The 54320-nt window shown below is 55.8% G+C and carries 73 protein-coding genes and 1 pseudogene (2 of these 74 cut by a window edge); 7 read left to right on the top strand and 67 right to left on the bottom strand.

All coding sequences use genetic code 11. The annotated features are described in order from the left end of the window. Positions 1-325 (bottom strand): annotated as a pseudogene (locus M516_RS23815) (YifB family Mg chelatase-like AAA ATPase) (its annotated part extends 578 nt beyond the left edge of the window); the annotation flags it as partial. 12 nt (positions 326-337) lie between these two features. Next, positions 338-1984, bottom strand: a complete 1647-nt coding sequence (locus M516_RS0117315; protein WP_193746989.1) for a recombinase family protein — start codon at positions 1982-1984, stop codon at positions 338-340. 995 nt (positions 1985-2979) lie between these two features. On the opposite strand from M516_RS0117315, the gene M516_RS24420 reads away from it, so the two are divergent. Together M516_RS24420 and M516_RS0117295 are read left to right on the top strand one after the other, a co-directional pair. Beyond that, a complete protein-coding gene (locus M516_RS24420; RefSeq protein WP_051188272.1) occupies positions 2980-3402 on the top strand; it encodes a hypothetical protein in 423 nt (140 codons plus the stop codon). Positions 3403-3716: 314 nt separating this feature from the next. Then, positions 3717-5552 (top strand): type IV secretory system conjugative DNA transfer family protein, encoded by a 1836-nt coding sequence (locus tag M516_RS0117295; protein WP_238550996.1) that lies wholly within the window; start codon positions 3717-3719, stop codon positions 5550-5552. 132 nt (positions 5553-5684) lie between these two features. Here the strand turns inward: M516_RS0117295 and M516_RS23805 are convergent, their stop codons facing one another. The 31 genes from M516_RS23805 to M516_RS23775 all read right to left on the bottom strand — a co-directional run bounded on the left by M516_RS23805 (position 5685) and on the right by M516_RS23775 (position 26827). Next, positions 5685-6275 carry an NYN domain-containing protein gene (locus tag M516_RS23805; protein WP_051188271.1) on the bottom strand — a complete coding sequence of 197 codons (591 nt, stop codon included), beginning with the start codon at positions 6273-6275 and terminating at the stop codon, positions 5685-5687. 416 nt (positions 6276-6691) lie between these two features. Further along, positions 6692-6892, bottom strand: coding sequence for a phage holin family protein (locus M516_RS0117285; RefSeq protein WP_029100232.1), 201 nt, complete (start codon positions 6890-6892; stop codon positions 6692-6694). Next, entirely contained in the window at positions 6889-7674 is a 786-nt protein-coding gene (locus tag M516_RS0117280; protein ID WP_029100231.1) for an N-acetylmuramoyl-L-alanine amidase, read from the bottom strand. Before M516_RS0117280 ends, M516_RS0117285 begins: the two co-directional genes overlap by 4 nt. After that, entirely contained in the window at positions 7652-7945 is a 294-nt protein-coding gene (locus M516_RS0117275) for a hypothetical protein (protein WP_029100230.1), read from the bottom strand. The genes M516_RS0117280 and M516_RS0117275 overlap by 23 nt, the downstream gene beginning before the upstream one ends. 4 nt (positions 7946-7949) lie before the next feature. Beyond that, on the bottom strand, positions 7950-8216 hold the full coding sequence (locus M516_RS0117270; protein WP_238550995.1) for a hemolysin XhlA family protein: 267 nt from the start codon (positions 8214-8216) through the stop codon (positions 7950-7952). A 5-nt stretch (positions 8217-8221) separates the two neighbouring features. Then, entirely contained in the window at positions 8222-8368 is a 147-nt protein-coding gene (locus M516_RS25710; protein WP_193746988.1) for a CD1375 family protein, read from the bottom strand. A 57-nt stretch (positions 8369-8425) separates the two neighbouring features. After that, a complete protein-coding gene (locus M516_RS26180) occupies positions 8426-8539 on the bottom strand; it encodes a CD1375 family protein (RefSeq protein WP_274518672.1) in 114 nt (37 codons plus the stop codon). Beyond that, complete coding sequence (locus tag M516_RS0117255) at positions 8539-8934, bottom strand: hypothetical protein (protein WP_029100228.1); 396 nt, start codon at positions 8932-8934, stop codon at positions 8539-8541. The genes M516_RS26180 and M516_RS0117255 overlap by 1 nt, the downstream gene beginning before the upstream one ends. Positions 8935-8954: 20 nt before the next feature. Continuing rightward, positions 8955-9563, bottom strand: coding sequence for a hypothetical protein (locus M516_RS0117250; RefSeq protein ID WP_029100227.1), 609 nt, complete (start codon positions 9561-9563; stop codon positions 8955-8957). An 18-nt stretch (positions 9564-9581) separates the two neighbouring features. Then, entirely contained in the window at positions 9582-9941 is a 360-nt protein-coding gene (locus M516_RS0117245; RefSeq protein WP_029100226.1) for a hypothetical protein, read from the bottom strand. A gap of 13 nt (positions 9942-9954) precedes the next feature. Next, on the bottom strand, positions 9955-10710 hold the full coding sequence (locus M516_RS23795) for a YmfQ family protein (RefSeq protein ID WP_051188269.1): 756 nt from the start codon (positions 10708-10710) through the stop codon (positions 9955-9957). Between the two features lie 18 nt (positions 10711-10728). Further along, complete coding sequence (locus M516_RS0117235; protein WP_029100225.1) at positions 10729-11115, bottom strand: phage tail fiber protein; 387 nt, start codon at positions 11113-11115, stop codon at positions 10729-10731. Positions 11116-11127: 12 nt separating this feature from the next. Further along, a complete protein-coding gene (locus tag M516_RS0117230; protein WP_029100224.1) occupies positions 11128-12183 on the bottom strand; it encodes a baseplate J/gp47 family protein in 1056 nt (351 codons plus the stop codon). Between the two features lie 2 nt (positions 12184-12185). Next, positions 12186-12602 (bottom strand): DUF2634 domain-containing protein, encoded by a 417-nt coding sequence (locus M516_RS0117225; protein ID WP_029100223.1) that lies wholly within the window; start codon positions 12600-12602, stop codon positions 12186-12188. After that, positions 12583-13044, bottom strand: coding sequence for a DUF2577 domain-containing protein (locus M516_RS0117220; RefSeq protein ID WP_029100222.1), 462 nt, complete (start codon positions 13042-13044; stop codon positions 12583-12585). Before M516_RS0117220 ends, M516_RS0117225 begins: the two co-directional genes overlap by 20 nt. Next, positions 13007-14062, bottom strand: coding sequence for an XkdQ/YqbQ family protein (locus M516_RS0117215; protein WP_029100221.1), 1056 nt, complete (start codon positions 14060-14062; stop codon positions 13007-13009). The genes M516_RS0117220 and M516_RS0117215 overlap by 38 nt, the downstream gene beginning before the upstream one ends. Next, the gene (locus tag M516_RS0117210; protein WP_029100220.1) at positions 14059-14709 is read right to left on the bottom strand and encodes a LysM peptidoglycan-binding domain-containing protein; all 651 of its coding nucleotides are present in this window, start codon (positions 14707-14709) and stop codon (positions 14059-14061) included. The genes M516_RS0117215 and M516_RS0117210 overlap by 4 nt, the downstream gene beginning before the upstream one ends. 21 nt (positions 14710-14730) lie before the next feature. Further along, positions 14731-16626 (bottom strand): phage tail family protein, encoded by a 1896-nt coding sequence (locus tag M516_RS24415; RefSeq protein WP_029100219.1) that lies wholly within the window; start codon positions 16624-16626, stop codon positions 14731-14733. 215 nt (positions 16627-16841) lie between these two features. Continuing rightward, positions 16842-17231 carry a phage tail assembly chaperone gene (locus M516_RS0117200; protein ID WP_029100218.1) on the bottom strand — a complete coding sequence of 130 codons (390 nt, stop codon included), beginning with the start codon at positions 17229-17231 and terminating at the stop codon, positions 16842-16844. Positions 17232-17291: 60 nt separating this feature from the next. Then, positions 17292-17729, bottom strand: coding sequence for a phage tail tube protein (locus tag M516_RS0117195; protein ID WP_029100217.1), 438 nt, complete (start codon positions 17727-17729; stop codon positions 17292-17294). 18 nt (positions 17730-17747) lie between these two features. Then, on the bottom strand, positions 17748-18815 hold the full coding sequence (locus M516_RS0117190; protein WP_029100216.1) for a phage tail sheath subtilisin-like domain-containing protein: 1068 nt from the start codon (positions 18813-18815) through the stop codon (positions 17748-17750). Between the two features lie 60 nt (positions 18816-18875). Beyond that, entirely contained in the window at positions 18876-19349 is a 474-nt protein-coding gene (locus M516_RS0117185) for a hypothetical protein (RefSeq protein WP_238550993.1), read from the bottom strand. Continuing rightward, positions 19343-19768, bottom strand: coding sequence for a hypothetical protein (locus M516_RS0117180; protein ID WP_029100214.1), 426 nt, complete (start codon positions 19766-19768; stop codon positions 19343-19345). The genes M516_RS0117185 and M516_RS0117180 overlap by 7 nt, the downstream gene beginning before the upstream one ends. Further along, positions 19768-20115 carry a hypothetical protein gene (locus M516_RS0117175; RefSeq protein WP_238550992.1) on the bottom strand — a complete coding sequence of 116 codons (348 nt, stop codon included), beginning with the start codon at positions 20113-20115 and terminating at the stop codon, positions 19768-19770. Before M516_RS0117175 ends, M516_RS0117180 begins: the two co-directional genes overlap by 1 nt. A gap of 16 nt (positions 20116-20131) precedes the next feature. Then, a complete protein-coding gene (locus tag M516_RS0117170; protein WP_029100212.1) occupies positions 20132-20518 on the bottom strand; it encodes a hypothetical protein in 387 nt (128 codons plus the stop codon). Between the two features lie 261 nt (positions 20519-20779). Continuing rightward, positions 20780-21688 carry a major capsid protein gene (locus M516_RS0117165; RefSeq protein ID WP_029100211.1) on the bottom strand — a complete coding sequence of 303 codons (909 nt, stop codon included), beginning with the start codon at positions 21686-21688 and terminating at the stop codon, positions 20780-20782. Between the two features lie 50 nt (positions 21689-21738). Further along, complete coding sequence (locus M516_RS23785; RefSeq protein ID WP_051188268.1) at positions 21739-22242, bottom strand: hypothetical protein; 504 nt, start codon at positions 22240-22242, stop codon at positions 21739-21741. A gap of 89 nt (positions 22243-22331) precedes the next feature. Further along, on the bottom strand, positions 22332-23255 hold the full coding sequence (locus M516_RS23780) for a phage minor capsid protein (protein WP_035289984.1): 924 nt from the start codon (positions 23253-23255) through the stop codon (positions 22332-22334). A 69-nt stretch (positions 23256-23324) separates the two neighbouring features. Further along, the gene (locus M516_RS0117145; RefSeq protein ID WP_029100210.1) at positions 23325-24806 is read right to left on the bottom strand and encodes a phage portal protein; all 1482 of its coding nucleotides are present in this window, start codon (positions 24804-24806) and stop codon (positions 23325-23327) included. 20 nt (positions 24807-24826) lie between these two features. Then, complete coding sequence (gene terL, locus M516_RS0117140; protein WP_051188267.1) at positions 24827-26500, bottom strand: phage terminase large subunit; 1674 nt, start codon at positions 26498-26500, stop codon at positions 24827-24829. A 90-nt stretch (positions 26501-26590) separates the two neighbouring features. After that, positions 26591-26827, bottom strand: a complete 237-nt coding sequence (locus M516_RS23775; protein ID WP_051188266.1) for a hypothetical protein — start codon at positions 26825-26827, stop codon at positions 26591-26593. Between the two features lie 541 nt (positions 26828-27368). Between M516_RS23775 and M516_RS0117130 the strand changes: the two genes are divergently transcribed. Further along, positions 27369-28217, top strand: coding sequence for a tyrosine-type recombinase/integrase (locus M516_RS0117130; RefSeq protein ID WP_029100208.1), 849 nt, complete (start codon positions 27369-27371; stop codon positions 28215-28217). Between the two features lie 113 nt (positions 28218-28330). On the opposite strand, the gene M516_RS23770 is transcribed toward M516_RS0117130, so the two are convergent. The 15 genes from M516_RS23770 to M516_RS0117055 form a co-directional block, all read right to left on the bottom strand. Continuing rightward, positions 28331-28777: a phBC6A51 family helix-turn-helix protein gene (locus M516_RS23770; RefSeq protein ID WP_035289981.1), complete on the bottom strand. Its 447-nt coding sequence runs from the start codon at positions 28775-28777 to the stop codon at positions 28331-28333. Between the two features lie 314 nt (positions 28778-29091). Next, a complete protein-coding gene (locus M516_RS0117120) occupies positions 29092-29607 on the bottom strand; it encodes a helix-turn-helix domain-containing protein (protein ID WP_029100207.1) in 516 nt (171 codons plus the stop codon). Between the two features lie 4 nt (positions 29608-29611). Next, the gene (locus M516_RS0117115) at positions 29612-29986 is read right to left on the bottom strand and encodes a hypothetical protein (protein ID WP_029100206.1); all 375 of its coding nucleotides are present in this window, start codon (positions 29984-29986) and stop codon (positions 29612-29614) included. A gap of 27 nt (positions 29987-30013) precedes the next feature. Continuing rightward, on the bottom strand, positions 30014-30379 hold the full coding sequence (locus tag M516_RS0117110; RefSeq protein WP_029100205.1) for a hypothetical protein: 366 nt from the start codon (positions 30377-30379) through the stop codon (positions 30014-30016). 33 nt (positions 30380-30412) lie between these two features. Continuing rightward, positions 30413-30901 carry a hypothetical protein gene (locus tag M516_RS0117105; protein ID WP_029100204.1) on the bottom strand — a complete coding sequence of 163 codons (489 nt, stop codon included), beginning with the start codon at positions 30899-30901 and terminating at the stop codon, positions 30413-30415. 100 nt (positions 30902-31001) lie between these two features. Beyond that, on the bottom strand, positions 31002-31913 hold the full coding sequence (locus M516_RS0117100; protein WP_029100203.1) for a hypothetical protein: 912 nt from the start codon (positions 31911-31913) through the stop codon (positions 31002-31004). Beyond that, complete coding sequence (locus M516_RS0117095) at positions 31910-32458, bottom strand: hypothetical protein (protein WP_029100202.1); 549 nt, start codon at positions 32456-32458, stop codon at positions 31910-31912. Before M516_RS0117095 ends, M516_RS0117100 begins: the two co-directional genes overlap by 4 nt. A 119-nt stretch (positions 32459-32577) precedes the next feature. Beyond that, positions 32578-33387 (bottom strand): phage antirepressor KilAC domain-containing protein, encoded by an 810-nt coding sequence (locus M516_RS23765; RefSeq protein ID WP_081656579.1) that lies wholly within the window; start codon positions 33385-33387, stop codon positions 32578-32580. 53 nt (positions 33388-33440) lie between these two features. Further along, entirely contained in the window at positions 33441-33677 is a 237-nt protein-coding gene (locus tag M516_RS23760; RefSeq protein ID WP_035289978.1) for a helix-turn-helix domain-containing protein, read from the bottom strand. Between the two features lie 1094 nt (positions 33678-34771). Further along, entirely contained in the window at positions 34772-35287 is a 516-nt protein-coding gene (locus tag M516_RS0117080; RefSeq protein ID WP_029100201.1) for an RNA polymerase sigma factor, read from the bottom strand. Beyond that, entirely contained in the window at positions 35284-35655 is a 372-nt protein-coding gene (locus M516_RS23755) for an HNH endonuclease (protein ID WP_193746987.1), read from the bottom strand. The genes M516_RS0117080 and M516_RS23755 overlap by 4 nt, the downstream gene beginning before the upstream one ends. Before the next feature lie 57 nt (positions 35656-35712). Next, positions 35713-35994, bottom strand: coding sequence for a hypothetical protein (locus tag M516_RS0117070; RefSeq protein ID WP_029100200.1), 282 nt, complete (start codon positions 35992-35994; stop codon positions 35713-35715). Between the two features lie 64 nt (positions 35995-36058). Continuing rightward, positions 36059-36397, bottom strand: coding sequence for a hypothetical protein (locus M516_RS0117065; RefSeq protein ID WP_029100199.1), 339 nt, complete (start codon positions 36395-36397; stop codon positions 36059-36061). Beyond that, entirely contained in the window at positions 36394-36606 is a 213-nt protein-coding gene (locus tag M516_RS0117060; RefSeq protein ID WP_029100198.1) for a hypothetical protein, read from the bottom strand. Before M516_RS0117060 ends, M516_RS0117065 begins: the two co-directional genes overlap by 4 nt. Further along, positions 36603-37037 (bottom strand): F-BAR domain-containing protein, encoded by a 435-nt coding sequence (locus M516_RS0117055; protein ID WP_029100197.1) that lies wholly within the window; start codon positions 37035-37037, stop codon positions 36603-36605. The genes M516_RS0117060 and M516_RS0117055 overlap by 4 nt, the downstream gene beginning before the upstream one ends. Positions 37038-37306: 269 nt before the next feature. On the opposite strand from M516_RS0117055, the gene M516_RS0117045 reads away from it, so the two are divergent. Beyond that, a complete protein-coding gene (locus tag M516_RS0117045) occupies positions 37307-37534 on the top strand; it encodes a helix-turn-helix domain-containing protein (RefSeq protein WP_035289975.1) in 228 nt (75 codons plus the stop codon). A gap of 166 nt (positions 37535-37700) precedes the next feature. On the opposite strand, the gene M516_RS0117040 is transcribed toward M516_RS0117045, so the two are convergent. The 18 genes from M516_RS0117040 to M516_RS23740 all read right to left on the bottom strand — a co-directional run bounded on the left by M516_RS0117040 (position 37701) and on the right by M516_RS23740 (position 50481). Further along, on the bottom strand, positions 37701-38132 hold the full coding sequence (locus M516_RS0117040) for a hypothetical protein (protein WP_029100195.1): 432 nt from the start codon (positions 38130-38132) through the stop codon (positions 37701-37703). Between the two features lie 93 nt (positions 38133-38225). Continuing rightward, positions 38226-38909 carry a magnesium chelatase domain-containing protein gene (locus M516_RS23750; protein ID WP_081656577.1) on the bottom strand — a complete coding sequence of 228 codons (684 nt, stop codon included), beginning with the start codon at positions 38907-38909 and terminating at the stop codon, positions 38226-38228. Positions 38910-39160: 251 nt separating this feature from the next. Further along, positions 39161-39520, bottom strand: a complete 360-nt coding sequence (locus M516_RS0117030) for a YraN family protein (protein WP_029100194.1) — start codon at positions 39518-39520, stop codon at positions 39161-39163. After that, positions 39517-39810, bottom strand: a complete 294-nt coding sequence (locus M516_RS0117025; protein ID WP_029100193.1) for an EscU/YscU/HrcU family type III secretion system export apparatus switch protein — start codon at positions 39808-39810, stop codon at positions 39517-39519. The genes M516_RS0117030 and M516_RS0117025 overlap by 4 nt, the downstream gene beginning before the upstream one ends. Further along, complete coding sequence (locus M516_RS0117020; RefSeq protein WP_029100192.1) at positions 39807-41789, bottom strand: hypothetical protein; 1983 nt, start codon at positions 41787-41789, stop codon at positions 39807-39809. Before M516_RS0117020 ends, M516_RS0117025 begins: the two co-directional genes overlap by 4 nt. 39 nt (positions 41790-41828) lie before the next feature. Further along, complete coding sequence (locus M516_RS0117015) at positions 41829-42605, bottom strand: ribonuclease HII (protein ID WP_029100191.1); 777 nt, start codon at positions 42603-42605, stop codon at positions 41829-41831. A gap of 92 nt (positions 42606-42697) precedes the next feature. Beyond that, on the bottom strand, positions 42698-43588 hold the full coding sequence (ylqF, locus tag M516_RS0117010; RefSeq protein ID WP_029100190.1) for a ribosome biogenesis GTPase YlqF: 891 nt from the start codon (positions 43586-43588) through the stop codon (positions 42698-42700). A 40-nt stretch (positions 43589-43628) separates the two neighbouring features. Further along, the gene (gene lepB / locus M516_RS0117005) at positions 43629-44186 is read right to left on the bottom strand and encodes a signal peptidase I (protein WP_029100189.1); all 558 of its coding nucleotides are present in this window, start codon (positions 44184-44186) and stop codon (positions 43629-43631) included. Between the two features lie 129 nt (positions 44187-44315). Continuing rightward, the gene (rplS, locus tag M516_RS0117000) at positions 44316-44663 is read right to left on the bottom strand and encodes a 50S ribosomal protein L19 (protein ID WP_029100188.1); all 348 of its coding nucleotides are present in this window, start codon (positions 44661-44663) and stop codon (positions 44316-44318) included. Between the two features lie 147 nt (positions 44664-44810). Further along, positions 44811-45563, bottom strand: coding sequence for a tRNA (guanosine(37)-N1)-methyltransferase TrmD (gene trmD / locus M516_RS0116995; protein WP_029100187.1), 753 nt, complete (start codon positions 45561-45563; stop codon positions 44811-44813). Positions 45564-45576: 13 nt separating this feature from the next. Then, the gene (rimM, locus tag M516_RS0116990) at positions 45577-46095 is read right to left on the bottom strand and encodes a ribosome maturation factor RimM (protein WP_029100186.1); all 519 of its coding nucleotides are present in this window, start codon (positions 46093-46095) and stop codon (positions 45577-45579) included. A 44-nt stretch (positions 46096-46139) separates the two neighbouring features. After that, the gene (locus M516_RS0116985) at positions 46140-46556 is read right to left on the bottom strand and encodes a YlqD family protein (protein ID WP_029100185.1); all 417 of its coding nucleotides are present in this window, start codon (positions 46554-46556) and stop codon (positions 46140-46142) included. 64 nt (positions 46557-46620) lie between these two features. Beyond that, on the bottom strand, positions 46621-46848 hold the full coding sequence (locus M516_RS0116980) for a KH domain-containing protein (RefSeq protein WP_029100184.1): 228 nt from the start codon (positions 46846-46848) through the stop codon (positions 46621-46623). A gap of 23 nt (positions 46849-46871) precedes the next feature. Continuing rightward, positions 46872-47144, bottom strand: coding sequence for a 30S ribosomal protein S16 (gene rpsP, locus M516_RS0116975; RefSeq protein ID WP_029100183.1), 273 nt, complete (start codon positions 47142-47144; stop codon positions 46872-46874). A 114-nt stretch (positions 47145-47258) separates the two neighbouring features. Then, a complete protein-coding gene (ffh, locus tag M516_RS0116970; RefSeq protein ID WP_029100182.1) occupies positions 47259-48668 on the bottom strand; it encodes a signal recognition particle protein in 1410 nt (469 codons plus the stop codon). 10 nt (positions 48669-48678) lie between these two features. Next, positions 48679-49017, bottom strand: coding sequence for a putative DNA-binding protein (locus M516_RS0116965; RefSeq protein ID WP_029100181.1), 339 nt, complete (start codon positions 49015-49017; stop codon positions 48679-48681). A gap of 119 nt (positions 49018-49136) precedes the next feature. Continuing rightward, a complete protein-coding gene (locus M516_RS24410; protein ID WP_029100180.1) occupies positions 49137-49901 on the bottom strand; it encodes an anti-sigma factor domain-containing protein in 765 nt (254 codons plus the stop codon). Next, positions 49894-50481: a sigma-70 family RNA polymerase sigma factor gene (locus tag M516_RS23740; protein ID WP_029100179.1), complete on the bottom strand. Its 588-nt coding sequence runs from the start codon at positions 50479-50481 to the stop codon at positions 49894-49896. Before M516_RS23740 ends, M516_RS24410 begins: the two co-directional genes overlap by 8 nt. 199 nt (positions 50482-50680) lie before the next feature. Between M516_RS23740 and M516_RS0116950 the strand changes: the two genes are divergently transcribed. From M516_RS0116950 to M516_RS0116940, 3 genes are read left to right on the top strand one after another with little or no spacing between them, the layout of a single operon-like run. Further along, on the top strand, positions 50681-51835 hold the full coding sequence (locus M516_RS0116950) for a COG1470 family protein (protein WP_029100178.1): 1155 nt from the start codon (positions 50681-50683) through the stop codon (positions 51833-51835). 3 nt (positions 51836-51838) lie between these two features. Beyond that, positions 51839-52789: an ABC transporter ATP-binding protein gene (locus tag M516_RS0116945; RefSeq protein WP_029100177.1), complete on the top strand. Its 951-nt coding sequence runs from the start codon at positions 51839-51841 to the stop codon at positions 52787-52789. Continuing rightward, entirely contained in the window at positions 52776-53762 is a 987-nt protein-coding gene (locus M516_RS0116940) for an ABC transporter permease (protein WP_051188265.1), read from the top strand. The genes M516_RS0116945 and M516_RS0116940 overlap by 14 nt, the downstream gene beginning before the upstream one ends. Positions 53763-53809: 47 nt before the next feature. On the opposite strand, the gene M516_RS0116935 is transcribed toward M516_RS0116940, so the two are convergent. After that, a protein-coding gene (locus M516_RS0116935; protein ID WP_051188264.1) for a Ger(x)C family spore germination protein crosses the window boundary here: on the bottom strand, positions 53810-54320 show its final stretch. The gene runs 575 nt beyond the window's last position; 511 of the gene's 1086 nt are visible here — the last part of the coding sequence; its start codon lies beyond the right edge, outside the window — the gene reads right to left on this strand; the stop codon is at positions 53810-53812.

Below are 54320 nucleotides of genomic sequence, written 5' to 3'. Positions count from 1 at the left end.
GTCTGAGCACCTCCAGCACGTGGCGGGAGAACTCCGGCAGCTCGTCCAGGAACAAAATGCCGCCGTGAGCCAGACTGCACTCTCCAGGGCGCGGAATCTGTCCGCCTCCCCCGATCAGGGCGGCAGCCGTGATCGTATGGTGCGGCGAGCGGAATGGCCGCTCGCGGATCAGACCGCTGTTCCGCGTCAACTGGCCGGCGATGCTGTAGATCTTGGTCACGTCGTACGACTCGTCCATGGTCATGTCCGGCATGATGGAGGGCAGACAGGTGGCAAGCATGGTCTTGCCGGAGCCGGGAGGGCCGACCAGCAGCACGTTGTGGTACATTGTCCAGCATTAGCGAATGGACTTCACGACACCGAACCGCGTAGCTTTGATGGCCGCGGCGTACTTCGGTAGTGCGTCAACCAGCGTTTGGCGTGTCGCGGTTACCTCGTCGAGTGCATTGATACTTACGAAAACCTCTCCGCGATTAAACATTACGTCGAAGCGGACCATCTCCCGCACTTCCTCTTCCGTGTAATCCCTAGCTTTTAACGTACGAACACGTTCGATATATTGATCGATTCGTGCGATTTCCATCATGATTTCGTCATTGGTCCGACTAGCCTCCGCGATCCTAGCGGTCAAAGCAGTAAGCTGGCGGTCGATCTCTGTTGTCTTCTCCGCGAGCATCTCTTTGTCGAACGATCCGTCGAGGTATAAGTCGAGAAGACGCGTTTTCTTCTGACGAAGGTCATCCGCCTGTTTGTTCAGTTCAGCGACAAGCGCAGATTTATCCTGGTCGATTGAGGCGGCAAGCTCCTCACGCAATACTGCTAAGCGTTCAAGGGTACTGGTTTTGTTCCGCTCAATAATGCCAGGCAACTCCGCGGTCACCTCGGATACAATCTCGTTAAGACGCGCCTCGTTGACGTTAGGCGAATCGCACGCTGCAAGTCCTCGCGCCTTTTTCGTAGCACAGTTATAATAGAAGCGGCCATTGTCTACATTCCGACGATAGTTGGCCCCACATTTACCGCATCGAATTTTACCGGCATATAACGAGCGTCCCTTGTGGACCCCGCGTTGTAAGCCCGTATGAACTTTGCCGTCGCGGATAGCTTGTACACGCTCAAACTGTTCGCGATCAATAATTGCCGGGATCACACCCTCGTGAATGACCCACTCCTCGCGTGGCCGCAATCTGTGCGTCCTGTGCTTTTGAAAGACGATACCTGAATCATACTTGTTCCGGACGAGGATACCCGCATATTTTTCGTTACCCAACATACGACTGATAGTTGACTTCTGAAATTCGCGGCCTTCACGCGTACGATACCCCTTCTCGCGGAAGATGTTAAGGATACGCCGGATGCCTTCGCCGCGCTCGTATAAGTCGAAAAGCTCGCGGACGATAGCGGCCTCTTCCGGTATGATTTCCAAGCGATTCTCGCCCGGATAATACTTATACCCAAACAAACGATCCGCAGTGTATATCTGGCCACGTTGAGCCGACATTTTAAGGCCCGCCCGTACTTTTTTCGATTTGTCGATAGACTCCTGTTGATCGAAGTTCATGAACAAATTGAACACGAACTCCCAATCCTCGTCCTTTGTATCGATCCCCTTGTCCAAAAAATGGACGTACACGCCGTTTGCTCGAAGGGCGCGGAGAATCCCCACGACAAGCACGTTGCGCGCGAAACGAGATGTGTTGCGGACGAGGATGCGTCGGAAAAGAGGTTCCCGTGAGGGGTCGGGCTCCCACTCGTCTGTGTCCGCGTATTTTCTTCTTAACCCCGCATCATACAGCATTTGCTCGAATTGTTCGCGGCGGCGCAGGCTCGTACCGGACAGGCCGCGATCAGCGTAGATTAGTACACGATACTTGTCTCCATACTCCTGCTCAAAAAACGCACGCTGTCCTTCAAACGATGTAAGTTGGTCGGTACTCTTCGTTGACACCCGGACATAGGCAGCTATTGTTTCTCGCGTATCCATGGCGGCCCTCACCTCGATCCTAATGTAGTACATAGTCCAGTCTTTACTATAATCGATTTCTCCGCTCATATACAGACCGCGGCTGCTTAGTTACTCCGCATTTTCTTCGACAGATGGTTCTATTCACGCCCAATCCCGCATACGCTAGCTTCAGCAGCGTTTGGGGGAACTACGGCCTTCCTTCGGGAGGGCCTTTTTCGTTTCTATGACGCAAGGTCACTCGGTTACGTGGGTGGAAATAAGTCCTCATACGTAACGTCCGGGTCGCGTTTCCTCGCGGCTTTTAATACTTTCTCGATTGTTGTTCGACGTGGAGCATAGTCCATATCCCCAGCCATACTGCTTATCGTGTCGCGGTTTACCCCACACTCTTCCGCAAACTCTTTGGTGGTTATTCCATTCCGATCCAACCACCGACCGAACGGCGTTCTAAACTTCCCCAAACCAAATCTCACGGATTTTCACCTCAATAAAGTTCTGGACGAGGATTCAGAAAATTAAACCTACGTGCGGAATAAATTCCGCATAAAGTACGAGCTTTCCTGCATCTACTCTACCGAGTGACAGTGAAGCGAGGTGGCGAAGATGATCGGAAGACGAGTGCATTTGACGCCGAGTGACGACGCGCGCGAGAAGCTAATCCGGTTAGCACTTGCTTGCCGGAAACACCCGACTACCCTAGCAAATGAGTTGGTCGAGATGTGCCTTAATCATCCGAACATCGTGGAGTATGTACAGCAAAAACACCGCGTCGAGGGTAAATTTAAGGTCGTTGTCCGTGTTGAGAACGGCAAGGTCATGTACGAATGAAAAAAAAGACCCCGTAATCGGAGTCCTTATCGTGAGATGATCCCGGTATCGATCAAAATCTTCAAGACGAGGATTCCCGTCCCGGTAGCCCCTAACGCATATCCCGCGTACACAAGCAGCGGCATGGCCGTCCCTCCTGTAGTTCGTTTGATCGTAGTGTTTCCATACGAAAGGAGCGATAAACAATGTTTTTGACGGTAACTCTGCCGAAATTTCGACGCGAAAAGTACGAGGTGATCAAATGGGCCGATTTTTTTACCGAAACGGAGAGCGTGCTAACCCCACGCCAAAAGCGCAAGATCACCGCTCTCCTGGCGAGCGCGACAACGGCATACGTGTTACATTTGGAAACCGCGAGCGCCTCGTCGATGTCGGACATGATCGTGAGAGCGTTCGACCCGATAATCGACGTGGTGCAGAGCGTTTCGTACCCGGTATGCTTCCTGATGATCGTGGGCAGCTTTCTCCTCGTAATGATCGGCCAGAAATCGAAGGGAATCGCGATGCTGAAATGGGCCGCGATCGGGTTCGTCGGAGTACAATTTGCCCCCGCGATCATGAAGATTCTTGTCGGCGTGGGCAAAGCGGTATCAGCGGGCGCGAGATAGTTCATCTGCGGATAACGCCGGACAACCGACTTAATAACGAAGCCGTTGAGCAATTCGCTCAGACGTTGTGTATCTATCAGACGCCGCTCGAACGATGGAACGGGCGTAGAATCGACCGGCCACCCTTTGTATCGTTTGAAACCGTATTGAAACGCGGAGATACGTCATTTACCGTTACGGTCCCGCGTGATATATCGCCACTCTGTCGGAAAGCGATCGAAACGGCGTGGCCGAACGTAACGATAACGGAGGTTGACGATCCCCTAACGATTGAGCCAGACGTAACATGTTCGTTAGAGACGCAATACCACTACATGTTCGCGATCAAAGTCGATAGACGGGAAATCTCCCTGCTCTCCTCGTTGCTTGAAACGATAAACTCGCTGGAGGCCGATGACGCAGTATATATCCAAACACTCGCGGTCCCTGCGGAAAAAGATTGGTACACGGGCGCGGCCGAGGCGTACGAGAAGTTCAAAGCCGGTCAAATGCCGCAAAAGCTCTCGTTCAATAAGCGAACGGTCGGGAAAACCGCGCTTAAACTCGCCACGAAGACGGTCCTCGGCGCGATCAGTCTCGTCACCGAGTTAATGACCGGTCAGGAACCGGAGCCGATCGACATTGACGGTGCCGAACGCGCTGCCATACTACGCGATGGTAAGTTGCGTACCGAGACTCTCCAAAAGGTACGCGGCGATGCGTTCGACGTCATAATCCGCATAGGGGTCGCCTGCCCGGACGGTCCCCGTGCGAAAGCGATCATGCGGATGGTGACGATGGCCTTCCGTGAGCTCGACGGAGACAATTATCTTGTAGCACATGAAACGGATCGCGCGAAGACCTGGCGGAAAATGAAGGAACGGTCGACCGGTGTCCGACTCGCGAAGGATTATCTGTCTATTCCGGAGGTCTCCCGCCTCTTCCTTCTTCCTACGCGACCACTACAGGAAAAGTATAAACTCGACAGCGTGAAACTATTGGAGACCGGTCTCCCCGATCTAGTCACCTCCGGCGGAATGAAGCTAGGAGAGGTGACGCATAAAGGCGCGACCCATACCGTGTACATGCCAACGAGTAATTACGACGAACTCTGCTTACCTCACGTCGTAATTGGGCCGATGGGCTGCGGTAAGACCCGCGGATTCGCCGGAAACTTCGTTGTGGAGTCCGTACGGAACGGTTTCGGATGTTTTGCGATTGATCCCGCGAAAGGGCAGATCGGTGACGAGGCCGAGGCCGCGCTCCCTCCGGAGAAGATAAAGCGTATTCGGCTCGGGACCACGCCGTTTGCACTCGACTTCTGTGAGGTTATGCACGCACCGCGGGCTCGGAACCGACTAGCGAACGCGATCATCTCGTTCTTTAATACTGCGGCAGACGACGTACTGCAAACTGCCAGGTTCTTGCGCGCAGCAGTAATGGGGATGAAAACAGGCAAGCTATCGGAAATCATGGAGATATTCGAAAACGAGACGTACTTAGCAGAGGTAATCGCGGATATGCCGCAGGGGATGCACCGGAGGACACTTGAGCAGTTCAAACGGGAAACGCCGCAGATGAAGAACCGGATCGTGTCGCCGATCTACAACCGGCTCGATATGATCCTCGGAGATGAGTACCTTGCGGAGTGTTTAGATTCGGATAACTCGATCGATATGGTCGCGCTAATGAGCGAAAGGAAAGCGGTGATCATCGACGTGCCGAAGAAACTGCTCGGCCCTGACGGGGTAGACATCGTGGTAAACCTACTGTCGGTCAAGATCGATCTCGCTATGACGTTGCGCGAGGAGGAAAAGCAATTCCCCTTCTTTGTGATATTCGATGAGCCGCACCAATTTCTCCGATCCGCTCGTGCCTGGAAAAGCGCCGCGGTTGAGTCGAGGAAATGGCGCGTCGGTTATGTATGGATGTTTCATTCGTGGGAGCAGATACCGAGCGATCTGGCCGAAATCATAAAGAGCGCGGGGCCGCACTTCCACGTCTACCGCGCCAGTAAAAAGACGTTCTACGATTTGAAGGAGGATCTCGCCCCGTTTACCTTAGACGACTACATGAAAATGCCGAAGTGGCACGCGATCAACTCTCTCCGGGTTGGCGATGAGCAGCAAGTCGTGTTCATGGCACATATGACGCCGCCTCCGAGCGAATAAAAGAGAAAAACCGCCTCTACTTAAATCGGGAGACGGTTTTGTACACCTTGCATCCTTATATACAGGGTTTCCGAGCTTATCAGCTATAGCGGTAATATAGTTTCAGACGATGTAGTCTTATAATGCTTCAATTCAACCTTCAACTTCCACCACATCGTCCACATTTTCAAAGGGCTTCGGTTGTGACAAACGGGCGTCCTTAACTTCATCGAAGAAGTCATCGATATACCATACCTCATCTGCGTACTGTTGCAAATCGGTAGATAACCCATGTCTAAAGGCTACCAATATTATCCTCTTACTCAAACCCTCTTGTATGTATTTAACAGTATCTAAAAAGTCACCGTCACCCGTTGAAAGGATCAAGGTATCATATTTATGTTGAAATTTTAAAGCGGCTGTAACAATCCCGACATCGACTCCTTTTTGAGTCAATTTTACGAATTTATGTCCGCAGTCCGGGCATTTTACCTCCGTCTTCTTTAACTCGTAAAGCTCTACCCTAATATTCGGTCCATCCGCACTCTTCATCCATGAATGGAAGGCATTTTGCTGGTCGGTTGCGGGATCCGGAGTTGAGTTAAAGTAGTAAGCAGTTGTCTTATTCCCTAGCATGGACTCAATTTTTTGTCGTAGCTTTTTATAGTCTAAAGTTTTTCCTGGGTAGGTTTTTAGCGATTTATAGATGTATGAACCGTCGATGAGCCAATACACTCCAGACATTACAATTCACCGCCATAATATTAAAAATTTTTAATAGTATACCATTATTTTCTTATAATATCAATACATTCCCTCAATGCCCAGATACTTACCGCAAGGAAACCGAAAATATCAATAGGGCTTATAGGGTTTTCCGTCCCTCCCGAAGATTTCTCGGACGCGACCGTACAAGCGAACGGGCAAATCCGGGAACACGAATGCGACCTCACCGGTCGGTAACGATGTTACCGCGTAAGTTACGCGCACCTCATCAAGTCGGCGGCGAATGTCGGTGGCTTCGCGCCAAGGCACTACGTAATAGAACGATGGTTTCACGTCTAATCACGCTCCTTTCCGTTAGAGCGTAACACGACCGTTTGGGACAAAAAAAAAAATAACGCCCCGGCAACGGAAGTGATCCGCTACCAGGGCGTTCGTTATTCGTTTTTCGCGCGGGCGGCATCGACGCTTGCTTCCGCAAACATGTAGACCGCACACGAGCCAATCGCGCCGATCAACGCGACAACCTTCGTAATGGTATCCGCGTCTGTTCCGAACAGGACGAGAGCGCTCGTCGCTACACCGGCAATCAGCGCCCAAAACTTACGAGAGCCGAGTTTCGCTTTCCAGTCGATCATTTCCGCGTCAACTCCTTCATGACGTAGTCAATCGCGCGGTCGATCAACACGGCGGCCTCCGCGCGCGTTAACGGATCGGTCGGCTTCAGATGGCCTTGCCCGTCGCCTTTCAGCACGCCTTTCTCGTACAGAGAGTCCGCGTGATCCTTGCACCACTCCAGCTCTTTGGGAATGTCCTTGAAGTATTTACTCATCAGATAAACGACCTCCGCTCTTTTGGCTTCCGGGGGCTTAACGCTGCTGCCCACCATCTCTTCCGCAACCTCTCGTTTGAACCGCGCCCACTCGGCCGGATTGTTCACGAACCAGCGGTGACAATCCTTCCAGCCAACGACTTCCTTATGCAACCACAGGTCATTCGCGGTCAGCCCGTACCGTTTCAGCAGTTGGGCCGCCAGCTTCACGGTCGCGCGCCAAGTCTCCGCCGTCATCCGCCCGTCCCAATCCGTATGGCAACACTCAATGCCGATGGTGCAATCGTTAGGGTAACGGGATAGCCGCGTAAGGGCCGCGCTCGTATACGTGGTGCTCCCGACGTGATACGCCATTTCCGTTTCCGGCAGGCATTGAACGATGGACCCGTCGAGGCACACGATATAGTGCGCGGACCCGTAACCGGATTTGCCGTCTTTTCTCCGCTCGAAGAAATTACGGTTGTTGAGCGCGGTACTGCGCGGGTTCGCGACCCAGTGGATGACGACACCTTTTACGCGCTTTAAACGGGTGCCGGGGCGCGAGTACGGGTTTGGCGTCAGGAAGTTAGATTGGACTCGTAGTTCCACGGTTGTCTTCCTCCTCTCTGCGCGGCTCATCGTCAGTCTGCGGTTGTCTCCGGAACTCCTGGACCGCGCGGACACCGTACACGCCGCCTGCAACTGTCATGAGTACCGGCGCGACCATATCGAGGAGCGTAATGTACATCGCGTCGATCGGCCGCCCCATCAAAACGAGAACGAGCCCGATCACAACGAAAACGAAAAAGACGGTCGTGGCCGCGAGTAACAGGTAATCCTTTTCGCTCAGACCGTCTTGATCGTTGAGGAACGTTTTCATCCCGTCACCTCGTCAGAAAATAGATGAGGATGGACCCGATAAAACTCGTGCCCATCCCGATAATGACGCCCCACTTACGCCGGTCGTCCGCTTTGATCTCGGCGATGTCGCGTGCGTTCTCTTGCGCGAGTGCAAGCGCCTCTCTCGACCGTTCGTTTGCGGCGTCGGCCGTTTTCTTGACGTCGGCCATTCCGTCAAGTTTCGTATCCAGCCGCACGAGCCATTCGCGAACGTCCGCCAACTGCGTACGAATCTCTTTCATATCGTCCATACGCGTTATACCTCGTCAGTGCACGTCGGTTCGGCCAGGTGCCCGGCGTCCAACTGGATCAGGACTTGGCGCACGTCGTTCCGAATCAGTTTCGGTACGTCGCAGATCGTTTTGTACCCCTTGACGATCAACGTTGCGTAGATTACAGCCATCTCATTTCCTCCCCCGAGTATGAGTCGTAATAGAAAAAGCGCCACCGCCCGCATTGGCTACGCCTCAGCCTCCGCGTCAAGTAGCGCTTGAACCTCCGCTTTATGCTTATCCGGCACGTCGTCCAGCGTTTTGAGTCCGGCTTTGATTAATCGGTAGTAAATCGTTGCCACTACGGTGTACCTCCCGATTGAAGTGCGAGTAGTTCCTCGTATACTTGCGTGAGCGCAAGCATCAGATCGACGTTTTCGCGTTCCAACTGAGCGACTATTTGTTCTAACGTCTGCTTGCGTTGCTCTTCTTCCTGTTGCGGGGGAGTCAAGTCCCAAACGATCTTTTCCGTGGCTGGATCGACGTGATATGCGTACCGGGCGAATTTATCACGGTCTTGACCGTAGGGGATTCGAAGGCAGCCGACCGTTGACGGGTTGCGACCGGAAAGTACCGTGTATACGGCGAAATCTTCTTCGATTGTTGTTTCGCGGACGTCCCCCGACATTTCGCCAGTATCGACGAGGACGTTTCCGGTTAATTTATCGTAATAAATCTTGCGGCCTACGTTTTGCATGCAAGCACCCTCTCCCTTCTTTATTCATAAGCAAGCCAGTTAACGTAATATGCTGTCGCTGTTGAGGAAGGGTTGTTTATAGTAAAAGATGTACCAGTGGGTTGTGTAGATACGATTGCAAGACCGAACCCCTCCGCAGATGACCAAGTGGAGTACCCGTTAGAACTTATCAGACAAGCATAGTCAGAGCGAAGGGTGCTGGCAGATGTAGAAGAACTCGTGTGGTAGGATATAATGATAGTCTTTGGTATGAAGCTCAGGCCCGAGATTGTCTGACTTGATTGTGGGGCCAGGGTGCCAATATTCCCCGTTCCCCATCGTTTACCTTCAATGACATTGCCGACCACACCAAAGATGTTGATTCCACTCCTGATATTGGAAGCAACTAAATCCGGGTCGCCTAGTACAGTGATTGCTCCGTCATAAATCCCGGCTTGTAGCACTTGGTTTGTCGTCCCTGGTGTGATCGTCTGTGCGGAGGTCGCCCGTACCGGCAGCGTCCCGACCTTATCGTTACCATCCGCGTTACTGAACGTTTTCCCCGCGCGAACATCGCTTGGTTGCGCGTCTCCCACGAGTTTCTTTCCGACGCCAATCCCGTGTGCCCGGAGTACATTCGTAATGTCCACTCGGCCGTCCTCCTTTCGTTAGCTTACGGCAGGCACCGCGTCGATTACGTTGCCGTCCGTATCGTACGTCAGCGTCCAAGTGATCGTTTTGACCACCGTTGCCCCCGAAGCATCATAAAAGCGCCAGGTATCCGTTGTGTAGTTCGGAGACGTTCCGCCACTGAGCGTAGACTTCATGTATAGCGTGCCGTCACCACGCTTATAATTGACCACCGTATAGATGCCTTTCGCATCCTTTGTAGACGTATCGACTTGTTTCCGGTAGTTCCCGAGCGCGGCGTCGATTGCCGCAAAGTTCTCGTTGAACTCGAGGCGGCTCACTTGATCAGTACCAGCCCACGAATGGAGGCCTAAGTGCGTCGTTTTATACGTACTCAACCGCTGTCACTCCTTAGTTAAAAGTTGCCGTTTCAAACTGGTCCCACGTCATTGTATCCGCCGTATCGAACGTGACGGTCGCGGCATCCAAATCCGTCCATTTCACGGACGAGAACGTGAATGTAACCGCAATGTGCGCAGGAACCACGTCCTGTATTACCCGCTTGAACTCGTCCAGATTCGGAGGAATCCCGTTCGTTCCTACACCGTTAATAATGATCTCGTAATTGGCGGGATTCTCCGTGATTTCCACGTTGTAATAGGCTTGCGCCAGATTCCGCAACATGGCGAGCGTCGTCGTACCCGTTGCGCGTTGTTTCGCTTTTATCGCGGCCCGCCGTTGTTCGATCGTCTTAGTCGGATCGGTTGGAATTCCGTAGAGGCGCTCCCACCGGTCGAGAGCATACGTGGCGTAATCAACGAAAAACTGATCGAGTACCGATTGGATTTCCGCGTTGAGCACCTGCAACTCCGCTGCCTCGCGATCAATCAGGTTCGCAACAACGCGAGAGTCGTCGTAATACTTCGGCAGGTAATCGCGCATATCACGCGCAAGATTCCGTTTGTACGCGTAGACGGACGCTTCGGCCGCCGTCTCTACGTTAATCGCGGCTGCGCCGATATCGATGCGGACGCCGTTGCCGGTCAATGACGTGGTGACCGCGATGTTACCTGCGCCTATGAAATTGCCGATCTCATCCCACGTAAACTGACCCATCGTATCCCACGCGAATAATTCCGCGCGGTTAAAATCAACGCTAGAAGCCACGCGACCACCCCCGGTTCATTACGATACCGTCACGGTCAGATAGCCGCGCGGCAACTTGAACTGACCACCCGCCGGGATCGTTTTACTCGCGGTAAGTGGTCCGTGATACAAGAGGTTGCCGCCCGTGGATGCGTCGTAAATACCGAAATGGGTTATCGTGCCCCAATCGGTTGTTGCGATGGGAAACAAAATGTCGGCACTATTCGAAGTCGCCCCGTTATTCGGCGCGTCAAATCCAATCTGTTGTCGTGCGTAGCCTCCGCCTGTTACCTCGTTACCCACGCCTGCGTCCGTTGGGTCGGTCGTGAACAACGCGAGGAAAACTTGTGGAGGCGGCGTGTACGCCATGCCGTTTAGCGTAATGTTAAGGATCAATTCCTCTGTATAGTTGCTGGCTCCGGACATTCCTTAGCCTCCTTACGTAAATGTGACGGTACCCTTAACGGCTACTTGACCGTCCGGGACCGTAATGTTACCGGTGCCTCCGTTGATAGTCAGGTTCGCGTAGTCCGTTACGCCCTCCGTATCGAGGATAATGTTCGCGATCCGTGACAGACGCACCGGCTCGTTTTTGAACGCGATGGACTTGAGGTATTCGACGATCCCGGCCTCAATCGTCGGCTGTATGCTTTCTACCGCATACCCGCTTTCTAGCGTCAAGGTCGCGGATACGTTAATCGGAAGCTCCGTCGCGCCGACCACCGTCACCGTCGCGCCAATAGGCCGTACCGACTCGATATACGCGGCCACGTCGTCAATGACCGCCTGCGTCGGCGTCGTTCGCTCGGAGTCGATTAGCACGACTTTTACCGTGCCGTTCCCGTTCCATAACGGATACACTTTCGCGTCACCGACCCCCGGACGCTCTAACGCCCACTGACGGTACGCCGCCGCGTTCCCGCTCGTGGCGGGCGTCCGTACACGGTCGAGATAGCGCGCGAGGAGGTCCGCGTCAGATTCAGCGTCAACACCGCCGTCGAACGCCTGTGGGTTCGTAACGGACGTAATGCCGGTGATATTCCCGGACGTGAGCGTAATTTTTCCGGCCGCTACGTTGCCGCGAACGCCGCCCTCTTTGGCTTGCGCGGCGATCGTGACGGACCCGTTAGTAATCGTCCCGTCCGAGGTTGTGACGAAGTAAACCGGGTTCTCGTCGTTCGTGTAGATTTCGGTCCCTATCGGAATGACTGTCCCGTCCGTTCCCGTAAAAATAACGGAACCAACGGCTTTGACCGCTGGCTTCCGGGTGATTCCGAGCTCCGCGACGCGACGATCTAGGTACTCACCGTACGAAGTGTCCGCGAACCCCTTATCGAGTACCGCTCCAAGCTCCATATACACGGACTCCAGTTCGATAGCTGCCGGGCCAAGTAGGTCGTACGTGATCGAGCCGGGCCGCTTGTCTATATCCGCAGGGCTCGCGTCGAGCATCCGTTGGTGGATCACGTCTTTCGTTTGATCTTCGTAAGCCACGCTTATACCGTCACCTCCTCACGTAATGTGCCGTCCGCCGTATCAACGAAAAAAGAGACGTACAGGCCGTCTCCTTCGCGTGTGATCGTGAAGTTATATACGTCAGTAATCCGGTCGTCTACGAGGAGCGCCTCGGAGATCAACCGGGGGATTTCCGCGTTCAAGAGTTCGATCGGCAGGTCTTGGCCGATGAGGTCTTCGATTTCTGCGCCGTATAGATGCTCGTACCCGTATATCGGATACCGGAACCTTGCCGTCATGATAGCCTTGCGGATCGCCTGCCGGATCGCGGCCTCCCCGTCGATCATTCCGCCAACCTCGCCCGTAGCGAAGTCAAGCGCGTACGTCCGCGATGGTTGCGGTGTGGGCGCGACTTCGACCGCGCGTTCTTCCGGTGGTTTAAGAGGACTGAGCGCCATTGTACGTCACCACCCGGTCTAAGATTACGTAGGATTGCCCGTCGTTCATGGACGCGACGAGCACGCGGTCGCCCGCCTTCAGCACGTCTTCAAACTGGAGCTCAACGTACGAATACGTCCACGCGAGCGACCCGGTACTATCGTTATCGCGCGGCTTCGGTTCCGTGTCGCCAACGTCGCGCTCCGCGTCCTGTTCGTGCTTGACCGTGACAATGCGGGTGTGACGCGTAAGGTGTTCCGCGACCAACACGTCGTCGGCTTCGAGTTCGAGCGCCATATTATCGATTTTGATACGGAGTTCTGGCGGCGGCGCGACGACGGTGGCGAGTTCGAACCTGTCGTAGTCGTTGTATCCGATCTGGCGGATGAGCTGAACGAGTTGGCTCGCGCCGGAGCCTTCGATCCTATCCGATGCCTTGCGTGTTGAGGATGGCGTCGACACGGTCATCCGCTCCTTTCCGTCGCTTCCGTTTTTCTTCCGGTGGCTCCTCGTACTCCATAACGGGCAGGTCGTCCGTAGCGCTCAACGTCAGTGACATCCGGTGTGTGCCGCCGCTGAACGTGTGTGAATCCGTTGAAACGTAAAAGCCGCCGATTAGTCCCGTCATAGACTCGCGGACATAGATCGCGGTGCCTGCGGTCACGTCCGGGTTGCCGAGCGCGTCAACGCGGGCGGTGTCGTCGATCGTGCCGAGTTCCGCGAGAAGTTGCTTGGCGCGTTGTTGCACCTGCGAGGCCGTTATGTCCGGGTCCACGTTTTCGAGGTGCTGCATGATGCCGAACCGTTTGATTAGCGCGTCGTCCTTCACCACCGCGATAATCGGTTTCTTGTCCGGGTCGCCGCCGATAACCTTAACCTGCGTCCGCATGTCCTCGATGGACTGCGCATAGGACGCGTCGAGGATATTCCGGCCATTTTCGAGCACCCACCGGACGATCTGCTCTTTCCGTTCGAGTAGATGCAGCCGCCCCTCGCGCGAGGTAATAAAGTAGCGCCTACCCGTCTGCTTTCGCGTATAGGTAAGCGCCGTAATCATCATTTCCCATAACGATTTGTCGCGGAGGATCAACTTCGGAATCACGTAACCGGTATCCGCGATCGTCCCCGTCGGAATCCCGAAGTCCGCGCAAAGCCGCCGTATAATAGCACTCGCGGTCATATTCACGAATTTTCGCGTGTCCTGGTTACGCGTCAGGTACGTGTTTTCATCGTACGCCGTCACACTCATCCGGCCGCGTGCGTCAACGTTAAACGCGAAGACCGGACCGCGGAATAGCTCGCGCCCATCGTACAACAAGCGCAATTCCTTTCCGTGTTCAATCCGGCGGGCCTGCGTGCGGCCGTCCGTTGTGTTGACGAGTGATACGTCGAGTTTGCGCGCTGCTTGCGTAATGTCGCCCGACCACGTTACGGATTGGACGGGTAACGGGGTCCCATCGTACAGCACCTGCATGGTCATGCGAGCGTCAACACCTGTCCGGGATAGATGCGGTTAGGGTCCGGCCCAATGACGGACTTGTTCTTCGCGTAAATATCCGGCCATTTCTTGCCGTATCGTAGCGCGATTTTCGTCAGGTTATCGCCGGGCTTAACCGTGTACGTTGACGGGGTTGTACGCGTGTCCGCACGGGTTGCTTCCGCGCTGACCTTCGCTTTGTTCCCGACGATCTCGACCGTATTCGTCTCGACGAACACGTACTCTTTCAAAGAGAGGTCGTAGTAGATGTCGCCGGGATTGCCCGCGCGTTCCGGTTCGTAGTTGAATGAACGGATGGTCACCGCGACATTGATCGGCGTACCCGTAATGGTCAGGCGGATGGGGCGGCGCGACTTCATCCAGCCCTCAATCATCTGTACCGCGTCCCAAGGCGCCGGGATCGATTCGTACTCGCAGTATGACGGGTTGTAATCGCGAGGGAAGAACGAGGAAAAAGAAAAGTCCCGCAAGTTGGCGTCACCGATAACGGTGTATTCGCCTAGTTGCAGGACGTTGACTTCCTCATAGCCGTGCGAGGATGATACAGATACGGATGGCGGATTTACTGGGAGCTGCAATCTTTCCGCGCCGTTGTTATAACTGAGCCAGAATTGAATGGAGTTCGGCACTTCTTCTACCACCTCCGGTGATTAGGCCATTTGCGCCTTGGCTTGGATTATCCTACGAACCATCGCTTCGGTGATGCGATCGATGTCCGCCTCTTCACGGACAATGATTTGATCAGCGAGCTTCGCGATCGTGATATTGCCTCCGCCTCTTGAATACTGCTCATTTTCCTCGGCAGTCAAAACACGTTCGCCCTTATGGAGTCGCGCAGTCATCCCGTCCCTGGGAACATATTCAATCCCATGATAGAACGAACCGTCAACGCCAAGCGCTTTCCTGTCGCGGAACATCTGCATAGCCTTCTGATTCGCGGAGTAATCCATCGCCAACTCGGAGATTCTCGGGATATTAGGCGAATACGATTGCCCTCCCATCCAATCCGGAAGCTGCACAGTTAGAGCGCTGTTCATTGCGTCGATCAACCGATTCAGATAGCCAATGATGACGTTGATCCCCGATTTAAAGCCGTTTGATATGCCTTGCCACATCTGCTCGGCCTTAATTACGACCCCGTCCCAATTCGTGACCATCTCGGTAACGGCACCGGATACCAGGTCAATCGCGTTATTGAGTCCGACCCATATCGGCTTTTGAGTCTGCCACATAGCGTCAATAACCGCCGTGAACACCGGTATCAACGGCCGGACTACCTTTTCGATCAGCCACGTAATTCCCGCCGCCAGTTTTCCGACCAAATTGTTAACCGCCGGGAATACGGTAGAAGCTATGTCCAGAACCGTCGGGAACGACGCCTTCACGATATCGGCAATAGCGCCGAATGCGCTACCGAGCATTGCGAGTACCGGTTTCGCAGCCGACCAGTTACTCCGGATGATCTCCGAAATCTTTGGCCAGTTCGCGGAAACAACGTCGGCCACGCCTCTGACTGACTCCCCTATTCGTTGGAATAACGGGGCGTATAGGCGTTGTGCTGCCTTGAAATGATTAGATAGCTTGGACCAGTACCTCGATACAGTCTCTACTACCCAAATCACTCCGGAAGCGAAGCTCGCCATCGTCTTACTCCCAGCCGCGAATACCTGGTCCAGCCCCCCATTTGACATCCAGTTCGCAATTTTTTGTAGCTGCGGCTTGATAAGCTCCAAGGTCTGAACGCCCATGTCTGCAATTCCGGACGAGAAGGTACCGGTGATCGTGCTCCAAAGACCGGCCCCTGAGTTTGAGAGCTTCGCGGCCCCGCCCTGGAACATCTTCGCGACCTGGTTGTTAATGATGTTCATGGCTCCGCCAGCCTTCTTGATGTCATCTTGGCTAATCTTGAACCCGAACTCCTTCATCCGCTCGGTTTCCCCGACTTTAAGGTCGGCCAGGGCCTCAATCGCGTCTGAGAGCGTTTTCCCAGGGTTCAGCGCAGCCATGTCCTCGGCAATCGTCAACAAGCGCTTGGCCTGCGCGATGTCCCCGCTAGAAATGTTAACTGCGCGACGTCCGGCATTGATGACTTCGGTGGTATCGAACGGGGTCAGGTTCGCATTTTGACGCAGATACTGTAGGTACTCTTGTGTCTTCTTCGCGGCACCTTTGGGATCGGTCAGGCCGATGAAGTGCTCCATCGAAATTTGGTTCTGCTCAAGCTCCATCGCGCCCCTAAGACTAGCGCCCATTGTCTTTGCGGCAGCGGTAACTCCGGCAATTGCAGCCGCGACACCAACTAACTTGCCAGACACGAGACTAGCGCTTGTAACCGAACTCCTTAGTGCCTTATCAACGTTTTTCTGTTCTTTCGCGAACCTACCCATAGAGTCTCGCAATCGTCCGTTAGCGTCTCGATATAGGTCTGTTGCCCTAGACACGCGTTTTACGGCTGCCTGCGTTCTTTCTATTTGTTCCGTTGTCCGACGTAACGGGGCGGTCATGTTGTCAATCAGCCGCAATCTTGCCGTAAGTTCGTAGGCCATCTACCGCACCCTCCCCTTCACTCGACGTCGAGGTCCTGGAGCATGCGGGTTTCTACCCGCTTTTTCCCGCGCCTTCTTCTCTTCTTCAAGAATTAGCGCCATACTGTCGAGCATGAAACGTCTAGCCCCGTATGGCGCGTTGTAGACCTCGTGGGGCGGGATGCCGAGACGATGGAAAATCTCGTGCAACAAATACGCCTCGCCGCCCGCCCGAATCAGTTTTTTACGTCATCCTCGGCATCTTCTCCGAAGCCGGACAAATCGAGAATCGCTGCGGTCAATTTCGCGATTTCACCGGAAAGCAGACGTTTTTGAACCGCTTCGGTCGGATCGGAAACGCCAAGACCTTCCAGCAAACGCCGGTCGCTCCAATCCGGATTCACACACGCTTTAACGATCAGCAGCGTTCCAAACTTTTCCTCGTCCAACTTCTCGCCGTTTTTCGTGGGATACATCGCTTGTTGACGGATACGCTGAATGTCCTTTCCGTCGAGAGCACGAATACGGAACGATGCTTGCTCGCCGAACCGACGCATGGGCACGTCCTTCTCCGGCTTAAATTCCGTGTCCAAAAGAGATTGCAGCAGGTCAAATTCCTTTTTCATCTATGAATCATCCTCCGTGGGTTGTTTTCGAAAATAAAGGAGCGACCGAAGTCGCCCCGATTAGTCTTCGTTGATCGTGTCGAGGAACTCGTAGCCGGAAAAAGTAAAAGGCAGTTCCTCCTCGACGATGGAACCTGCCTCAAAATTGATCAGCGGAATGTTGTCGAACTGAACCCCTTTCAAACGTACGCGGTAAGCGCCGAAACTCTCGGGGTCGTCGAGTTTGAGAATCAACTCGGTTACAAACGCACCTCTTCGGTCGTCAGCGATTTGGCCGATTGCCTCGATAAGGTCAGTCGTTACTTTGTAACCGGAGATCGTCCCGGTACCGGTCAGCGAGGTTACTTTATGCCCGACCCACCGCGTACCTGACCGTTGAATCTCCTCTTTGTTGATTTCGACGGTGGCCTCCGCACGTCGGAAGTTCGTCAGCCAACGGCCGTCCATCCACACCTCGCCAAACGAGCCGTTAATAACGCGAGTCGCGTCAAGTGCCATTTATGTTCACCGCCCTTATTACACGTTAATGGTCAGGAAAATCCGCTCCATGCTGTCAACCTCGACGTACGAGATCAGCAGGTATACGGAGTCTCCAACGGATTGGAATTGCGGATCGAGCGTCACAACCGGGTCCATCAGCACGTTCGACGCCTGCAAGCGTTCGAGGTAGGCTTTGACTGCCGCGATAAGTGCCGCCTGGCCGTCCGGGTTATTGTCGATCTTGCCGATGTATGCGTCAGCCGCCGTCTTTGTAACGTCCATCGAAACCGCTTGACGTGCGCGAATGGTCCGAATCTTGACCGTTTTGGACGCAGTAGAACTCGTGCAAATACCTTGCTCAACCTTGACCTTCTCGCCATCGTGAACGAGAACGAGCGAGCCTTTTTCCAACGATGTTTTGATTTGCGAGTTGGTCAGGCGCTTCGTCACGTCGTCGACCGGAACTTGCGCGTACGTGATCGATTTATTGATCGGGGTTCCCGCAATCAATCCGGCGATGAACGGGGCGTACTGTGCGGAACTGTACGATGTGCCGCCGATTTTCACACCGGTAATGAGGTTGACCGCGTAATCGTCCGCCAGACGGATAGAGCGCGCGTCGCCTACTGCTGGGTCGTTGTCGTCCGCCGAGGAACCGCCGAACACGATCATGAAGTGTTTGCCCTCGTCTTTGTTCGTCTTCATCCACGCAAGGGCAGCGTCTTGTTCCGCGGAATCCGCGTTGTCGTCGTAAACGAACACGTTGAATGGGCGGGCGTCGAACGCGGCCCGCATATCCGCGAAATCTTGCGTAGTTGGGGACTCTGGCATCGTGTAAACGAGCACCTCTTTTGCCCCGCCTTGCAACGCGAATTTGATCGATTGAATATTCGCGGAACCGAACAGGTCGGTCGCTTCTTTTTCGGTGGTTACCGTATAGAACGTCTCGGCCGACGCGGTTCCGCCGGTGTACGATTTCAGTGGGATCGCGACAACGCCACGAGCTCCGCCCTTGATTTGGGCCGCGGCTGCCTCAACAAAGTTGATATACAGCCCAGGACGCCTCGGAAGGGATGTCGCATCCCACTTGCCTCCGGTTGCCATCCATGAATCACTCCTCGCAGGAAAATAAAAAGCGCCGGGAAAGTCCCGACGCCTTACGTGTTATTCAATTGGTATCCGTGTCTCATACCGCGGATAAACGTGCATGATTTTCTCGTACTGTTCCTGCGCCCTCGCCTCGCGAACCTCCGTTTCCAGTACGCCGACACATGCGTAAACCCCGCCCTCGGTCTTGAACGCGGCTCCAAACGAAAAAGACCCGCATCGGATATACCGCTGCGAGCCTTTAATCGGAATCATCGTTTTGCCGTCGTTCACTTCCCTAGCAACTGCGCCCATCGTATTGAGAACGCTCGGCACATCTGCTCCGTACGCGACAAACTGGTACGACCTGCCGATTCGATAGTGATACCTTGTCTCCGACTCATAATCGTTGACCAACGGACGAACCACAAATATATCCTTTGTTGGCTGTGCGGGGACCTCGTACTTGATTTGCGTGGTCGGTGGCAGGACCGTTTTAACGAAGGCGGCGATGTACTCCATGTCGCTCAGTACAGTCAATCCAATCACCACCCACCCTTTCTCATCTCGGCCTCGATCTCATCCTCAATCATCCGCACCCAACGCTTACCGTGCTTTTCGGCAGGTTCATCAAGGAACTTCGCCGTGGTACCCGGAGTCGTCGGATTCTTGATTTCGCCTTTGACTTCGTGCAGGTAATACGCGTAGTTAAATCGGGACCCTTTCGGAGAGCTCTCGACAGCAACCGCCGTAATCTCACCGATAAGCCCTTCCTCGTTCTGCTCGATGTCTCCCGGATTGATTCCGCGCCGTAGCGTTCCTTTGGCGAACGGAGCTACGTCGGTAGCTTCACGCTTCCAATCGTCGAGCGCGTCGTGCATCCCGCGTTTGGCGGCTGTAAAGACCGTTTCAGGAGCCTGTTCGAGCGCTCGCTGAAACCTCGACAGGTCAAGTTCGAAAACGAACGACATCACACGTTCACCACCGTTAGAATTCGTTTGCCGTTCAACCGCTTAACCTCAATCGAAATCGGTTTGTAGACCCTGACGTTTCCTAACTCGTCAGTGAACGTAATGGTATCGAACATCGAGACGTTCGTTTTCTTGTCAAAGAAGATTTGCGCGACTGAAACGACCTCTTGCGCCCCGATCCCGTTGACTCCACCGCTACTAGACTGCGAACGAGTGAGTTTGGTCCCCTCGTTTACGGCGCATTTTACCGTATAGGGAGTACCGGTGATAGGACGATCCCATTCATCAGTTACGGGATTTCCGTTCTCATCAAGGACGGCCGGGGTAATTGTGACCGTCTGTTTCATCGTGATAATCGCCAAACTACAACACCGCCCGTCCTACACGCCGCGTGCTCAGTTTCACGCCGTTTGCGTCACCGATGATGTCGAGCGCAGTCTGCGGAATGAGACGCGACAAATCTGCGGATGAAGCCTGCTTAAATGTAAACGACGCGACGCCAGAGACACTAAACGACTGTACACCCTGCGCACTCAATTTGTTGGTATCGTTAAACTTTATCGCCAGTACATTCGCCGTCTCGTAAATCGCTTCATCAGGTATCGTATAAGTCGGGTATTTCCGTTTCAGCTCCCGTTCAGCGACGTTCAAAAGTGTTTGTTTTCTCGCAGTTTCCGCCTCAAGGAAATCCTCGTTATCGATACAGTAATTCGCGATGTATGCGGTCGCGTCGCTAACATTAACCGCCATACGCTACACCTCCGTTTATTTTCCGGAGGGTTTGCGCTTTGGTGCGGGTGCCTCCGGTTTTGATTCCGATTTAACGGTAGCGTCAATATAGCCGTAGTTGTTCACGAGAACATTGCGCGTGATCTCGTCGGCAACCTCGGCTACGCCATTTACGAAAGTAACGCCCTCGGTTACGCCGTTGTAATTTGGGTTAGGCGTCTTTATCGTAAAAATGGGTATCACCTTCCTTTGGGTTAAAAGGGGCGGTCGCTATGACCGCCATTAAGACTTGAGAACACCTTTCAGACGAGCAGCAGCACGCGGATGGAAGATTGCCATACCTGCGTACCACTCGATACGAGTACGATACACCGGTTTCTCGGCAAGTTCGCCCAGGTCACGTACGGATACGCCGCCGTTTTGCAGGCCGGACACGTATTGCTCGGCACCGAATTTTACCGCGTAGATAGATGAGGTATTGTTTGCGGTACCTTGAGTCTCGTTAAAGTCCAGAATCTCCGTACCGGTGTTGTCGGTCTCGATAACACGGATCGGAATACCTCCGTACGTCATGACCGGACGGCCGAAAGCGTCTTTGTCACTTTCGCTGTAACCGTTATGACTTTGGATAATCTTCTTGATCTCGCGGCGCATTGCTTTAGAACAGAAAATCGCGTCCGGAGTACCCTCGACAGCGTCAATCAGCTCGTCCAGCATCGTGAGGGTCAGCGTCGCCCCGTTATCGCCTGCCGTAATAACTTGTTTACCTGTCAGGCGCTTTTTCAGACCGTCGAAGCCTTTGGGATTAACGGCCGTGTCCCCGTTAAAGTATTGATTGGTGATAGCCAGCGCGAGGGCTTTCGCCTTCATTTCAGTGTGGATTGCGCGAACATCGTTGATGTTGGACCGGGTCTGAACGATGAAGCGGTCAACGTCTACGTCACCACCGGCGATGTACAGCTTCTCAGTCTGAGGATTCACCACACCGGCAGACTCAACGTAACCCTCGTTTACGTCGCGGAATCCGATACCCGGCAGCGTACCCTCCTGGTTGTATGCGTACGCGTTACCCACGATATCCATTTGCGGCATGAGTTCAAGAATCGCAGAGTTACGAGCGAATGTTTCAATTACGCCGCGCTGCAGTGTGTCTTGAGAAAGTTTCGCTGCTTCTACAAGTGTCAATGCCATTTAAAATCTCCCCTTTGGTTGAAATGAAATAGACGCCTAACGGTGGCGTCTTATTGCTTTGAATACCCAATTCGTAACAGTTGAGTGGCAGACAATCCGTTTAGATCAACCGGGCTTTGATCTGGCGGGTTCGTCGGCCCACCAACGGGTTTGTGGACCTTAGCGCCGAAAACTCCCTTGCGCTCCGCGCGGTCGATCCATGCGAGCTTTTGTTCCGGAGTAAGGCCTTCCGGAATTAAATCATGAAGCTCTTCCGGAATTGTTTCGAGACGCGCTTCAAGCATTTGCGCAATAACTCCTTCGAGCGCTTTCGCACGCTCCTCCGCTTGCTGGTGAAGGGATTTGTACCCGTCGGCCTCCTGCTTCTCGGCCAGTAACTTGTCGTACTGAGCTTGCAGGTCTTTAAACTTCGTATTGACCTCATCGAAACGAGATTTTGGGATCATGTGTTCCTTTTGTTCCGGCGCTGCTGTTTCGGTGTTTTGCGTCTCCGCAGACGGTTGCGCCATCTCCTGATGAGTCTCGGTGGTTACTGCTTGATCTTCCATCGACATCTGCAAACCTCCAATTCGTTTTTAACGCCCAACGCGGCGATTTTGCGGCTTTTAACGTCATCCGCCAGGACAAGAAAAAAGAACGCCGATCATTCGACGTCCTTCGGATTACGTTTGCCAGTTGCTAGTGCCTTGTCACCTAGCTCGGCCTGCCTATCCGCCCGCTCTCGAACGGACTCGGGAAGTTTATTCGGATCGCGCAACGGGCTAAAGCTGTGCCTGCACGAGGGGTGAAAGCATTGCCCCGACGCTTTGATTTGATCATACGTCGGGTATCGCGGATCACCCTCGCCCGTAAGGCGGATGATACGTCCCTCGTGGTATTTACACGAATCGATAGCACCATGTCGCGAGATCACAGCGTAAAGGGCCCCGCGCGATACCGCCTCATTGGTCGTCGCCTCCCGGTATGTTTCCGCCAACTTCGTCCGAGCCAGCATGTCGACGTATGTGTTCACTTTCCAAACGCGACCGGCTGCGTCCCGGATTGCTCCGTCAGCCGCATCACCAAGCTGTTTGCGTATACCCGTCGTAATATCACGCCCGATCGTTCGACGACCGTTTATGCCGCGAGACAAATTCGCCCGCATCGCGTCAGCAGTCGCCTTTCTCACCGCGTCTCGCACCCGTTTGTTAATGTTTTGCGTGACGGCCAGGACATCCGTTTGCATATCCGAAATAGCAGCGTCTACCATCGCCTTATTTAAGCGATTGAACCTCGCGATACTCCGTGCTTCCTCTACCGTCTCTACCACGCCAAGGCTAACCAAAGCCCGCACAACGCCATCTCGCGCCGCTTGGGGAATGTTTTCTTCCACCCACGCGGCTGCTTCTTCGTTCAATGACGCAAGAATTCGGGCAACTTCCACAAGCGCGGCTTGCGCGTTCGCTCGTGACAGGTCCGTTAGGTCCAGCCGTTCGAGCTCACGCTGAATCTCGACAACAGCCCGTTTGTACGCGGCAACGAGACGGTCAATTTCGTATTGATACGTAGGAGTCGGGATTTCCCGCACTAACGCTCACCGCCGAATACCGCGTTATACCACAACACAACCGCCAAGGAGAGCGCGACTACCGCGGCCTTAATCCGCTTCATTTGCGCCACCTCCGGCACTCTTGTTGAAGATAGAGGAATCAACCGCCGTTTCCCGCATCTCATCCTCGCGAATCCGCTCAAGCTCGGCCTCGGCCTGCTGTTCGGTAAGTCCGTCCAGTCGCATGAGTGCGGTTTTCTGCGACATCGTTGGTCTTCCGCCCGTACGGATTTGTGCAATTTGGGCTTGTTCCATTTCATCGTCCGGCAGACCGTCTTTGAAGTTGATTTTCGGCCATGTAGGCGTGTAGTCGGGTTTCTTGCCCGATTGCGCGTGCTCAAGCAGTTGCGCGATATACAGGACGTTGCGGAGTCCCTTGTCGTAATACTGCCGCTTGCGGTTGATCTTCGCGAGGAGCGAGTTCATCCGCCACTTGATCGACAGCCCGGACGCGCCACTTGTACCGCTGTTATCCTTACCGAGTGCAACCGCGGGTAACTCCGCCACCGTCAAAAGTAGGTCGACCAGGCGCTCCAACTCTTTGAACGCGGCCTCAAGTTGACCGTCCCACGTAATGTATTTAACCTCGCCATCTTCTTCTCCGACCTCAAAAACCTTGTTGACCGATACGCGAAACTCGGGGGAACCGTCTTCGCCAGTTTGTAAAGTACCTGGCGGGACCATTAAAGCCGGGTCCGCGTGCTTATCCAAGATACTGGATATCTGACTTAATCGGTTGTTGATCTCATCGAAAATAGCGGCGTGTTCGGACAGGTCATCGATACCGTGCCAAGATGAGTCCGTCGAATAGTTCGGGATATGGACAACTAAAGGGAATGGGACGCCGGTTTGAACTGGTTCGTCCGCATCCAACTCGCTAACAATTATCCACTCCTCGACCACGTTGTTGGGGCCGATCCTGGACGGTTGGATTTCAAACTTCGCGTACCGGATTTCGCCGGGATAGTGGGACTCAACCTGTAGTACCCATCTATCCCCGCGCCTATCTTCGACCTTCACAGGGTGCGCGATGTGATACGCCAGAATGCGGTTTGCGTCTCCCGGAATCGTCTCAGGAAAGACATATTCAGCGTTTTGGGCCTCAATTATTGCGCGGAAAGGATCGGTGGATTCGCCGAGAAACCCATTGTACGTTTGTCCCCACCGAATCTTGTAGAAACTATCCCCGCGATAAGCGTTGCTGAGTGCCGACTCGTAATTTGTAATGTGCAAGTCGTTGTCGTTCACTAGCCGCTCAATTGCGCGCTGCTCGGGTGAATCGTCTTGCTTTCCGGCACTAAACACGGCAGTTTCGCCAAATAAAAAATCCGCACTCTTCTTGCAGATGAGTCCGGGTAGGTTAACTGCGATATAGATGATCTCGCCATGTCTTTCGGATAGGCGATCTTGCACTTTCTTGAAAACGTCGGCGTGTTCTCCTTGGAATAACCTCTCATTATCGCGGTACCGCTTAATTCGCTCGCGATGTTCAATCGGCGGGTAGTGGCCGCCAACTTTGAATAAGGACATTCGTTGCCGTCCCTCCTTACCTAGAATCCGCGCGGTTTACGATAGTGCATCCGCGACCTACCCTTCATGCAGAGCTCTACTGCCTGCTGCGTTGCGTCAATCGCATCGTCAAATTCCGAGTTCGGAAACTCCTCCAACTGCTGGAGAAGTACACGATGGTGTCGCATGAACCGGATAGTCCCGTTTTCAATCAACGGCTCAAGCTGTTCGATGCGCTGCTCCTTGCGCATTTTATTGCTCGGTATCACTGCTTTAATGCGAGTATGATACACGCGTTCCTTCGCCAGCAGTTCGTTTAGTTGCCGGGAGAACTCGTACTGAGCCGCGACAGACTCGACGCCGAACGCCTTGTGACGGTACTCTTTGATTTTGTCGGCTGCGACACGAAGCGCCTCATGCGCCGGACACCTCTTGTTCCAGACGTCAACGACGTAGATGATACCGGTCCGCTTACAGCGCGCGACCGTTACAATCGCGTTGAAGTCTGAACGATTGTTCTTCCCGAGCGCCACGTCCCAAAATCCGAAGTACTCCAAGGGTTTTTCCCGCCCATGTTCATCGAAAAGGTCTTTTCGATCGAAGAACGTGAATGTCTCCGGCTTGAAAATTTGAGACTCCTCGTCAATCGCGCGGTTAAGGAACTCGGAGTTGAACGCCCGAGACCCCATGTTAACCTTTTCGAGCATGAGCTTAACGTAGGGGAATCGCTGAGGCCAAAGGACCTTCACGCCCTTGTCCATTTCCGCCTGATTTTCGTGATAAAAGGCAAGCGCATCCTCAAGTCTGTTTTCGTTATCCTGATTGCGAAGAATGGTCTCGAACTGCTCCCAAAGGTCTTCGCGCTCCGGCGGCGAAATAATAGCTTGAAAAATGCGAGACTCGAAGTCCGCCCGCTGGAGGACGCTCATAAGCAGACCTTGCGCGTGGACTACAGTACCCATCAGGATAAACGCGGTCCTCTCGGGGTCCCCGATCGGCATTACGACCGAGTTGAACCAGAGGAGGTTTTTCTCGCGAAGCTCCGGCGTGTTCGTGTTTTTGGACGACTCCAAGTCATCCATAAGGATCAAGTCCGGACGCGAGTTCAAATGGCGTGCGCCGCGAAGTTGCTTGCCCATAGACGCCGACTGTACTTTAATGCCAGTCTTCGTGACGAACTCCTCCAGGTTATCGCGCTCATTTTGCTGCTTATTCGGCGAGAGCAATTCCCCGAAGTCCTCGCGCAACTTGCGGTTATGCTTCAATTGGTTCGATATCCAGTCGATAAATTTGCGCGCCATCCCGTCGGTTTCCGAAATGATGATGATGAACTTTCGCTTCTTAAACACGATTTGATGGACCGGAAAACAGTTCGACAGGTACGCCGACTTTGCCGATCCCCGAGGCGCGGCCCATGCGACCCGTTTCGTCGGCTCGATGTTAGAGACCACGTTAAGAATCGCGCAGAGTTCTCGGTGGAACTCCGGGGCCTCTTCGATCGGCGTCCCGTTGGTAATGAGATTGCTATCATTCTCCGGGTTCCGCTCGTCCGAAAAGTACTCGTACATGAAGTACAAGATGTCATGTTCGGATCGGTCAATCCGCTTTAACTTCACAACCTCGCGAAGGTCATCGAGATATGTCCGGCGTTGATCCGGAGTAAGTCCGGATTTCTTTTCGAGTGCTTCGTAAAGGCTGATGCGCTCCGATAACAACGCAATTCGCTTGCGCCGCTCGTCGCGATTGGTTACGTCAATTATCGCAGGGCACCTCCGAAAAAAGAGGACTAACGCCTAGGCATCGCGTTAGTCCCCGTCGTATTTCCATTCGTGGAACACCGCGGCGATCTTCCGGGGAACCGTGGCCTTAACGGTACCCTCCCGTAATGCCGCCCGTTCTGTATCCGTTAGGTCTGCGCGATCAATCGCCGTACGAAAGTCCATCAAGACGTCGGCTATCGCGTAGCCATCCGGTCCGTGCTTTCGCTCCTGAATCACCGGAAGGTCACGGATGAAGGCGATGATGCCGTCCTCGGTTTCCATGCGGTAACGCTGCGTGATCGAGCGATGAGCTTTCGCAATATCAACGGAACAAGTCCCGATAGTGAACGCCTCCTAATACGGATTTGAAGCGCGGTGCCCGTAGGCAATCCGCGCCGGAACGGTAGCATACCGGAGTGCGCACGCCAGCCGACGCTTCCCAGCGCCCTGGTCCGCATCATAACGAGAGGCGCGGCGCTTTCGGGTCGGCTGACCTCCGGTTTAATCCAGTTGCGGCGGTTTTCTACCGTTTCAATGACGGTAGCTAACGACTTCAACCGCGCGAAAGCCGGGGTCAAACCGGTGACTGGCGGATTGCTCCGCTAAAATACGGTAATATCACGCAAGAAGGCCGTAGCCGACCGGCGCTGTTCGGAGGCCCGAAGTATTTTTCATATTGCGTATTTACTACAGGCATGTCGAGGGCCCCTCGAAGGGGGTGCTCCCCCGTGGTGGGGTCTCGAAAAAGTGTCGTAGAAGTTGACTTCTCCGCAATTTTTCGGTTAAAATTTCCGTAAGAACACCGGAACGGGGCGGATTAACGATGAAAAAAAGTTGCGCAGAAGTCATCGACTACTTTATCGCGGACCAACTTGCGAAAGGCAAGTCGAAGAACACCGCGAAGACTTACCGTCAGACCCTCTCCTCTTTCGCGGATTGGCTCACGGCAGCAGGCGGAGACATTGACGATCTCACGCGTCATGACGTTCAATCGTACGTCAAGCACTTGCAGGAAGCCGGTAAGAGCGCGGCAACTATTGGAAAGGTATTCGCCTGCCTCTCCGTTTTCTCGCGGTTTCTCGGCCGTCCTGGAGCCGTGGAGAACGTCCGCATACCGGAGCAACGGAAGAAACGGAACATCGCGCCTCAATCGCTGGAGCGCAACGAACGGAACCGTCTACTGCGCGAGGTCGAACGCGACGGCAACCTGCGGGACATCGCGATCACATACCTGCTACTGCTGACTGGCCTCCGCGTTTCCGAGTTGTGCGCGCTTAACCGCAGTGACGTCGTGATCGGCGAGCGCTCCGGTAAGGTTACGGTGCGTGACGGTAAAGGCGGGATCGCCCGGACAGTTCCGTTGTCGGCCGAGGCGCGCCTGTACCTTACGAAGTACCTCGCGACCAGGACCGACAGTAAGAAAGCGCTGTTCCTTAGTAACTTTAAAGACAGCGAGAGGATCGCAGCCCGTACGATCCAACACATGCTCAAGAAATACGGCGTACATCCGCACAAACTGCGCCACACGTTTTGTCGTGAGCTCGTCAGCGCAGGCGTAGACATCGCGACCGTGGCGGAGCTCGCAGGCCACGCGGACATTAACGTGACCAGGCGGTACGCGATGCCGAACGAGGCCGAACTCGAACGGGTAATCGACCGGGCGTTCTCGTAATGGGAGCGCCTTTTTGCTATGTTTTTCGGGTGGCGCGCGGAAGGCAGGCTATGCGGAAAAATTGGGAAACGTGACCGTCCGTGATCGCGTGAATCCCTTCATTAGATGTCCGCCTAATCGGCCTCGCGTGTTATTTTTCCGCTCGCCTCTTCCAACGCACGCCTCAACGCTTCAATCTCGGACTCGATCGCCTTGTCCTCGCGCTCATCCTTAATTGTCGCGGTGACCTCTGACGTGTCTTTCAGTTTGCCGATTCGCTTGAGTGCTGTTTCGATCGCCTTATCAGACATGTCGACCTCGATCCGGTATTTCAATGAACGGTACAAGCGCGGCAGGAAATCGTCCATCGCCTTGTCGGCCAAGTCGTTCACTAGCTGAATAAACGCGTCGTCCTGTCGCCAGTTCCGCAACGTACGGTCGGTAACGCCGACTCTTTCCGCGATCTCGGCGTAAGTCAACCGTTTGAACGTGCCGTCATCTTCGTACGGTTCTGCCAGCAACTTCGCGGCCTCGATTTGCTGCTGACTAAAACGGCTGTAGTCGATTTTGCTTCGTGCCATGACTGCCTCCCCTTTCGTGGAAAATAAATGCGCGGGCTGGGCGCGCCGCGCGGTCGGTATCGTATATACTTCTTCGAATATGCTTTCAAAGACTTACGCGTCAGAGATACACTCAATGATCATGTACCATTCTTCGCGCATGATCTTTTACTAGAATGATGACGGCGCGAGCGAGGATACTTGTATCCGAGCGATGCGCTATCGGTAAATCTTTTTAAAGTAAATCTAGGTAGTAGTAAATCTATATACCGCACTAATCCGGTGGTATATAACCACTGAATCAGTGGTATATCACCACTACCTTAGTGGTAACATCATAGATCGCGCGCAGTGAACGGCGTGCCGTCCGTGTAATAACCGATCACTGTGTCGCCCGCCTCCGTCTTCCCCTCGTCCCTACTCCGTCTGTTGGCGCGCCGTTTCTGGAATCCCGCCTTGCGCCGCTCATAGCGCGCCTTCGCCTCCGGGAACCTGCGGTAAAACTCCGCCTCGTCCGTTATCGGCGCGTAAACGTAGTAGATGTCGTTTCGCCCGAATCCACCCGGCTTAACGCGGATCAGCCCGCATTCTTCCAGTAACTTTGCGAGCTGACTCGGTTTATTCTCGCCGCAATTCAGCCGGTGCGCGAGGTCCCATTTCGTTGGGTACGCGTAACCATACTCGACGTTATAAAAATCCATCAGCACGATGTACATCAGCGCATGGTCCGCGGTGAATCCCGGAATGCGCGTGTACAGCCGGTGGATCGCGTTGGGCACCTCGACGTAATCACTTTTCGGCGCGAACGGTTTTTTGCGCTTTTCCGCGCCTGTATTTGGATTGTATGTCATCGGATTAAACCTCCGCCCTCTGACGTGCTGCCTTCGCCTTCATGCGTCGGATGATCGAACGCATATGGTAGACGACGAAAAAGTAATTGATCTTTCGTTCCTTCGCGTATTCAGTCTGGAGGAAGAGGTACGCGATTTTCCGCGTGAGCCCCTCGACCTTTTCCGGCTTGATCCGGCGGAGGGCCTGCGTATCGACGTTGGCGGCCGCGAACCGTTCCAACCGGTCATACACGTCCTCGCCGTTCCAGCGCGTAGTTTTCACGACGACCATCGCTTGCTTGCGGTTGCAGAACAGGCCGACGACGTTGCCCTGGCCGTCCATCGTTTCGCTTACGATATGGCGTTCTCCGCAGTGGAAGCAGTGCGCAATCTTTTCCATTCCGAAGTCCCTCCGTTTAATTTCGATTTAGACCGTCGCTTTCTCTTTTAGCGCGAGGACGGCGCGGTGAGTATGGTACAACGCGAAGTAATAGTTGACGCGCTTGTCTTTTACCTCGGAGGTTTCCAAAAACAAGTACGCCAGTTTCTTCGCGAGACCGTACAACTTTTCGTCGGACAGTCTGCTTAATGTTCCTTTTTTGACGTTCCGCTGCGCGAACTTCTCGGTCAGTTGGGCGATGTTTACGCCGTTCCACATCGGGCTCGTTACCTCGACCATTACGCGGCGGGTCGTACAGAAAAAGCCGACGCCGTTCCCGGCAGGATCAACCGTTTGGCTAACGATGTGCTCGTCGCCACAGGCAGGACAGAAAACGACCTTTTCTACCGTCATGAAAAGCCCCCTAAATTTTATTTGAATGAGTGCTTAGGCGAAGTTCTCCCCTGGTTTTGGTGGCTTGAAGTTTAGTCTTTGAGCTTCGAGCGTTGTGGGCTTTTCCCTCTTCTCGTAGTCGAAGTTTATATCATGGGCAAAGCACTTCTTCCTTCGCCCATTCAGACGATACTTCTCGGGAACCTCGTCCCTCTGCTCGATACTTTTCGGCTCGTACTTCTTCCTAAGCCGTTGTAGCTCCGCATCCGAATAGAAAACATAAACACCAGGATCGTACCCTTCGCGTATCCATTCAAACAGCTTCTGGAACTCCGGGGTACCTTTAATGCAGTCACCGGTAACTTGCTCATAGTAACCAACAAGGCTCTCGGAGTAGAAAGCCTTTTCGCTCATGGTTAGGTTATTTTTCATCAACCTATCCACGAAGCTGGATAGCTTAGTTCTGTCCGGGGTTCCTCGTTCAAACTGCCCAAACCAAAATCCGAGGGAGCCCGTGTTGATTTTCCCGGCGGTAACTGTCAAGTAATTTCCTCCTTCGATTTGAATCTACGGCCCAAGGCCGCTTTACCGCACCAACTGTTCTTCATTATTAAATTATAGGGAAAAATGGGAATGTTTCAGGTTAGGACTTCCCGTTAAAATTTGCCTTCCGGCGGATCGCTTTCAGCCTCTTACGCAAGTTGGACTCCTCCATTCCGAGCCGCTCGGCAATGTACCGGTTTTTCATCGAGACAACGCCGTACTCATCGACTCGGTAGTTCTTCGCGAGGTACCGGACGCCTTTCCGGAGGTCCTCCGAAATGATCGAGTCGATACGGTCAACAAGGTCCGCTTGCGACGCGGTCAGGCTTTCCCGGATGCGTTCGCGTTCTGTCCCGACAGCTTCACTTTCAAAGATCATCCGCCAGGGGTCGGCGTATCGCGGAGATACATAGACCGACCCATTTTCGGTCCGCAACCGGACAACCCCGTCTCTCTCCATTTGCTGGCGTCGTATCTCCGTACGGAACACCCGGTTAATGTACGCGACCATTTCCCGTTCGCTGCGCGAAACGTCAACCGAGGAGAGGGCGCGTTCGAGGGCACTTCGTTTCATCGCGGATAACGCCGATAGGTCCCGCATGTAATGCTGATATTGCTCCACGAAATATAACATCTCAAGGAACGCTTTGTTATCCATGATCTGCCGGATTTCATCGTAATGGTCGAACAGAACCGCGAAGTTATCGTCCGGAGTAAGGGGCGGGTACCCAAACTCGCGCAAGTGTTTCGAGTACCAGTAGAGGTCCTCCTCATCGAGATTGTGTTGATAACGCCCGGATTTTAAAATTCGGTGCATCATCGCGCCGATTGAATAGGCGATATACTTGGCCGGATCGGACTCATCCAGCAGGGTTACGGTCCCATCTGCGGCGACATGGCGCTTTGTCTCGATGTGCAGGTCGGAATCGAGGTAGTCGTATATCCGCTCAATGACGGTCTCGTCGCCGTGCTCTTGATATGCGGCAACCAACGTTTTGAAATCGCAGCTCATTCTGAATCCTCCTTCCCGATCATTTTAGACACCGCTTGTTCCCACAGGCGCGGACTTCTAGCGAGTTCCTCCAAAACTTTGTGGTTTCTTCCATAAAAGTGGTCTTTCCAAAATTCATCATTAGGGTTTAGTCGGCTATGGAAAATCTCTTCCGGAAAAAGGTTTACTCCATTTCTGTCTAAGTAGCTTAGAAAGTCTTCAATTTGCCTATATTTCAGAAGCATTTCCCGCATCCGTGTAGTTGAAGGATTACCAAGTCGCTCCATTTCCTCGTCGGATATTCTTATTTGCCTAATCTTACGTTGTTTTTCTGGACTTAGCTTACTTCTACCCGGCTTACTGCTGTAAAAGAACATTACAAACTCGCCGCGCTCGTGTTTTTCCAAGTAATCTTTAAGCACCTCTCTAGTTGCTACGTTTTCAGACAGGACTCGAAGGATGGTCTTTTGGTCAACTCCGAGACCTCTCTGTATTGCATTCATAGTCGAACCGTTCAGAAATCGCCTAATGATTTCAGTCTGTATAGACAACTCAATCACCGCCACATTTTTGTAATCTCATCAATACGACGCAGTGTTATTGTACACACGTTTATTTCATGTGGGATATTTGTATATACAAAAACGGTGACAGCAAACTCCCGTAGGTGCCGCTAGTCAATCCGTTAGTGAGCACGGGGATTTAAGCGGAGAGTTACCGATCTGGCGGCCGCTACCGGTTGCCCACTCGCCACCTGTTTCGGACTCTTGAGGAGTCTCGCAATAAACTCGACACCCTTCGGGGTAACGCGCGTTTCCTTTCGGTTGATCACCGATCTTCCGGTGTCGACCGGTCTCTGTACAACCTCAAAGTATCCGCGGTCGATGTATTGTTGGTAGGGAACGTAGTCGCCTCCCCGCTGCATTAGTACTTTCTGATCACGTAGGAACCAAAGTAGTTTGCGTGGCCCCTCGTCGAGAGACTTCGCAACGTCCGAAATAGTCTGCGTATTTTCGGCGGACAGAAACACGTCGAACATTTCGGCCTTGGGCTCCATGACCGCGATCTTTTCGTTCTGCTTGCGGACGGTTTCGAGAGTTGCCCGGAACAGAAGTTTCGTGGATTCATCCGCATGGGGGAGGTAAGTCGCAATGAACAAGTCCTCGTTCGCGACGTAGCCGCCGGTCTTGCGAATCGTAGGCAACACTTCTTCGGCAACCCAATCGGCGAACTTTTGTGCTTCCGGCTTACGTGAGGTAAAAATGAGTTTGTATAGTCCGGCTTCGTTAATTACGGACATCTGCTGCACTCCTCCAGGGGTGTCAATACTACTTACACCCTTTTGGCTGGGACTCAAGCGCTCTAGCGCCATGCGGCTGTTCCCAATCTCCAGCACATCGCAGACATCCTTCGCGACAAACCTAGGCTCGCCATCCTGCATAATCACACGGACCTCTTTGCCCTCAAAAGCGAACATTTTTTGCAGACTATTCATTCGACATCCTCCTCAATTCGATTTCAGACAGGGTGCTTGGTGCGCACCTTGCTTTACACAACATCTGCCGAATGGAACTCATCATAAGCAGCCTCGATCCGCGCAAGCTTTTCCGGTGTCAGCCCGAATGCTTCGATCACCGCCCGTTCGGTCTTGCGGGAGACGGCGCGTTCCCCCGATTCCATGAATTGGACCAATCGATGGTGTACTCCGAGCTTCTCCGCCATCTTCCGATGAGTCAGACCGTGGACACGCCGGATTTTGCGGATGGTTTCGCTGGTAATGGTCATCGTATCTCCCCCTTGTTCGTGTATTGGGAGGGCACAAAAAGTCCTTCCCTCAATTAAGGATAAAAAACGCCCCAAAAGTCGTCATTTGACGACGAAATAAACGGATTGGCCGCCAACTCTTCACGTCAGCGGCGCTCTTGTTTCGTTTCTCTCTTCGCGATACAATCGACTTACAATCGTTTGTTTACCCGCGGCTCTCGCGACAGACGACCGGTTGCTCGCGCTCACATGGTGCATCACCTCCTCTACTATATATAAGGGCATCGGACCCTCGATTTTGGTACATCGGCCCCTCATTTTCTATACGCACGTCAAATTGAATTTTTGGGACATCACCGCCTCTACTTTTTAGAGCACATCCGATCCGCAGAATTGGTGCACCTCCTACTCACTTATTCACGCGAAAATTGTTTTCGGACAGTTTTCAACGTGGTCTTGCGCATCTATCCGTTATATACGAGTCCTTTTCAACTTCGCACACCTTTCACTTTATCGTGAGACGTCTCACGATTACCCAAACGTTCAGCAGATCGTCTTTTCGCAACCATCCCCCTCACTCCATATACCGGTGCTGACCGAGGATTTCGCGCACCTTATGCTTCTTCTAACAACCGAGTTTCGATTTTGTACACCTAGGAGTTAACTTTTCTTTCATATCTACTCCGTTAAACGTACGAAGCTCGATTTCGCACACTTCTTCGTAAAATTTTCTGTTCGCACATCCTACAATAAAGTACAGAGTGATTTTTCGTTTCGCACAAAAAAAATAACGCCAGCCCCGAAACCTCTCGTGCATCCATTCGTATACCATATCAGACAAGCAAATCCGCCGTGTGGCGAAGGCCTTCCGCATGGCGTTCCGTTACTGGTTCGTTGGCGCGACCGGTAACAGTACGGAAGGCCCACGGCTGGCATCCGGTGAGTCGCGAGCAGTTGGCGCTACTCGCGGACGGATGCGAAATGGGTGTAAATACTGCTTACACCCTCCGCGCCAGCCTAACCGTTCCCGTACGTTTGGCGCCGTACGGACGGGACGCGGACGATTGCCCTCCCCGGCGCGCTTGGCGGTACACGCCGGTTCATCGGGCGGAGGGTTACGCCTCCATCGCGCGGCGGATGCAGTTCAGTTTCCGTCGTACGATTACGTGGTGGACTCCCAACGTCTTGGCGGCGCGCGACATCGACATTCCCTCCGCCATGAGGCGCAGTACATCGTCGACCACTCCGTCTAGCCCACGGATTTGGTCGAGCGTCATGCGCGCGATTACGGTGTCCTCATGGCTACGGATGGGGCTGACGTTTCTGTACAGCTCGTCAATGTCGACGGGAAGCGGCCGCCGTTTATTCCTCTGATATGCGGAAGCGCGCCACCACTTAATGATTGCCCCGAGATACGCAAGAAACGAACCGTACGAGAATGTGTTCACGGCGTGTAGGAGCGCATCGTCATAGAGCGCGGCCAGCTCGTGACCGTTATTCTGTACCGCCCACATGTCGGTGTACCTTCTTCGCGCGAAAACCGGTCTTACCTGGTCGTAAATCTGACGGAATAGATCGGGGTCCCCGGTCTGTTGGTAACGACTAACGAGCTTTTCGATGGTTTCGGTCATTGTGCTGCCCTCCTAGCTAAAAATTCGGTTAAATCCATATCTGCCTTTGCCTCGTTGCATTTACGGCAGGCACAAACGAGATTACCCGGCGTTGATCGACCTCCCTTGGACCGCGGTACGACGTGATCGATCGTGTTCCCGAAGCGTCCGCAATACCGGCAAGTATAGCGGTCACGTTCGAGGACAAGCCGTTTCAGTTCGCCTCTGGTATGTAGCTTGACGATGGTGCGCGGATTTTTGATGACGGCAGCACCTTCCTCGACGAACCTTACGGCTAGTTCGCGGTCAATCCAATTGATCCAGCGGACCTTAGATTTCTGATGCGGAATGATTCGGATTTTCGCGTTATGGGCGAGTTGGACGGACATAGGACACATCCCCTTCCCGTTCAGCCACAGCGACGAGCCGGAGCGATCGGCGGCGTTTCATGCAATCACTTCCTCCCTCGCGATCCGAAAGCCGAGTTCCTCGACACGGTTCGCGGTCAGGTACACGACTCCGGAAACCGCATCGGCTGACGCTTCCGGTACAAGGGCAGCGAATTGCTCCGGGGACAGGTTGATAACCGTTTTGTCGGCGCAATCAATAAGGCGCAGATTTACCCAACCAACGATGGTTTTACGCCAGCCAACCGGGAATGTTAGCGCGTTTCTTACCGGGATACCGCGCTTCTTCTTAGGGCCGAAATTGTACGGGACAAATGCCATTGAAATCCTCTCCTCTTATTCAGAATTTTCTGTTTATTTAACGTACTGCCCTCCCCATTACGGTTCATCGAGCAAAGTCCGTTACAAAGTCGAAGTCGGCCGCCTGGTCACCGCGGACGAAATAGCGAATGAGCAGGTCCCACCCGGTCATTGCGCGTAAAGCATCGACCACTTTCGCGATGTCCGCTTCGTCGTCCGTGTAACCGACGAATGCGTGTCCGGTGTCCTGCCGGTACTCCCCCGGCTTGTCCGTTTCGACGACGCCCAGGAACGCGAGCTCCTCGCCGTCAACGATGTAGGCCGCGATCCCTGGTTCGATGAGAACGCCGGGAAAGCGCTCGGGGCCAAATTCGCGCTCGAAGTCCGCTGACAGGCGGATGGTGATGCGGGGGAATCGGGTCATAGGTGCGCCCTCCAATCGTTGGCTGCCGCTTCCAGGGCGGCCGCGAACTTGAGCAAACGGTCGGCGTCGGTGCGCTCGTAATCCGCGGTCGCCCGATCCCGGAGCGCCTTGCCGTGGTATCGCGTGTACCCGATCACGGTGTTTATCGTGAGACTGTCGTGGCGAATAAGGTCGATGAAGGCGCGTTCGGCGGCGGTGATTTCGGTCATAGCGGACGTCCCCCTTCGCTCGCAAACTCACGCCAGGCATTACGGAGAGCCACCCGCCGCAGTCGTTGGTCTGGCGCGGCCAATAACCGGTCAAATCGCAGGGACCGGTATGTTAGGCCGAACCAGTTGCCCGCGTTACGAAACCCGGCATACCGGCAGATTTCGCGGAGTTTGGCGGCGTATTCGCGTTCGAGTTCGATCCGCTCGTTTAGCGCGCGTTTCCACGCGAGGAGCGCCTGCGTATATTCGGTACGGTCGGTTGTTCCCGGCTTGGTCGCGAGGTGACGACCGGGTTCTCCCGGTTTTATTGCGGAGTGACTGCCGGGTGTTCCCGGTTTGATCGCGGAGACACGAGCGACCTCTCGCGTGTACCAAACGATGGCTTCGACGGTTGTCATCGTGGACAGGTCGGGGAGTTGCGGCGTGCTCACGGATGAATCACCGCCTTTATCGCCTCTACCAGGGCGGAGATCGCGATGATGAGTTCGGAAAACGTCGTGACCTGCGCGGTCCAGTTGTTTGCGGGTTTCATTCGAATACCTCCAATTCATAAATCGTTTATTATTTTTCGTTTATCGTTTTTCGTTACCTATGACCATTCTATATCGTTTAACGTTAAACGTCAACTGGTAATCACGAAAAATTTACCGCATATACTTTAACAACTACTTGTTGTATAATTAACGAGAGGTGGATAGTAATGATACGCTTTAAGCTGCTCGGATTCATTGAAGAACACGGAATAACCCGCGGAGCGTTAGCTCGTGAAGCAAAAGTAAGACCTAATGCTGTTTACGAAATGTGCGATAACAAAACGAAGCGAATTGACCTCGATACGTTTGATAAGATACTGGAAACACTCAACGAAATGACCGGGCGCGAAGTAACCCTGCAAGATATACTCGAATATATCCCGAATAAAAAATAAGGCCGCTCCCACACGCAAGGGAACGGCTTTTTCGCGTCCAAGCAGAAGGGTGGTACGTTTCCCTTCCCCGGATTGAAACGCGCTAGGGCGGCCGTAAAATCGGCCTTACGAGCGCAAAAAAAGACCGCCCCTCCTTCGCGATGAAGGAAAGACGGTCCTTTACAATTTATTCAAATTTCGAGCGAAGCTGCTGAAACGTGTTTTTATCGGATGCCTCCGTAACTCCCCACGCGAATTTGCCGTCGATGAAGATGAATATTTCCTCGACCGCCTCGTCTTTGTTGTTCTTTCCTCGAATCAGCACAGTCTTTCCTTTCTTGCCGCTCTTTTCATAGTCGGTCGATCCGACTACCTGCACATCATGAAGTACAGCGTCGTCCGCAGACGGAGCGTTTACCGCGATCGACATAAGCGGCTTAGTATCCTCGTGAACGTGTTCCTCCAAAAATTTCTTTTTGACAGCTACGTCCTTGCCATTTTGAAACTGTTCAACGTACTGGAGTGCGAGCTGTTCTTCCGCACTAAGCGTTTTGTTTGTCTCCTCGGAACAACCGACCAACACTGCCGACATCATTAATGCAAACACCATTCTCTTCATCACAAAATCCCTCCTGCTTCCTTAGTCCCATTATACGGAAAAATGGAAGGAATTCCTATCAGAGCACCTCAATTCGTGGAAAAAAAAACAACACTATACTACCAGGATTTTGTACCACATTCTTAGCACGTTATGAAATCCGGCGGCCGCCACTTCCAACCCTCGTTTTACAAACGTCTGCCCGCAGACATGGGCGAAGTCCGAATGGTTCATCTGCGCCTGCACGGACCTTTTTTGAGGGTCGCGGCGAGATTCGGCGGCAGGCGGCTCCAATCCCCGCGTCCAGTACCCGATGGCGGCAGCCAGATTGGGGGCCGGAAGCACGCAGATGTCCACCAGGCGCGCTTCCGCGGCGTTTTCCTCCGGCAGGATCACATGGGTAAACCCCTGCTTCCTGGCTTCCAGCAAGATGGGCAGCACGCCGGAAACCGGGCGCAGCGCCCCGTCCAGCGCCAGTTCGCCGAGCACCAGCACGGCTTCCGGGCGCGGCGGTATTTGTTTGGAGGCCTGCAAAATGCCGATCGCGATGGCCAGGTCAAACCCCGACCCCTCCTTGCGCAGGTCGGCCGGAGCCAGATTGACCGTAATCCGCTGCATCGGATAATCAAACCCGCCATTGCGCAGCGCCGCTCTCACCCGGTCGCGCGCTTCCTTCACGGCTGAGCCGCCCAACCCGACCAGATCGAACTGGGGCAATCCGTTGGCGATGTCCGTTTCCACCGCAACCAGCATCCCGTCGATACCGTAGACGGTACCGGCAAAACTGCGTGCATACATATGGCTTCCCCCCGACTACATCTCCCGTTCCTTACCTCAACCGTACGAAAAGACAGCATCCTGCCGCAAGAAAATCGGCGGGAAACACCGTGCCGTGCACAAAAAAACGCCTTCCAGCGCAAGCCGGAAGGCCAAGTGATGGTGCTTGGAGGAGTTTCATCGCGTCGAGTACACTACATTCTACGCCGCCCAACAGGCATCTGCTGTAGACATATCCCCAGTGGGCGGCCGATTTGGCGCCCGTTTTTGCGTTAAAAGGCGTGGACGATGTGTTCGATCTCCGGCGATTGGTCCGGGCGGCAGCAGATCGCCACAACGTCAAAGCGAAAACGGGGCACCGGTTTAGCGCGATTCTGCAGGTACGCGAGGGCCAGTTCCCGCAATTTTCGCTGCTTTCGCCACGTAACCGACTCGGCCGCCGTGCCGTACGCCGTGCCCGTCCGCGTTCGCACCTCCACGAATACGAGAACATCACCGTCCCGGGCGATCAGGTCGATTTCTCCCTGCCGCGTGCGCACATTCCGTTCCAGGACGCGGTACCCTTTTTGCTGCAAAAACAGTTCGGCCATCTGTTCGCCGCGCTGCCCCAGCGCGCGCCGTCCGCGGCTCATCGCTTGTTTCGCCCTCCCTTGTCGAGGCGGTAGACAAACGCAAGCACTTCCGCCACCACCTGGTACAGCTCGGGCGGGATCTGCTGGTTGAGGTCCAATTTGCCCAACACCTCCACCAGCGACGGGTCCTCCTGAACAGGGATGCCGTTTTCCTTTGCGGTTTTCAGGATGTTTTCCGCCACATATCCTTTTCCTTTGGCCACGACGACGGGCGCTTCCATCGTTTTGGCCTGGTAGCGGAGGGCGACCGCCTGTTTGCGCTTCACATTCGCATCGGAGGCGTTGTTCATACGCGAATGTCCACTCCCTTGTAATCGGCCAGGAACCCGGTTCTGCTTCCCGTGGCGGCAGCCGCCGCCTGGGGCTGGCTGTCCGGAATTCCCTGCACCCGGAGTCCGGACAATTGGTATCCCGCTTCATGGAGCTGGCGGGCAAATCCCTCTTTCATTTCCTGGGCCAGCGCCTCCACCCACGGCGTGTTGTTGAAGAGCTGGACGCTGACGATCCGGTTGACGATGGCCACGTCGACCATCGTCGTGCCGAGCTCGTTCAGTTCGAGATGGAAAAACAGGCGGCAGTTCTCCGGGTCCAGTTCGCCTCCCCCGCGCTTCTTGGCTTCAATCTGCACATACGCCGTCTCATCCCCCTGCTGCGTGCGGATGGGAATCTGCATGACCACCTGCGACAGCGTCTGACTGGAGGGCTGCACCAGCATCAACTGCTGTCCGGTGATGTGCTGAAGCAGCGCGTCCGCCGTGTCGCGAAGCGCGGCGGGAACGGCGTTGGCCGTCTCTTGGGAAAGCTGCAGCAGCAGCGCTTTCACGCTGTCCAACTGCCGCTGGGCAGCGGCATCCATCCCGTGGGCCAGCGCACGGCTCATCAGATCCCGCTCGTGCCCAAGCCCCAGGCGCTGAAACAGCTCCTGAATCGGATGGCCATGCGCAGAAGCCGCCTGTGCATGAGCCGCTGCATTTGCCCCGGTCGTACCGCCGGCTGCCGGAGACGGAACAGACAAGTGGCTGCTTCCGGCTGCCTGATTGGTCGAGGCCGGATTTGCCACACTCGTTGCGCCGTTGACCGTCGTCGCTGCAGCGGTGTTCGGCGTTCCCGTACCGTGCGGACCGGACGTGGCTGCCTGAGGCGTCTGCCCCCCGTTACGGGTTGACGCTGAATCAGCAGCGGTTCCTCCAACGGGCAGACCGCTGCTGCCTGCAAGCGGAACGCCTTGCTGTCGGCCATTCGGCGCCAGCGCCTCCCCCATCTTCGCTGTCCCGCTGCCCAAAGGGGTGGCCCCGGTTAAGGTACCGTCTGAAGCAGCCGTCATCCCCTGCCGAGGAGCATCCATTCCGTTTGACCCGCTGGTGCCGGTGGCCGCGGTCATCGCATGGGGAGACGTTTCCAGCCGAAGGGCACCCGCCGCTGCGGAGGACGGAAGCGGTGCTTGCGCCTTTCCGTTTGTCCCGGCCGCATTCGCTGTCCCTGCGGAAGGCTGACCGTTTTCGCCATGGGACATCCGGTCGTCCGTTCCCTGGTGATCGGGCAGCAGCACCGCCAAACCGGCCACCGCCTGTTTTAACTGGCCGACCAGGGTGAGGAGCGGAGCGGCAGCGGGTGCCGAAGGGGACGTTGCGAAGGACGCGGCAGCCGATCCGTTTCGGCTGGCCTGTCCTCCCGCACGCTCCCCGTGCGTCTGCAAAAACTGCTCCGCCTGCTGCAAAAATGCCTGAATCGCCTGACTGATCGGCTGTTTCGACAAAAAGGTACGCAGCCCGGCCACGACGTCAGGCGTCAGCGGCAGGTTTCGTTTTGCCGCGAGAAGAAAAGCGTCGACGGTCTCCTTGCTCATGCCCAGGCGCTGCGCGATGGCGGCAAACGCCTGCACCGTCTCGCGGGTAACCGGCAGCCTGGCCTGCACCAGCTCCTGCACGATCGCCCTGTTCTCCTTCGTGTCGTTGAGGCCCAGGGAGCGGATCAGCCCTTCCAGCGACGCGTCCGCCGCTCCTCCGTCCCGCGTCGTGCCCAGCACTTTCAGCGTTACCACTCCGGCAGACGGCTGTACCTGCAGCCACGCTTTCTGTCCCGCTTCCAGATTGGCCTCCAGCCTGGCCTGGACCTGCATGCCGCCGATCTGGACCAACGCCATGCTGTCGGGGTACGTTCTCAGCACGGTGCCGGTAAAGACCTGGCCCGGCGTGAGCTCGACCGGCTTGGGCGCGGAGACGTTGGCGCGTTGAACGAGCGACTGTACCAATTGCGAGGGGGAAAACATGGGAAACCTCCTCCTTTGTAACCCGGACGGGAACGCTTCTCAGGCCCGCTCCTTCACCCCTGTAAACGTCCGCCGGTGAATCGGCGACGGGCCGTACCGCTGAAGGGCGGCCAGGTGTTCCGCCGTCCCGTAGCCGGCATTTTTGTCAAAGCCGTATTGGGGATACTGTACGGCGTATTCCGCCATCAGCCGGTCGCGCGTCACCTTGGCGACGACCGAGGCGGCGGCGATGGAGACGCTCTTGCCGTCCCCGCCGATGATCGGCAGTTGTTTGCAGGGCAGATCGGGAAGCTGTACGGCATCGATCAGGCATACGTCCGGTTCGATCGCCGCATCCTGGATCGCCAACCGCATCGCTTCGCGCGTCGCCTCCAGGATGTTGATCTCGTCGATCCGCTCGGCGGACACGATTCCGATGCCGACTGCCAGCGCGTCCCGTCTGATGACTTCATAAAATCCTTCCCGTACCGATGCGGGCAATTTCTTCGAATCGTTCAGCCCCGGCAGGTAAAAATCGGCCGGCAGGCAGACGGCACAGGCGACGACCGGGCCTGCCAGCGGGCCGCGGCCCACTTCGTCGATCCCGAAGAGATGCACGTGGCCTTCCTCCCGCAGCGCGCGCTCCACCTGCGTCATCGCTTCCCACTGTTCCGCCAGCCTGGCCTGCCGGGCCATTGCGCCCTCGAGCTGGCGCGCCAATTCCTGTACGCCTTTTCGGCTGTCCTGCCGCAACCATTGTAAAAAATCTTTGGGGATCTCGTCCATTTTTTCGATGAGCTCCCGTATTTCCTTTATCGACAGTTCCGCGAGATTCATTGACGGCTTTCTCCTTATGTATCCAAAATGTGTCCGCCTGAACGGAAAAACCCGCCTATCCGGCGTGGATAGACAGGTTTTCCCGATCTCCTTCAGGACAGAGAGGGCGGCTTTCCGATCGGCTCCTCCATCTCCCAATCGGCGGGGCGCTCCAGGGAGACAGGCCCCAGCTTACCCGAGCGCAGGTCGCGCAGGAACAGCTCGGCCGCCTTGTCGTAGTCGATCTCTCCGCGGGATGCCAGGCATCCCCGCTTTTTCCCGATCTCCTCCAGCATCTCCACCCGGTCGCTCGGGAGCGTTTGCAGTTTGAACCGCTCCTGCAGCCGCTCCGGGTAGTAATGCATCATGTAGCTGATGGCGAACAGGGCCACGTCGGTAAAATCGATCAGCTCGTCCTTGATCGCCCCGCTCGCCGCCAGCCGCAGTCCCACCATTTGATCTTCAAACTTGGGCCAGAGGATGCCGGGGGTATCCAACAACTCGAGCGTGTCGCCCATTTTCACCCACTGCTGGGCTTTCGTCACCGCGGGACGGTCTCCCGTCTGCGCCACGGAACGCTTCGCCAGCCGGTTGATCAGGGACGACTTGCCGACGTTGGGGATGCCGAGGATCATGATCCGCACGGCGCGGGCCTGCATGCCCTTCTCCGCCCGCTTGGCCAGCATCTCGCCCGCCAGTTCCCGGCACATCTCCGGCAGTTTGCCCACACCTTTCCCGCTCAGCGCGTCAATCGGCAGGGTGCGGATGCCCTGTTCGCGAAAGTAGCTGATCCACTCGTCCGTCACCTGGCTGTCGGCCAGATCGGCCTTGTTGAGCAGGATCAGCCGGGGCTTTCCGCTGATGATCTCGTCAATCATCGGGTTGCGGCTGGAAAGCGGGAGACGGGCGTCCAGCAGTTCGATCACCACGTCAATCTGCTTCAGTTTCTCCGTAACTTGTCTGCGGGCCTTTGCCATGTGGCCAGGGAACCACTGAATCGTCATGATGTCTCACCTGCCTCGGGTGTGTGATAAAGGGAGGTCGTCAGCGGGCCAGGCGGATCTGGGAGAGCGGCCAGAAGACGAATTCCGCCCGTCCCACGACCCTGTCCAGGCTGATCGGGCCGATCGCCCGGCTGTCGTGGCTGTTCAGGCGGTTGTCCCCAAGCACGAAAATCTCGCCTTCTCCCACTTGGATCGGTCCAAAATCGTTGGTCAGCGGAACGCCCAGTTTCGCCGCCTCTTCCCGGTTTTTGGCCAGGTACGGCTCGTCCACCGGCTTCCCGTTGATCAGCAGTTGGTCGTTGCGCACCTCCACCGTATCTCCCGCGACCGCGATGACCCGCTTGATGTAATCGCGGCTTTCTTCGGCGTGAAACACGATGATGTCGCCGCGCTTCGGCTGCGTCAGGTGGTAGACCGCCTTGTTGACCACCAGTTTTTCGTTGTTATGTAACGTCGATTCCATGGATTCGCCTTCGACGATGAACGGGGCGAACAGGAAGGTACGGATGAGAAATGCTAACGCGATGGCTATGCCGAGCGCCTTGATCCATTCCCACGTCTCGTTTTTGGCGCGGCTGGAGGTAACTTCTTCGCTCATGGGTCCGATCCTCCCGCATTGTGCCTTGGTGGACGCCCGGTTCAGGGAACGCGTCCGTGTTTGAATGGAATAATGGGAAAAAGAGGCCTGGCAAGCAGACCAGACCCCCTTTGTATGCAAAACATGTGATTATTTGCGAATTTCCTTGATGCGGGCTGCTTTCCCCACGCGATCGCGCAGGTAGTACAGCTTCGCGCGACGAACTTTACCGCGGCGCACAACCTCGATCTTGTCGATCTTCGGCGTGTGCAGCGGGAACGTACGCTCAACGCCTACGCCGTAAGAAACCTTACGAACGGTGAACGTTTCGCTTACACCCGTGCCGCGACGACGGATCACAACGCCTTCAAACAGCTGAATACGCTCGCGCTGACCCTCGATAACCTTTACGTGAACACGAACCGTGTCACCAGGCCGGAACGCAGGAATGTCCTGTTTCATTTGCTCTTTTTCCAATTCACGGATCACTTGGTTCATCCTCAATTCCCTCCTTCCGCTCAGACGTTCTTACCCGTCCTCACAAGACTCAGCTTCGCGCTGAGATCCGGGTAGCGGACCGCCTTAGTCAGCGGGCAAAATTGCCACAAGAAGTATATTAACACACCGGACATGAATCCACAAGAGCTATTCCGGTCCGGAACCCGAATTTTTTTCCTCTTCCTCCAGCTCGGCCAGAAGTGCTTTCCACTCATCGGGCAGCTCGATCTTTTCCAGCAGATCAGGCCTGCGCTCCCTGGTCCTGCGCAGCGATTCCTTCAGCCGCCAGCGCTCGATATTGGCGTGGTGACCGGAGAGCAGGATGTCCGGCACCTTCCACCCGCGAAACTCCGCCGGACGGGTGTAGTGCGGATACTCCAGCAGCCCGGTGGTAAACGAATCCTTCTCCGCGGACGCCTGATTGCCCAGCGCCCCCGGCTGCAGCCGGACGATGCTGTCGATCACCACCATCGCCGCGAGCTCGCCGCCGGTCAGCACGTAGTCGCCGATCGAGATTTCGTCCGTGACGAGGTATTGGCGGATGCGTTCGTCGTATCCTTCGTAGTGGCCGCAGATGAAGACGAGATGCTCCTCCCGGGCCAGCTCCTCAGCCAGCTTTTGGTTGTACGGCCGGCCCTGGGGACACATCAGGATCACCCGCGGCTTCACGTCGCCGGCCACGGACTCCACGGCGCGAAAGATCGGCTCCGGCTTCAGCACCATGCCGCCTCCCCCGCCGTAGGGCGTATCGTCAACGGTGCCGTGCTTGCTTTCGGAGTAATCGCGAAAGTTGATCACCTGAAACCGGACGATGCCCTTCTCCTGCGCTTTCCCCAGGATGCTGCTGTTGAGGACGCCGTCAAACATCTCGGGGAAGAGCGTCAAAATGTCGATTTTCACGATCCGTCCCCCTTCACAGCAGGCCTTCCATCAGGTGGCAGACGACCCGCTTGCCGGCGATGTCCACTTCCTTGATGCAGTCGTCGATAAACGGCAGCAGAATTTCGCCGCGCTTTCCTTTTACCACCCACACATCGTTCGCGCCAGGCTGCAGCACGTCGACGATCCTGCCCAGTTCTTCCCCCTCGTCGGTGAATACCTGGCAGCCGACCAACTGGTGGATGTAATACTCGTCCTCCTCCAGCTCCATCAGCGCTTCTTCGGGAATCTTCAGCTCGCCGCCCTTGAACTTTTCCACGTCGTTGATCGACGGGTAGCCCTGGAAGCTGATGAGTTCAAACCCCTTGTGGGAACGGCGGGAGGCCACCTTCAGCTTCAGCGGCTCCGCCAGCGACGGATGAAACAGAAACAGTTCGCTCCCTTTGCGGAAGCGCTCGTCGGGGAAGTCGGTGGTCGAAATCACCTTGACCTCCCCCCGCAGCCCGTGGGTGTTGACCAGTTTTCCCACGGTGTAGTAACGCGTTTGGCTCACGCGCCTTCTCCTCCTTTCGTGGGGATGATGTACGGGAGCATCGACTATTCGCGGGGCGTTTGCCGAATCTCGTGAATCCGTCCGTCCTTTACCATGATTTCCGTTCCGGACATGATTTCATCCCACACATCTCCGACGCGAATCTGGACGGGACTCTGCACGGTCGCATATTCAATCTCGCTGCCCTCCGGCAGGTTTTCCGCCTGCCGCAGTTGAAACTGGAGCTGCTCCAGCTTTTCCTTGCGCTGCCGTTCCTCCCGGGCGATCCGCTCCTGCACCAACTGCAGCGCCTCGGGCGACCGCTTGCGGGCGTCCGCGAGCAGTTTTTTGGCCTGAAACTGCCACTGCTCCCACTCTTCCTGCCGCCGCCGGATCTGTTGGCGGTACTGTTCCACCAATGCGGCGCGGGAGGCTTCCGTCATGATCACCTTCACCTGAACCGTACGCAAAATGGTAAGCACGTCCGTCACTCCTCTCGAAGGCCGCCTGCATCAAAAAAGACTGGGACAGCTCCCAGCCTTTTTCTCAGACAATCTCAACCGTGACCCGCTTATCCGTATGGACGGAGGCGGCGATCACGACGGAGCGCAGCGCCTTGGCAATTCGTCCCTGTCTGCCGATGATCTTCCCCATGTCATCGGGGTGCACCGACAGTTCGTAGACGAGTGTGCGCTCTTTTTCCACAGCGTTTACACGAACGTCATCAGGATGATCGACGAGAGCCTTTGCGATCGTTTCGACCAGTGCTTTCATCATCGGACCTCCGGATGACCGGCTTACTTGCCGAATTTCGTTTCGTGTACTTTCGCCAGAACGCCTGCTTTGGACAGCAGGTTGCGAACCGTGTCAGTCGGAGCTGCACCGTTCAGGATCCATTTCACCGCTTTTTCGGTATCGATCTTCACCACAGCCGGTTGTGCAACCGGGTTGTAGTAACCGATTTCCTCGATGAAACGGCCGTCGCGCGGAGAACGGGAGTCAGCCACTACTACGCGGTAGAACGGCGCTTTCTTGGAACCCATGCGCTTCAGACGGATTTTTACTGCCATGCTGTTTCACCTCCTGTATGGATCAACGCAACGGTCAACTCGTCGCGTTGGCATCTCTTTTATCTGAACCATCGCGTCACCTGCCGGAGCAGGGCGCGAAGAGATCATACGAGATCACTTGAACGGGGGCTTGAAGTTGAACGGGAAGTTCATGCCTCCCGGATTGCCGCCGCCCTTGCCCAGAAAGGGAAGGCCAAAGCCTTTTTTCTTCGCCTTCTTTTTCATCTTGTCGGCCACGCCGGTGAACTGTTTCATCATCTTCTTCATTTCTTCAAACTGCTTGATGAACCGGTTCACTTCCTGGATCGACGTGCCGCTTCCGGCCGCGATCCGCTTGCGCCGGCTGGCGTTCAGCAGCTCGGGGTTGGCCCTCTCCGCTTTCGTCATCGACTTGACGATCGCTTCGACGCGGGCAATCTGCTTTTCGTCCACCTTGAGCTGGCCCTTCATCTTGTTCATGCCCGGCAGCATGCCGAGAATGTCTTCAAACGGGCCCAGGTTGCGCAGCTGCTGCATGGATTCGAGAAACATGTCAAAGGTGAACTCCCCTTGACGCATCTGCTTCTCCATTTCCCGCGCCTTTTCCTCGTCAACCGCCGCCTGCGCCTTTTCGATCAGGCTGAGCACGTCGCCCATCCCGAGAATGCGCGACGCCATCCGGTCCGGATGGAACGGCTCCAGCGCGTCCAGCTTTTCGCCCATCGCCGCAAACTTGATCGGCTTGCCGGTGACGGCCTTGACGGACAACGCGGCACCGCCGCGCGTGTCGCCGTCCAGCTTGGTGAGTACCACGCCTGTCAGCTCGAGCTGGCTGTTGAAGCTTTCCGCCACGTTGACGGCGTCCTGACCGGTCATCGCGTCGACGACGAGCAGAATCTCATCCGGTTTGGCCACGTCACGAACCTGCTTCAGCTCTTCCATCAGCGCTTCGTCGATGTGGAGCCGGCCGGCGGTATCGATCAGCACGTAGTCGAGATGGTTCTCTTTGGCGTGCTCAATCGCTTGTCTGGCGATCTCCACCGGACTGACCTGGTCGCCGAGGGAGAAAACCGGAACGTTCAACTGTTCGCCCAGCACCTGCAGCTGCTTGATCGCCGCCGGACGGTAGATGTCCGCCGCCACCAGGAGCGGTTTGCGGTTCTGCTTTTGCAGATACTTGGCCAGTTTTCCGGTCGTGGTCGTCTTACCGGCACCCTGCAGCCCCGCCATCATCACGACGGTCGGCGGCCGGTTGGCAACGGCCAACTGGGCGACGTGTCCGCCCATCAGTTCGATCAGCTCTTCGTTGACGATCTTGATGACCATCTGGCCGGGCGTCAGGCTTTTCAGCACCTCTTGCCCGACGGCGCGCTCCTTGACGCGCGCGATAAAGTCTTTGACGACTTTAAAGTTGACGTCGGCTTCCAGCAGGGCCAGACGAACTTCGCGCATCGCTTCGTTGACGACGGTTTCGTCGATCTTGCCTCTGCCGCGCAGTTTGTCAAACGCGTTCTGCAGCCGACTGGTCAAGTTTTCAAATGCCATGCGAGCCCTCCTAATCCATCTCCGACAGTTGGTGGAGCAAAGCTTGCAGTTCCTCTCTTGCCTCGCTGTCCGCGAGCTCTTCCACGATCCGCCCGATGCGTTCCAAGAGAGCCTGGCGCTGTTCGTGCTTGGCGGCCAACAGCAGTTTTTCCTCGTACTCAAACAACTGCCGCTCCGCCCGCTTGATGTGGTCGTACACCGCCTGTCTGCTCACTTCGTGCATCTCGGCAATTTCTCCCAGCGACAAATCATCCAGATAGTACAGCTCCAGATATTCCCGCTGCTTGCCTTTCAAGAGCGGCGCGTAAAAGTCGAACAAGAGATTTACCTGATTGGTCTTCTCCAGCATGAAACCAATCCTTTGCTGAGAGGTACTCGATTATGTCCTGTAAAGTGATTCTCCTTTACAGCACGATAACTATACTACCCAATTCTCCATGCACTGTCAAGGTTTTTTATTGACACAGTTTACGGACGAATGTTCACGAACATCGCCTCCGGACCGGTGGGGGAAAAACTGCCCCCTTTCGGTTCGATGCTGACGGCGATGTTCTTGACCCGGCGAATGTCTCCGTCGTGGACATACAAGTGCGCCATCCGTCCCTTCCATTGTAACACACCTGCGTTTGCCCTGCTGTCTCCGATGATGAACCAGACCTGATAATCCTTCTCTTCCAGCGGGTCCAGTCCTTCCGCCAGGATCAGCAGCTCGTTGGACATGTCGTTGATCCAGACGTATCCCCTGACGTTGGTCCGCATCACGGGCACCGCTTGATGCAGCACCGTTTTGGGGTCGTTGACGATCCGGTTCTGCCTGAGGAACAGGGACGTGGCGGGTTCACCGTGGAAGACGGGGGCCGGCTCCGCCCGGTCCATGACGTCTCCTCGCAGCGGGACCAGAGCCAGGGCCGCCAGCAGGACGCAGGCCGCCGCCGAGGACAGGACCGCCGCACGACGCCGCCGCGGCCGCCGGCTGCGCGCATCGATGGAGCGAAGCAGCCGCGTTTTCAGACGGGGTGAAGGCTCCGTTCTCCGCGCAGGCGCATGAAGTTCAGCGGGTTCTCCGGCTCCGCCGCTTCCGTCCAGAATCGCCGACCACTCGCGGTGCAGAGCCGAACAGCGGGAACAGCGATGCAGATGCCGCGCCAGTTCCTCGCTGCGCCCGGCGGAGAGTTTGCCGAGAACCAGGTCGATCACGTCTTCTTCGTTTACGCCGCAATGCTTGTCACTCACGCTTATCGCCTCCCTTGCCGCTTCCGTACCATCCCGTCTCCGCCAACTGCTTGCGCAGGTTGTGCAGTCCGTAGCGAATCAGCGACTTGACCGTTCCGATCGGCCGGGCCATGATGTCCGCCAGTTCCCGATGGGTTTTCGCCTGAAAATAGGCCCCGTAGACCGCCTGCCGCTGCGGCTCGGGAATCCCGTTCAGCACGTTCCGCACCGTTTCCCGTTCCAGCTTTGCCAACACCGTTTCTTCCACCGAGTCGCCCTGCAGCGGGTGGGGGTCCGCCGCCTGTTCCCGCTGCTGTTTGGCCTGGGTCCTGCGCAGACGGTCCATGCAGCGCGACTTGGTCTTTACCGCGAGCCACGCCTCGACGCTTCCCCGCTGCCGGTCGTACTGCGCCGCCGTCCGGTAGGCTTCGAGAAAAATGTCGTGACACAAGTCCTCTGCCTCCATCGGATCGTGCAGCATCCGCAGGGCGACGCGGTAGACAAAAGCGGCGTACCGTTCGTAAAAGGCTTCAAACGCCGCCCGCGAGCCGCGTCCCATTTCCCTGAGCAGGCGCTCCCCTTCCAGGTTCTGTTCCGACACGCCCTTCCTCCCCCTTTGCCGATGCCTCTTTCCCAATTTTCTTGTAACAAAAAAGGCGCGAATGCGCAATTGGGATCAGCACCATTCCCGCTGTCCGGGACCTCCCGAAAATTTTTTGGACGCCGACAAATCCAACCGCGCATGCTTCCGCGTATACGGGGTGAAACCAACTATCAACGATAAAGGGGGAATTGACATCATGAAGCGCAAGTGGAACCGGCAGTGGGCGCTGGGACTGGCGCTGGCCCTCGGCCTCGCCGCGGCCGCCTCTGCCCGGGCCGACGCCGCGGGAGCGTTGAGCCTGTACACGCCGTATCCCGCCATCACGGTGACGCCGGGTGAGTCCATCCAGTACAACGTCGATCTGATCAACAACGGAAGCGCCATCGAAAGCGCGGAGCTTGAGGTGGAACATCTGCCGGCCAAGTGGGAATCGGAAATCACCGCCGACGGGTGGAGCGTGCAGACGATCGCCGTCAAGCCCAAGGACTCCCGCTCCGTCACCCTGCAGGTGGACGTCCCGCTCGACGTGAACAAGGGGACCTACCGCTTCGAGCTGAGCGCCAAGGGGAAAGCGGTCCTGCCGCTGACCGTCACCGTCTCGCAGCAGGGCTCGTTCAAGACGGAGCTGACCAGCGAGCAGCCGAACATGGAGGGACCCGCGGACTCCCAGTTTCAATACAGCGCCACCCTGCGCAACCGGACTGCGCAAAAGCAGCTCTACTCCCTGACGGCGCAAGCGCCGGAAGGTTGGGACGTGCAGTTCAAGGCGGACGGCAAGGCGGTCACGTCTGTGCAGGTGGACGCCAACGGCTCGAAGGACATCGACGTCGAAATCCGTCCGCCGAAAAAAGTGAAATCGGGATCGTACAAAATCCCGGTGAAGGCGGCCACCTCCTCCACCTCCGCCCAATTGGAGCTGGAAGCGGTGATTACAGGCACCTACGGCCTGGAAGTCAGCACCCCGACCGGCGTGTTAAGCACGGACGTCACCGCCGGCGGCACGCGGACGCTGCAATTGAAGGTGACCAACACCGGGACGGCCGATCTGCGCAACGTGGAACTCTCCGCAAGCACGCCCGTCAACTGGGAGGTGACCTTTGAACCGAAGCGGATCGACAAACTGGCAGCGGGACAGAAGACGGACGTGACCGCCACGATCAAGACAGACAGCAAGGCAATCGCCGGAGACTACGTCGTCAATGTCAGCGCCACCGCGCCGGAGGCCTCCGCGGATGCGGAGTTTCGCGTCGCCGTCGAAACGTCGGTGCTGTGGGGCTGGTTGGGCGTACTGGTAATCCTCGCCGTCGCGGGTGGTGTCACCTACCTGTTCCGCACCTACGGGAGGCGGTAACACATGGCGGAAGACGTCATTACGCTGTCTGCCCTGACGAAAGAGTACGGCGGGTTCAAAGCGGTTGACAACTTGACCCTGACCATCCGCCGCGGCGAAATCTTCGGCCTGTTGGGGCCGAACGGCGCGGGGAAATCGACGACGATCCTGATGATGCTGGGGTTGACGGAACCGACGTCGGGCACCGTCCGGGTGGCGGGCCACGACCCGACGCGCGACCCGCTGGCCGTCAAGCGAAAAGTGGGGTACCTGCCGGACGACGTGGGCTTCTACGACGACATGAGCGGCCTGGAAAACCTGCTCTACACGGCGCGGCTGAACGGCATTCCCGACGAGACGGGAAGAGAGCGGGCGCTCCGGTTGCTGGAGCGCGTCGGCCTGAGCGAACACGGCCACAAACGGGCGGGAACGTTTTCCCGGGGGATGAGGCAGCGGCTGGGGCTGGCCGACGTCCTGATGAAACAGCCCGAAGTGATCATCCTCGACGAGCCGACGCTGGGCCTTGACCCGGAGGGCGTCCGCGACTTTCTGCACCTGATCCAGCGGCTGAGCAGAGACGAGGGGATTACCGTCCTGCTCTCCTCCCACCATCTGCACCAGGTGCAGCAAATCTGCGACCGCGTCGGCCTGTTCGTGGCGGGCAGACTGCTGGCGGAAGGCAACCTGGCCCAACTGTCGGCCCAACTGTTTGCCGACGAGCCGATCCTGATCGAAGCCGATGTGCGACCGGTCAGCGAGGAACTGGTGGAGCAGTTGGCTAGGCTGGAACCGGTGATTCGCGTCGAGCGTCGGCAGGACGGGACGCTGCTCCTCTCCTGCAGGACGGACGCGGCCCCCGAGATCGCCCGGCTGGCCATCCAATCCGGCGCCGCTCTCCACCGCCTGAACACCAAAGCGTACGGGCTGGACGAAATCTATCATCGCTATTTCGAAGGGGGGGATGTCCGTGTTTGACCGGTTTGTTCGTCCCCGCGCGGAATCTCTCCACCCGTTTTGGGTGATGGTGCACAAGGAGATGGCCGACCACCTGCGAAGCTGGCGCTTTGTCATCCTGGTGTCGATTCTGGTCCTGACCTGCATCGGGTCGCTGTACACCGCCCTGTCGACGATCCGGGAGGCGGTGCCCAAACAGGACGGCGGCGCATCCTTCCTGTTTTTGAAGCTGTTCACGATCTCGGACGGCACGCTGCCGCCGTTTATCACCTTTGTCAGCTTCCTCGGCCCGCTGTTGGGAATCGGGATGGGCTTTGACGCCATCAGTTCGGAGCGCAACAAAGGCACGCTGAGCCGGCTGTTGTCCCAGCCGCTGCACCGCGACACCGTGATCAACGCCAAATTTGTCGCGGCGCTCATCGTCATCAGCGTCCTGCTGTTTGCCCTGGGATTCCTCGTCATGGGGCTTGGACTGATCGCCATCGGCATTCCGCCCACGCCGGAAGAACTGGGGCGCATGGTCTTCTTCCTGGCGCTGAGCGTGCTGTACGTGGCCTTTTGGCTGAGCGTGAGCATCCTGTTTTCCACCCGCTTTCGCCAGGCCGCCACTTCCGCGCTGGCGGGGATTGCGGTCTGGCTGTTCTTCAGCGTCTTTTTTCCGCTGCTGGTCAACCTGACGGCCGCCGCCACCGCACCGGCCGCCCAGACGCCGGAGAACGTGCTGTCCCATCAGCAGTTTATTCTAAACCTCTCCCGCCTGTCGCCGAGCCAGTTGTTCAGCGAGGCCACCACGACGATGCTGACGCCATCCGTCCGCAGCCTGGGGCCTCTGACGATGGAACAGATTTACGGAGCGATTCCCAGTCCGCTTCCGTTCGGCCAAAGCCTGCTTCTGGTCTGGCCGCAGGTAACGGGACTGCTTGCGGCTACAGCCGTTTGTTTTGCCGCCTCGTACGTTTTGTTCATGCGGCAGGAGGTTCGCAGCCGCAACTAACAGGCAAGAAGCCCTTGCTGCTGCCGACAGGCCATGCAAGGGCTTCGTCATCTTTTCATCTTCAGCAATCCCAGACTTTCCAGCCGCAAATGCACGTCCACATGGACAGGCATGGTGGGCCACGCCGCTTTCCACGCTTCCTCGGTGTACGGCTGCGAAAAGGGGCCCAGGGTGCGCTCTCCGATCCGCAGCGGGTCAATCCTCAACTGCTGCAGCTTTTTCACAAGAAGGGCGGCCTTCTGTTCCAGAACCGCTTCCAACTCCCTCGTCAACTGCTGCGCCGCTTCCGGTTGGTTCAGGTCCCGCTCGCCCTGGTATTCTTCCACCCTCCCGGTTCCTTCGATGTAAATCTTCACATCGCCTGTAGGTTGTACCGTCACCTTCGTTTCCGTGTGCAGCGACCCCAGCGTAACTCCTCGTTCCGGCAGGGGCAGCGACTTTTGAAATCGCGTCGGTCGGTTGAGGATTTGGAACAGGGTATCGTCCAGCGCCGTGATTTCGCCCACCATTTTGCCGTCGCGAAACAGCGCCGTTCCTTCATAGATCAAATCGGTTCCG

The organism is Brevibacillus thermoruber 423 (genome assembly GCF_000454065.1).
In the GTDB taxonomy this organism is placed as follows: Bacteria; Bacillota; Bacilli; order Brevibacillales; family Brevibacillaceae; genus Brevibacillus; species Brevibacillus thermoruber.
The sequence above is the reverse complement of the archived record's forward strand: the minus strand, read 5'-3'. Positions and strand labels throughout refer to the sequence as shown.

Coding starts and splice junctions, on each gene's coding strand:
- M516_RS0117315 (WP_193746989.1), bottom strand. CDS start 1,984: ATGGATACGCGAGAAACAATAGCTGCCTATGTCCGGGTGTCAACGAAG.
- M516_RS24420 (WP_051188272.1), top strand. CDS start 2,980: ATGTTTTTGACGGTAACTCTGCCGAAATTTCGACGCGAAAAGTACGAG.
- M516_RS0117295 (WP_238550996.1), top strand. CDS start 3,717: ATGTTCGCGATCAAAGTCGATAGACGGGAAATCTCCCTGCTCTCCTCG.
- M516_RS23805 (WP_051188271.1), bottom strand. CDS start 6,275: ATGTCTGGAGTGTATTGGCTCATCGACGGTTCATACATCTATAAATCG.
- M516_RS0117285 (WP_029100232.1), bottom strand. CDS start 6,892: ATGATCGACTGGAAAGCGAAACTCGGCTCTCGTAAGTTTTGGGCGCTG.
- M516_RS0117275 (WP_029100230.1), bottom strand. CDS start 7,945: ATGAAAACGTTCCTCAACGATCAAGACGGTCTGAGCGAAAAGGATTAC.
- M516_RS0117270 (WP_238550995.1), bottom strand. CDS start 8,216: ATGGACGATATGAAAGAGATTCGTACGCAGTTGGCGGACGTTCGCGAA.
- M516_RS25710 (WP_193746988.1), bottom strand. CDS start 8,368: ATGGCTGTAATCTACGCAACGTTGATCGTCAAGGGGTACAAAACGATC.
- M516_RS0117255 (WP_029100228.1), bottom strand. CDS start 8,934: ATGCAAAACGTAGGCCGCAAGATTTATTACGATAAATTAACCGGAAAC.
- M516_RS0117235 (WP_029100225.1), bottom strand. CDS start 11,115: ATGTCCGGAGCCAGCAACTATACAGAGGAATTGATCCTTAACATTACG.
- M516_RS0117225 (WP_029100223.1), bottom strand. CDS start 12,602: ATGGCGCTCAGTCCTCTTAAACCACCGGAAGAACGCGCGGTCGAAGTC.
- M516_RS0117215 (WP_029100221.1), bottom strand. CDS start 14,062: ATGACCATGCAGGTGCTGTACGATGGGACCCCGTTACCCGTCCAATCC.
- M516_RS24415 (WP_029100219.1), bottom strand. CDS start 16,626: ATGGCCTACGAACTTACGGCAAGATTGCGGCTGATTGACAACATGACC.
- M516_RS0117200 (WP_029100218.1), bottom strand. CDS start 17,231: ATGAAAAAGGAATTTGACCTGCTGCAATCTCTTTTGGACACGGAATTT.
- M516_RS0117195 (WP_029100217.1), bottom strand. CDS start 17,729: ATGGCACTTGACGCGACTCGCGTTATTAACGGCTCGTTTGGCGAGGTG.
- M516_RS0117190 (WP_029100216.1), bottom strand. CDS start 18,815: ATGGCAACCGGAGGCAAGTGGGATGCGACATCCCTTCCGAGGCGTCCT.
- M516_RS0117180 (WP_029100214.1), bottom strand. CDS start 19,768: ATGTCGTTCGTTTTCGAACTTGACCTGTCGAGGTTTCAGCGAGCGCTC.
- M516_RS0117175 (WP_238550992.1), bottom strand. CDS start 20,115: ATGAAACAGACGGTCACAATTACCCCGGCCGTCCTTGATGAGAACGGA.
- M516_RS0117170 (WP_029100212.1), bottom strand. CDS start 20,518: ATGGCGGTTAATGTTAGCGACGCGACCGCATACATCGCGAATTACTGT.
- M516_RS0117165 (WP_029100211.1), bottom strand. CDS start 21,688: ATGGCATTGACACTTGTAGAAGCAGCGAAACTTTCTCAAGACACACTG.
- M516_RS23785 (WP_051188268.1), bottom strand. CDS start 22,242: ATGTCGATGGAAGATCAAGCAGTAACCACCGAGACTCATCAGGAGATG.
- M516_RS0117145 (WP_029100210.1), bottom strand. CDS start 24,806: ATGTCCTTATTCAAAGTTGGCGGCCACTACCCGCCGATTGAACATCGC.
- M516_RS23775 (WP_051188266.1), bottom strand. CDS start 26,827: ATGGAAACCGAGGACGGCATCATCGCCTTCATCCGTGACCTTCCGGTG.
- M516_RS0117130 (WP_029100208.1), top strand. CDS start 27,369: ATGAAAAAAAGTTGCGCAGAAGTCATCGACTACTTTATCGCGGACCAA.
- M516_RS23770 (WP_035289981.1), bottom strand. CDS start 28,777: ATGGCACGAAGCAAAATCGACTACAGCCGTTTTAGTCAGCAGCAAATC.
- M516_RS0117120 (WP_029100207.1), bottom strand. CDS start 29,607: ATGACATACAATCCAAATACAGGCGCGGAAAAGCGCAAAAAACCGTTC.
- M516_RS0117115 (WP_029100206.1), bottom strand. CDS start 29,986: ATGGAAAAGATTGCGCACTGCTTCCACTGCGGAGAACGCCATATCGTA.
- M516_RS0117110 (WP_029100205.1), bottom strand. CDS start 30,379: ATGACGGTAGAAAAGGTCGTTTTCTGTCCTGCCTGTGGCGACGAGCAC.
- M516_RS0117100 (WP_029100203.1), bottom strand. CDS start 31,913: ATGAGCTGCGATTTCAAAACGTTGGTTGCCGCATATCAAGAGCACGGC.
- M516_RS23765 (WP_081656579.1), bottom strand. CDS start 33,387: ATGAATAGTCTGCAAAAAATGTTCGCTTTTGAGGGCAAAGAGGTCCGT.
- M516_RS23760 (WP_035289978.1), bottom strand. CDS start 33,677: ATGACCATTACCAGCGAAACCATCCGCAAAATCCGGCGTGTCCACGGT.
- M516_RS0117080 (WP_029100201.1), bottom strand. CDS start 35,287: ATGACCGAAACCATCGAAAAGCTCGTTAGTCGTTACCAACAGACCGGG.
- M516_RS23755 (WP_193746987.1), bottom strand. CDS start 35,655: ATGTCCGTCCAACTCGCCCATAACGCGAAAATCCGAATCATTCCGCAT.
- M516_RS0117070 (WP_029100200.1), bottom strand. CDS start 35,994: ATGGCATTTGTCCCGTACAATTTCGGCCCTAAGAAGAAGCGCGGTATC.
- M516_RS0117065 (WP_029100199.1), bottom strand. CDS start 36,397: ATGACCCGATTCCCCCGCATCACCATCCGCCTGTCAGCGGACTTCGAG.
- M516_RS0117060 (WP_029100198.1), bottom strand. CDS start 36,606: ATGACCGAAATCACCGCCGCCGAACGCGCCTTCATCGACCTTATTCGC.
- M516_RS0117045 (WP_035289975.1), top strand. CDS start 37,307: ATGATACGCTTTAAGCTGCTCGGATTCATTGAAGAACACGGAATAACC.
- M516_RS0117040 (WP_029100195.1), bottom strand. CDS start 38,132: ATGAAGAGAATGGTGTTTGCATTAATGATGTCGGCAGTGTTGGTCGGT.
- M516_RS23750 (WP_081656577.1), bottom strand. CDS start 38,909: ATGTATGCACGCAGTTTTGCCGGTACCGTCTACGGTATCGACGGGATG.
- M516_RS0117030 (WP_029100194.1), bottom strand. CDS start 39,520: ATGAGCCGCGGACGGCGCGCGCTGGGGCAGCGCGGCGAACAGATGGCC.
- M516_RS0117025 (WP_029100193.1), bottom strand. CDS start 39,810: ATGAACAACGCCTCCGATGCGAATGTGAAGCGCAAACAGGCGGTCGCC.
- M516_RS0117020 (WP_029100192.1), bottom strand. CDS start 41,789: ATGTTTTCCCCCTCGCAATTGGTACAGTCGCTCGTTCAACGCGCCAAC.
- M516_RS0117015 (WP_029100191.1), bottom strand. CDS start 42,605: ATGAATCTCGCGGAACTGTCGATAAAGGAAATACGGGAGCTCATCGAA.
- ylqF (WP_029100190.1), bottom strand. CDS start 43,588: ATGACGATTCAGTGGTTCCCTGGCCACATGGCAAAGGCCCGCAGACAA.
- lepB (WP_029100189.1), bottom strand. CDS start 44,186: ATGAGCGAAGAAGTTACCTCCAGCCGCGCCAAAAACGAGACGTGGGAA.
- rplS (WP_029100188.1), bottom strand. CDS start 44,663: ATGAACCAAGTGATCCGTGAATTGGAAAAAGAGCAAATGAAACAGGAC.
- M516_RS0116980 (WP_029100184.1), bottom strand. CDS start 46,848: ATGAAAGCACTGGTCGAAACGATCGCAAAGGCTCTCGTCGATCATCCT.
- rpsP (WP_029100183.1), bottom strand. CDS start 47,144: ATGGCAGTAAAAATCCGTCTGAAGCGCATGGGTTCCAAGAAAGCGCCG.
- ffh (WP_029100182.1), bottom strand. CDS start 48,668: ATGGCATTTGAAAACTTGACCAGTCGGCTGCAGAACGCGTTTGACAAA.
- M516_RS0116965 (WP_029100181.1), bottom strand. CDS start 49,017: ATGCTGGAGAAGACCAATCAGGTAAATCTCTTGTTCGACTTTTACGCG.
- M516_RS0116950 (WP_029100178.1), top strand. CDS start 50,681: ATGAAGCGCAAGTGGAACCGGCAGTGGGCGCTGGGACTGGCGCTGGCC.
- M516_RS0116945 (WP_029100177.1), top strand. CDS start 51,839: ATGGCGGAAGACGTCATTACGCTGTCTGCCCTGACGAAAGAGTACGGC.
- M516_RS0116940 (WP_051188265.1), top strand. CDS start 52,776: ATGTCCGTGTTTGACCGGTTTGTTCGTCCCCGCGCGGAATCTCTCCAC.